At 40.4% G+C, this 57,045-nt stretch carries 56 protein-coding genes and 2 pseudogenes (2 of these 58 running past the window's edge); 28 read left to right on the plus strand and 30 right to left on the minus strand.

The features are described 5' to 3' along the window. Positions 1–1,593: the 3' portion of a hydantoinase B/oxoprolinase family protein gene (locus PL11201_RS18845; protein WP_079680433.1), read on the plus strand. Its footprint begins 2,172 nt before the window's first position; the window shows 1,593 of its 3,765 coding nt (coding positions 2,173–3,765); the start codon falls outside the window, past its left edge; it ends in the stop codon at positions 1,591–1,593. Between the two features lie 34 nt (positions 1,594–1,627). Here the strand turns inward: PL11201_RS18845 and PL11201_RS18850 are convergent, their stop codons facing one another. The 6 genes from PL11201_RS18850 to PL11201_RS18875 all read right to left on the minus strand — a co-directional run bounded on the left by PL11201_RS18850 (position 1,628) and on the right by PL11201_RS18875 (position 7,011). Further along, positions 1,628–2,062: an ATP-binding protein gene (locus tag PL11201_RS18850; RefSeq protein WP_079680434.1), complete on the minus strand. Its 435-nt coding sequence runs from the start codon at positions 2,060–2,062 to the stop codon at positions 1,628–1,630. A 7-nt stretch (positions 2,063–2,069) separates the two neighbouring features. After that, positions 2,070–3,074 carry a sugar transferase gene (locus PL11201_RS18855; RefSeq protein ID WP_079680435.1) on the minus strand — a complete coding sequence of 335 codons (1,005 nt, stop codon included), beginning with the start codon at positions 3,072–3,074 and terminating at the stop codon, positions 2,070–2,072. A gap of 159 nt (positions 3,075–3,233) precedes the next feature. After that, the gene (gene fmt / locus PL11201_RS18860; protein WP_079680436.1) at positions 3,234–4,229 is read right to left on the minus strand and encodes a methionyl-tRNA formyltransferase; all 996 of its coding nucleotides are present in this window, start codon (positions 4,227–4,229) and stop codon (positions 3,234–3,236) included. A 194-nt stretch (positions 4,230–4,423) separates the two neighbouring features. Further along, a complete protein-coding gene (locus PL11201_RS18865; protein ID WP_079680437.1) occupies positions 4,424–5,314 on the minus strand; it encodes an OmpA family protein in 891 nt (296 codons plus the stop codon). Between the two features lie 12 nt (positions 5,315–5,326). Then, entirely contained in the window at positions 5,327–6,409 is a 1,083-nt protein-coding gene (locus PL11201_RS18870) for a DUF4335 domain-containing protein (RefSeq protein WP_079680438.1), read from the minus strand. Then, positions 6,406–7,011 (minus strand): DUF3038 domain-containing protein, encoded by a 606-nt coding sequence (locus PL11201_RS18875; RefSeq protein ID WP_079680439.1) that lies wholly within the window; start codon positions 7,009–7,011, stop codon positions 6,406–6,408. Before PL11201_RS18875 ends, PL11201_RS18870 begins: the two co-directional genes overlap by 4 nt. 357 nt (positions 7,012–7,368) lie before the next feature. Between PL11201_RS18875 and PL11201_RS18880 the strand changes: the two genes are divergently transcribed. The 4 genes from PL11201_RS18880 (at position 7,369) to PL11201_RS18895 (ending at position 9,245) form a co-directional block, all read left to right on the plus strand. After that, the gene (locus PL11201_RS18880) at positions 7,369–7,890 is read left to right on the plus strand and encodes a pentapeptide repeat-containing protein (RefSeq protein ID WP_079680440.1); all 522 of its coding nucleotides are present in this window, start codon (positions 7,369–7,371) and stop codon (positions 7,888–7,890) included. An 18-nt stretch (positions 7,891–7,908) separates the two neighbouring features. Further along, entirely contained in the window at positions 7,909–8,223 is a 315-nt protein-coding gene (locus PL11201_RS18885; RefSeq protein ID WP_079680441.1) for a hypothetical protein, read from the plus strand. A 59-nt stretch (positions 8,224–8,282) separates the two neighbouring features. Then, complete coding sequence (locus PL11201_RS18890; RefSeq protein WP_079680442.1) at positions 8,283–8,630, plus strand: YtxH domain-containing protein; 348 nt, start codon at positions 8,283–8,285, stop codon at positions 8,628–8,630. A 75-nt stretch (positions 8,631–8,705) separates the two neighbouring features. After that, entirely contained in the window at positions 8,706–9,245 is a 540-nt protein-coding gene (locus PL11201_RS18895) for a DUF948 domain-containing protein (RefSeq protein WP_234996771.1), read from the plus strand. Positions 9,246–9,405: 160 nt separating this feature from the next. On the opposite strand, the gene PL11201_RS18900 is transcribed toward PL11201_RS18895, so the two are convergent. From PL11201_RS18900 to PL11201_RS18910, 3 genes are all read right to left on the minus strand, one after another. Beyond that, positions 9,406–10,152 (minus strand): 16S rRNA (uracil(1498)-N(3))-methyltransferase, encoded by a 747-nt coding sequence (locus PL11201_RS18900; protein WP_079680443.1) that lies wholly within the window; start codon positions 10,150–10,152, stop codon positions 9,406–9,408. A 63-nt stretch (positions 10,153–10,215) separates the two neighbouring features. Continuing rightward, entirely contained in the window at positions 10,216–12,216 is a 2,001-nt protein-coding gene (gene sir, locus PL11201_RS18905) for a sulfite reductase, ferredoxin dependent (protein ID WP_079680444.1), read from the minus strand. A gap of 255 nt (positions 12,217–12,471) precedes the next feature. After that, positions 12,472–14,151, minus strand: coding sequence for an NB-ARC domain-containing protein (locus PL11201_RS18910; protein WP_079680445.1), 1,680 nt, complete (start codon positions 14,149–14,151; stop codon positions 12,472–12,474). A gap of 259 nt (positions 14,152–14,410) precedes the next feature. On the opposite strand from PL11201_RS18910, the gene PL11201_RS18915 reads away from it, so the two are divergent. After that, positions 14,411–14,836, plus strand: a complete 426-nt coding sequence (locus PL11201_RS18915) for a calcium-binding protein (RefSeq protein WP_079680446.1) — start codon at positions 14,411–14,413, stop codon at positions 14,834–14,836. A gap of 169 nt (positions 14,837–15,005) precedes the next feature. Here PL11201_RS18915 and PL11201_RS18920 read toward each other — a convergent pair whose 3' ends face one another. Then, a complete protein-coding gene (locus PL11201_RS18920; RefSeq protein WP_079680447.1) occupies positions 15,006–15,203 on the minus strand; it encodes a type II toxin-antitoxin system RelE family toxin in 198 nt (65 codons plus the stop codon). 304 nt (positions 15,204–15,507) lie between these two features. Between PL11201_RS18920 and PL11201_RS18925 the strand changes: the two genes are divergently transcribed. Next, positions 15,508–15,756 carry a hypothetical protein gene (locus PL11201_RS18925; protein WP_144017825.1) on the plus strand — a complete coding sequence of 83 codons (249 nt, stop codon included), beginning with the start codon at positions 15,508–15,510 and terminating at the stop codon, positions 15,754–15,756. Beyond that, positions 15,743–16,123 carry a type II toxin-antitoxin system PemK/MazF family toxin gene (locus PL11201_RS18930; RefSeq protein ID WP_079680449.1) on the plus strand — a complete coding sequence of 127 codons (381 nt, stop codon included), beginning with the start codon at positions 15,743–15,745 and terminating at the stop codon, positions 16,121–16,123. Before PL11201_RS18925 ends, PL11201_RS18930 begins: the two co-directional genes overlap by 14 nt. Positions 16,124–16,197: 74 nt before the next feature. Here the strand turns inward: PL11201_RS18930 and PL11201_RS18935 are convergent, their stop codons facing one another. Together PL11201_RS18935 and PL11201_RS18940 are read right to left on the minus strand one after the other, a co-directional pair. Further along, positions 16,198–17,304, minus strand: a complete 1,107-nt coding sequence (locus tag PL11201_RS18935) for an IS630 family transposase (RefSeq protein WP_079678947.1) — start codon at positions 17,302–17,304, stop codon at positions 16,198–16,200. Between the two features lie 176 nt (positions 17,305–17,480). After that, a complete protein-coding gene (locus PL11201_RS18940) occupies positions 17,481–17,717 on the minus strand; it encodes a type II toxin-antitoxin system Phd/YefM family antitoxin (RefSeq protein ID WP_079680450.1) in 237 nt (78 codons plus the stop codon). An 81-nt stretch (positions 17,718–17,798) separates the two neighbouring features. Here PL11201_RS18940 and PL11201_RS18945 point away from each other — a divergent pair, with 81 nt between their 5' ends. The 5 genes and pseudogenes from PL11201_RS18945 to PL11201_RS27175 all read left to right on the plus strand — a co-directional run. Further along, positions 17,799–18,419, plus strand: coding sequence for a Uma2 family endonuclease (locus PL11201_RS18945; RefSeq protein ID WP_079680451.1), 621 nt, complete (start codon positions 17,799–17,801; stop codon positions 18,417–18,419). 44 nt (positions 18,420–18,463) lie between these two features. Then, a complete protein-coding gene (locus PL11201_RS18950) occupies positions 18,464–18,721 on the plus strand; it encodes a CRR7 family NDH-1 assembly protein (protein WP_079680452.1) in 258 nt (85 codons plus the stop codon). A 220-nt stretch (positions 18,722–18,941) separates the two neighbouring features. Further along, a complete protein-coding gene (locus tag PL11201_RS18955) occupies positions 18,942–19,244 on the plus strand; it encodes a hypothetical protein (protein WP_079680453.1) in 303 nt (100 codons plus the stop codon). A gap of 266 nt (positions 19,245–19,510) precedes the next feature. Beyond that, positions 19,511–21,295 (plus strand): annotated as a pseudogene (locus PL11201_RS18960) (leucine-rich repeat domain-containing protein); the annotation flags it as partial. 66 nt (positions 21,296–21,361) lie between these two features. Beyond that, a pseudogene (locus PL11201_RS27175) lies at positions 21,362–21,691 on the plus strand (DUF6745 domain-containing protein); the annotation flags it as partial. A 100-nt stretch (positions 21,692–21,791) separates the two neighbouring features. On the opposite strand, the gene glgA reads toward PL11201_RS27175, so the two are convergent. Further along, on the minus strand, positions 21,792–23,267 hold the full coding sequence (gene glgA / locus PL11201_RS18965) for a glycogen synthase GlgA (RefSeq protein ID WP_079680455.1): 1,476 nt from the start codon (positions 23,265–23,267) through the stop codon (positions 21,792–21,794). A 396-nt stretch (positions 23,268–23,663) separates the two neighbouring features. Between glgA and PL11201_RS18970 the strand changes: the two genes are divergently transcribed. Together PL11201_RS18970 and PL11201_RS26900 are read left to right on the plus strand one after the other, a co-directional pair. Further along, entirely contained in the window at positions 23,664–23,846 is a 183-nt protein-coding gene (locus PL11201_RS18970; protein WP_234996777.1) for a helix-turn-helix domain-containing protein, read from the plus strand. Then, positions 23,827–24,597: a hypothetical protein gene (locus PL11201_RS26900; protein ID WP_200816821.1), complete on the plus strand. Its 771-nt coding sequence runs from the start codon at positions 23,827–23,829 to the stop codon at positions 24,595–24,597. The genes PL11201_RS18970 and PL11201_RS26900 overlap by 20 nt, the downstream gene beginning before the upstream one ends. On the opposite strand, the gene PL11201_RS18980 is transcribed toward PL11201_RS26900, so the two are convergent. Beyond that, the gene (locus PL11201_RS18980; RefSeq protein WP_079680457.1) at positions 24,589–25,926 is read right to left on the minus strand and encodes a DNA cytosine methyltransferase; all 1,338 of its coding nucleotides are present in this window, start codon (positions 25,924–25,926) and stop codon (positions 24,589–24,591) included. The genes PL11201_RS26900 and PL11201_RS18980 overlap by 9 nt on opposite strands. 111 nt (positions 25,927–26,037) lie before the next feature. Beyond that, entirely contained in the window at positions 26,038–27,243 is a 1,206-nt protein-coding gene (locus PL11201_RS18985) for a hypothetical protein (RefSeq protein ID WP_079680458.1), read from the minus strand. A gap of 167 nt (positions 27,244–27,410) precedes the next feature. Here PL11201_RS18985 and pgl point away from each other — a divergent pair, with 167 nt between their 5' ends. The 3 genes from pgl (at position 27,411) to PL11201_RS19000 (ending at position 29,585) form a co-directional block, all read left to right on the plus strand. Then, a complete protein-coding gene (gene pgl, locus PL11201_RS18990) occupies positions 27,411–28,154 on the plus strand; it encodes a 6-phosphogluconolactonase (RefSeq protein WP_079680459.1) in 744 nt (247 codons plus the stop codon). A 37-nt stretch (positions 28,155–28,191) separates the two neighbouring features. Further along, positions 28,192–28,914: an FHA domain-containing protein gene (locus tag PL11201_RS18995; protein WP_079680460.1), complete on the plus strand. Its 723-nt coding sequence runs from the start codon at positions 28,192–28,194 to the stop codon at positions 28,912–28,914. A 218-nt stretch (positions 28,915–29,132) separates the two neighbouring features. Then, complete coding sequence (locus PL11201_RS19000) at positions 29,133–29,585, plus strand: FHA domain-containing protein (RefSeq protein WP_079680520.1); 453 nt, start codon at positions 29,133–29,135, stop codon at positions 29,583–29,585. Here PL11201_RS19000 and PL11201_RS19005 read toward each other — a convergent pair. Both PL11201_RS19005 and PL11201_RS19010 read right to left on the minus strand, forming a co-directional pair. Further along, complete coding sequence (locus PL11201_RS19005) at positions 29,566–30,213, minus strand: hypothetical protein (protein WP_234996773.1); 648 nt, start codon at positions 30,211–30,213, stop codon at positions 29,566–29,568. The genes PL11201_RS19000 and PL11201_RS19005 overlap by 20 nt on opposite strands. 158 nt (positions 30,214–30,371) lie before the next feature. After that, the gene (locus PL11201_RS19010; protein ID WP_079680461.1) at positions 30,372–33,833 is read right to left on the minus strand and encodes a response regulator; all 3,462 of its coding nucleotides are present in this window, start codon (positions 33,831–33,833) and stop codon (positions 30,372–30,374) included. Between the two features lie 239 nt (positions 33,834–34,072). Between PL11201_RS19010 and PL11201_RS19015 the strand changes: the two genes are divergently transcribed. Continuing rightward, complete coding sequence (locus PL11201_RS19015; RefSeq protein WP_234996774.1) at positions 34,073–34,747, plus strand: GNAT family N-acetyltransferase; 675 nt, start codon at positions 34,073–34,075, stop codon at positions 34,745–34,747. 32 nt (positions 34,748–34,779) lie between these two features. On the opposite strand, the gene larB is transcribed toward PL11201_RS19015, so the two are convergent. After that, positions 34,780–35,565, minus strand: a complete 786-nt coding sequence (gene larB / locus PL11201_RS19020) for a nickel pincer cofactor biosynthesis protein LarB (RefSeq protein WP_079680463.1) — start codon at positions 35,563–35,565, stop codon at positions 34,780–34,782. Between the two features lie 15 nt (positions 35,566–35,580). Continuing rightward, positions 35,581–37,347 (minus strand): ABC transporter substrate-binding protein, encoded by a 1,767-nt coding sequence (locus tag PL11201_RS19025; protein ID WP_079680464.1) that lies wholly within the window; start codon positions 37,345–37,347, stop codon positions 35,581–35,583. 128 nt (positions 37,348–37,475) lie between these two features. Here PL11201_RS19025 and PL11201_RS19030 point away from each other — a divergent pair, with 128 nt between their 5' ends. Continuing rightward, positions 37,476–37,721 (plus strand): hypothetical protein, encoded by a 246-nt coding sequence (locus tag PL11201_RS19030; RefSeq protein ID WP_079680465.1) that lies wholly within the window; start codon positions 37,476–37,478, stop codon positions 37,719–37,721. Continuing rightward, complete coding sequence (locus tag PL11201_RS19035; protein WP_079680466.1) at positions 37,718–38,122, plus strand: PIN domain-containing protein; 405 nt, start codon at positions 37,718–37,720, stop codon at positions 38,120–38,122. Before PL11201_RS19030 ends, PL11201_RS19035 begins: the two co-directional genes overlap by 4 nt. A gap of 102 nt (positions 38,123–38,224) precedes the next feature. Here PL11201_RS19035 and PL11201_RS19040 read toward each other — a convergent pair whose 3' ends face one another. Continuing rightward, positions 38,225–39,307, minus strand: a complete 1,083-nt coding sequence (locus PL11201_RS19040; protein WP_079680467.1) for a sulfate ABC transporter substrate-binding protein — start codon at positions 39,305–39,307, stop codon at positions 38,225–38,227. A 247-nt stretch (positions 39,308–39,554) separates the two neighbouring features. On the opposite strand from PL11201_RS19040, the gene PL11201_RS19045 reads away from it, so the two are divergent. Next, entirely contained in the window at positions 39,555–43,070 is a 3,516-nt protein-coding gene (locus tag PL11201_RS19045; RefSeq protein ID WP_159451562.1) for an ATP-binding protein, read from the plus strand. 15 nt (positions 43,071–43,085) lie between these two features. Here PL11201_RS19045 and ispF read toward each other — a convergent pair whose 3' ends face one another. The 3 genes from ispF to PL11201_RS19060 all read right to left on the minus strand — a co-directional run bounded on the left by ispF (position 43,086) and on the right by PL11201_RS19060 (position 45,621). After that, the gene (gene ispF, locus PL11201_RS19050; protein ID WP_079680469.1) at positions 43,086–43,568 is read right to left on the minus strand and encodes a 2-C-methyl-D-erythritol 2,4-cyclodiphosphate synthase; all 483 of its coding nucleotides are present in this window, start codon (positions 43,566–43,568) and stop codon (positions 43,086–43,088) included. A 287-nt stretch (positions 43,569–43,855) separates the two neighbouring features. After that, positions 43,856–44,062: a hypothetical protein gene (locus PL11201_RS19055; RefSeq protein ID WP_144017826.1), complete on the minus strand. Its 207-nt coding sequence runs from the start codon at positions 44,060–44,062 to the stop codon at positions 43,856–43,858. Positions 44,063–44,502: 440 nt separating this feature from the next. After that, positions 44,503–45,621 carry a Gfo/Idh/MocA family protein gene (locus tag PL11201_RS19060; protein ID WP_079680471.1) on the minus strand — a complete coding sequence of 373 codons (1,119 nt, stop codon included), beginning with the start codon at positions 45,619–45,621 and terminating at the stop codon, positions 44,503–44,505. 71 nt (positions 45,622–45,692) lie between these two features. On the opposite strand from PL11201_RS19060, the gene PL11201_RS19065 reads away from it, so the two are divergent. Next, complete coding sequence (locus PL11201_RS19065) at positions 45,693–46,415, plus strand: DUF433 domain-containing protein (protein ID WP_234996775.1); 723 nt, start codon at positions 45,693–45,695, stop codon at positions 46,413–46,415. After that, positions 46,412–46,834, plus strand: coding sequence for a PIN-like domain-containing protein (locus tag PL11201_RS19070; RefSeq protein WP_079680473.1), 423 nt, complete (start codon positions 46,412–46,414; stop codon positions 46,832–46,834). The genes PL11201_RS19065 and PL11201_RS19070 overlap by 4 nt, the downstream gene beginning before the upstream one ends. 11 nt (positions 46,835–46,845) lie before the next feature. Here PL11201_RS19070 and gshB read toward each other — a convergent pair whose 3' ends face one another. Together gshB and grxC are read right to left on the minus strand one after the other, a co-directional pair. Continuing rightward, positions 46,846–47,820 carry a glutathione synthase gene (gene gshB / locus PL11201_RS19075; protein ID WP_079680474.1) on the minus strand — a complete coding sequence of 325 codons (975 nt, stop codon included), beginning with the start codon at positions 47,818–47,820 and terminating at the stop codon, positions 46,846–46,848. A 118-nt stretch (positions 47,821–47,938) separates the two neighbouring features. Further along, positions 47,939–48,196, minus strand: a complete 258-nt coding sequence (gene grxC / locus PL11201_RS19080) for a glutaredoxin 3 (RefSeq protein ID WP_079680475.1) — start codon at positions 48,194–48,196, stop codon at positions 47,939–47,941. A gap of 120 nt (positions 48,197–48,316) precedes the next feature. Here grxC and PL11201_RS19085 point away from each other — a divergent pair, with 120 nt between their 5' ends. Further along, positions 48,317–49,756, plus strand: coding sequence for a trypsin-like serine protease (locus tag PL11201_RS19085; RefSeq protein ID WP_079680476.1), 1,440 nt, complete (start codon positions 48,317–48,319; stop codon positions 49,754–49,756). A gap of 463 nt (positions 49,757–50,219) precedes the next feature. Here the strand turns inward: PL11201_RS19085 and PL11201_RS19090 are convergent, their stop codons facing one another. The 3 genes from PL11201_RS19090 to PL11201_RS19100 all read right to left on the minus strand — a co-directional run bounded on the left by PL11201_RS19090 (position 50,220) and on the right by PL11201_RS19100 (position 53,269). Continuing rightward, complete coding sequence (locus tag PL11201_RS19090) at positions 50,220–51,215, minus strand: hypothetical protein (protein WP_079680477.1); 996 nt, start codon at positions 51,213–51,215, stop codon at positions 50,220–50,222. A 296-nt stretch (positions 51,216–51,511) separates the two neighbouring features. Then, complete coding sequence (locus PL11201_RS19095) at positions 51,512–52,663, minus strand: patatin-like phospholipase family protein (RefSeq protein ID WP_079680478.1); 1,152 nt, start codon at positions 52,661–52,663, stop codon at positions 51,512–51,514. A gap of 141 nt (positions 52,664–52,804) precedes the next feature. Beyond that, positions 52,805–53,269 (minus strand): hypothetical protein, encoded by a 465-nt coding sequence (locus PL11201_RS19100; protein WP_079680479.1) that lies wholly within the window; start codon positions 53,267–53,269, stop codon positions 52,805–52,807. A 202-nt stretch (positions 53,270–53,471) separates the two neighbouring features. On the opposite strand from PL11201_RS19100, the gene PL11201_RS19105 reads away from it, so the two are divergent. Together PL11201_RS19105 and PL11201_RS19110 are read left to right on the plus strand one after the other, a co-directional pair. Next, on the plus strand, positions 53,472–54,158 hold the full coding sequence (locus PL11201_RS19105) for an NB-ARC domain-containing protein (protein WP_079680480.1): 687 nt from the start codon (positions 53,472–53,474) through the stop codon (positions 54,156–54,158). Between the two features lie 88 nt (positions 54,159–54,246). Continuing rightward, complete coding sequence (locus PL11201_RS19110) at positions 54,247–55,332, plus strand: pentapeptide repeat-containing protein (RefSeq protein WP_079680481.1); 1,086 nt, start codon at positions 54,247–54,249, stop codon at positions 55,330–55,332. 1 nt (position 55,333) lies between these two features. Here the strand turns inward: PL11201_RS19110 and PL11201_RS19115 are convergent, their stop codons facing one another. Continuing rightward, a complete protein-coding gene (locus PL11201_RS19115) occupies positions 55,334–55,825 on the minus strand; it encodes a redox protein (RefSeq protein WP_079680482.1) in 492 nt (163 codons plus the stop codon). Positions 55,826–56,085: 260 nt separating this feature from the next. Between PL11201_RS19115 and recR the strand changes: the two genes are divergently transcribed. Then, on the plus strand, positions 56,086–56,697 hold the full coding sequence (gene recR / locus PL11201_RS19120; RefSeq protein WP_079680483.1) for a recombination mediator RecR: 612 nt from the start codon (positions 56,086–56,088) through the stop codon (positions 56,695–56,697). Between the two features lie 191 nt (positions 56,698–56,888). Here the strand turns inward: recR and PL11201_RS19125 are convergent, their stop codons facing one another. Next, positions 56,889–57,045 carry the end of an EF-hand domain-containing protein gene (locus PL11201_RS19125; RefSeq protein ID WP_079680522.1) on the minus strand. The gene runs 407 nt beyond the window's last position, so 157 of the gene's 564 nt are visible here — the last part of the coding sequence; its start codon lies beyond the right edge, outside the window; its stop codon occupies positions 56,889–56,891.

The following is a 57,045-nucleotide window of genomic DNA, read 5'->3' on the forward strand; positions in this document are numbered from 1 at the left end:
AAACCTCCCTTAGTCAGAGGAGATGGGGGAATAAAAGCTGACCCTGTAAAATTAGAAATCTTTAAAAATCTATTTCAATTTATCGCCGAACAAATGGGAATCACCCTGCAAAATACCGCTAGTTCTGTTAATATTAAAGAACGTCTTGATTTCTCCTGTGCAATTTTTGATCAAAACGGTCAATTAGTTGCTAATGCACCCCATATTCCCGTCCATTTGGGGTCAATGGGTGACAGTATTGAAAGTTTAATTGCTGCAAAAGGTGAAAGTCTCAAACCCGGGGATGTTTATTTATTAAATAATCCCTATAATGGGGGAACCCATTTACCGGATGTTACGGTTATAACTCCGGTTTTTACCCCCCCCTTAGTAAAGGGAGGAAATAGACAGGAACAGACTATTTTATTTTATGTCGCTTCAAGGGGACATCAAGCGGATATTGGGGGAATAACACCGGGTTCTATGCCTCCTAATAGTACAAATATTCAAGAAGAAGGAATTTTAATTGATAATGTTCAATTGGTTAAAGAAGGTAATTTTTTAGAAACAGAACTCTTAAATTTGTTAACATCTGGAAACTATCCTGCCCGAAATCTGGCTACCAATATTGCCGATTTACAAGCTCAAATTGCTGCCAATGGAAAAGGCGTTCAAGAACTTCTCAAAATGGTTGAATATTATAGTTTAAATACCGTTCAAACCTATATGCAATATGTTCAGGATAATGCAGAAGCATCGGTGCGTCGAGCAATTGATGTATTAACCGATGGTGAATTTAGTTATAAAATGGATAACGGGGGAATGATTAAAGTTAATATTAAAATCGATAAAAATAACCGCAGGGCAATTATAGATTTTACGGGAACTTCTCCCCAACTTCCAACTAATTTTAATGCCCCAAAATCCATTTGTAAAGCTGCCGTTTTATATGTATTTAGAACCTTGGTTAATGACAATATTCCCTTAAATGCCGGATGTTTGAAACCTTTAGAAATTATCATTCCTGAAGGTTGTTTTTTAAACCCCCGTTATCCAGCGGCGGTCGTGGCGGGAAATGTGGAAACCTCCCAAGCCATTGTTGATGCTCTATATGGGGCATTAAACGTGATGTCAGCCTCTCAAGGAACGATGAATAACTTCACCTTTGGAAATCAAAATTATCAATATTATGAAACCATTTGTGGCGGTTCAGGTGCCGGAATTAATTATCATGGAACCGATGCAGTTCATACCCACATGACGAACTCCCGTTTAACTGACCCGGAAGTATTAGAATGGCGTTATCCAGTATTATTAGAAGAATTTAGTATTCGAGAAAATAGTGGGGGTTTAGGAAAATTTAAAGGCGGAAATGGCATCATTAGAAAAGTTAAATTCCTAGAACCCATGACCGCCGGAATTCTATCAGAACATCGAATCATTCCTCCTTTTGGATTAAATGGCGGACAACCTGGGTTAGTGGGTAAAAATTATATTATCCGTAGTAATGGAACAATAGAACAATTAACTAGTACCGCCACCGTCGCAATGAATGTCAACGATATTTTTGTCATTGAAACCCCTGGGGGTGGAGGATATGGTCATCATAATTAACCCAAACAAATCCTATGACATTCGTAATTCGTAATTAAATCTGTTTTTTCATCACTAAACAATTGCGCTGATCGTCTAACCGTATATAATGAAGTTCATCCATTAATTTAGACATAAAAATCAATCCTCTCCCACCTTCATGTTCCAAGGGGTCGGCGTGCATTTTAATTAAAGACTCCAGGGTTTTTTCTAAGTCAAAGGGTTCCCCCCTGTCCCAAATTTTTATTTCAATCCAGGGGGAAAATATCCTAACTTCTAACTCAATGGGTGTTGTTTCGGGTAAGGCGCAATGAGCATGACGGACAGCGTTAGTAAATCCCTCCGTCAAAGCAATTTGACACTGATGAAAAATATCCGAAGGAAGAAAATCCAAGGCAATGTTTTCAAACCAAATCAACACATCCTCTAGGGAGGTTAAAGTGGTTTTGACCTGAAGATTTGATTGTGCCAGTAGTGCTGAATTAATCATCAATTCTCTACATAGCACCGCTATTTCTATTAAATACAACTATGATAGTTTTGACAATCAACTTCATGTCATACATCAGACTCCAATTTTCCTGATACTTCAAATCTAAACGAATAATATCCTCAAAATTTTTCACCTGAGAACGACCATTAACCTGCCATTCCCCGGTCATCCCGGGTTTAACATCTAAGCGTTGCCATTGAGGAACTTCATAACGTTCTACCTCATCAGGTGTCGGTGGACGAGTTCCCACCAGACTCATTTCTCCAGTTAAAACATTCCAAAATTGTGGGAGTTCATCCAAACTGGTTCGCCGCAAAAACCGACCGACTTTGGTAATTCGAGGGTCATTATCATTCTTAAAAATAGCTCCTTTTGCTTGATTCGGAATTTTATCTTTTAAGGCTTCCGCATTCGTACACATAGACCGGAACTTCCAAATCCGAAATCGTTTTCCCATCCAACCGCAACGCACCTGACCAAAAAAAATTGGCCCTGGACTATCTAAACGAATCGCAATAATAATTGGAACCGCTAATACCGATGAAATACTTAAACCAACAATAGCACCCGTTATATCAATTAATCGCTTCACCCAAGACCGCACAGAAGGATGAGTCACAGGGAGACGATTTTCCCCTCTGATTTTATCCTTGAGTTTATCGTCTTCACTCGGAGGTTCAATGGTTAATACTTGGTCAAGGGAAGTGAGGGAAAAAACCCCCATCACCTGAGAACCAACGGATTTTAAAACCAACTCAATCCCTTTGGCTTTTGTGGTTTTCAGGTTACTAATCAGCGCCCCAATGCCACTACTATCAATAAATATAGTCAGACCAAAATCAAGAATGATTTTTTTGGGCGGAGGAGTCAGGGAAATTACATCCTGACAAGTCGTTTTGAAAGAAACTGCTTCTAAAACACTCAAGCGTTCGGGTAAGCGAACAGAGACAATATCTCCTGCTAGGATAATTTGAAATTTTTCTTCTGGAATTTGACCAACCCTCTCCATAATTTGCTGGGTAGTTGTTGTTAATTTTGCTGCTCTGTTTTAATCATACTCAAAGGACAACGAGAAAAGGCGTTGATTCAGTACGAAAAGTCGGACTAATCCTTTTCTGTTATGACAATAGCACCCTAAATTCCCATTATTTTTATTTCCAAGATGATTCTAACCTAAAATTTCCCCCACCGCCAGACGGGTTCCATTCACAAAATCCCAAGCGGACTGCATCCGTTTGCCCGCCAATTGGACTTGGGTGAGTAATAATAATCCCTCACCTGTTTGTATTACTATCCCAAAACGTTTAATCAGGGCGACTACCTCTCCCGGTTGTCGGTGAAAGTTGGATAAATTCGGCCATTGTTGTGATAAATTCTGGTATTCCGGGGGAAATTGAGGGAGATATTCCGGTGCTAAAGGAACCGTAGCACAAACTTTTAAGGGTTTTTCTTGAAATGATGTTATACAGTTGGGATAAAATCCGCGAATTTGGTTATGTAAAGCGATCGCCGATCGATTCCAGTCTAAACGATAATCGTCATCTTTGATTAAGGGAGCATAGGTCGCCAGGGAATTATCTTGAGGAATGGCCCGAATTTCTCCTCGGTCTAATTTGATTAAGGTTTCTACTAATAAATCCGCCCCCAATTGGGCTAACCGTTGTCCTAAATCCGTGGCATTTTCTAATAGTCCAATGGGTGTTACCGCCTTTAATAACATCGGCCCGGTATCCATCCCCGCATCCATCAACATGGAGGTGATTCCCGTTTCGGTTTCCCCGTGATACAAACACCATTGAATCGGAGCCGCGCCGCGATATTTGGGGAGAATAGAGCCATGACCATTCACACATCCCAACCGAGGCATCTCCAGAATTTCTGGGGACAAAATTTGTCCATAGGCTACGACCACAAAAACATCCGCCTGAGCCTCTCGCAATAGTTTTAAGGTGTTTTGATCTTTTTTCACCCGTTTGGGTTGCCAAACCGATAATTCATGGGTCTGAGCCAACATTTTAACTGGAGAAGGGGTTAATTGACTGCCCCGACCTCGGCGTTTATCCGGTTGAGTCACCACCGCCAAAACTTCAAATTCAGGGTCGGCTAATAATTTTTCTAAACTCGGAACTGCAAATTCAGGCGTACCAAAAAAAACTATTTTCATTTGAGGGAAAAGGGAATGGGGAATTACGAATTACGAATGGGTAATGAATTTATGGGGGATTTATTCGTCAATTAATTAACTCTTACACTGATAACTGGTACGGGCGGGTTCTTTTATATCTGTTGTTAATCACCTCAATCTCGATGAACCCGCCCCTACAACTGATAACTGATAACTGATGACTGATAACTGATTTATGGCGTAATTGCTACTTCAATTCGACGGTTCAGTTGTCGATTATTTTCAGAATTATTATCAACCGTGGGACGATTTGCCCCGTATCCAATTGCCGCCCAGTGATAGTCTGTACCAATCGCCTCGGATAAATATTTCATCACCGCTTCTGCCCGACTAAAAGATAAATCTAAATTCTGTTGAGGACTGCCTTGATTGTCCGTATGACCCATGACCCTAACAGCAGAACCCTTATAGGTTTTAATATCGGCAAGAATCGTATCTAAAATCACGTTCGCCCCTGGACGCAAAATGGTACTACCCACATCAAACAAAACATCACTGGGAAAAGTCACCACCAGGGTATCAGAACTTTGACGACGTTCAGGCGTGGCTGAAATAGCCCCAGGAGCAGGTTTATTACTCCCTGAACCTGAAATCGGAGGTGCAGAAGCCAATTGCTGTTCCAGAATTTGTAAACGCTCCTCCAGGGGTTCCGTGGGACGACTGGCTCCCAATTGACTTTCTACCGCCGCTGTCCGTCCAATCAAGGTATTCAACTGTCCCTGTAACTGCTGTAACTGTATCCGCAGTTGTTGACGTTGGGGGTCAGTTAACCGTTGACTGGGTGCGGGAATCGGTTGAGGAGCCGGAGGACTAACCATCGGTGGAGGGACTATTCCCTGGGAACCCCAATTCTGAACCCGATTGAGCAACTGCTGCGTCAACGGCACCTCAGAACTCGAATTCGGATAGACCTGAGCCACGGCCATTCCCACCAACCAAGCGATGGAGGAACCCACCCCCAAAAGTAGGAGGTTAAACACCGTCGCCCCCAGAAATAATAGGCCTCGAAATCGGCGAGGGGAGGGCTGGGGCTTGGTGGGGCGGGGTTTTGCAGATTGGGTCATCAGTTGGTCTCCTTAATTGGAGGCGGGGGTTTTGGGGGAAGTTTGAGGACTCGCCTCGGTGTTACTCGGTAAATTACTCACCTCTAAATTCCCATCAGGATTAAACGTTACCTGAAAATTGGCCAAAGGCTCATTGATTTGACGACTTCCTACAGGTTTATACAATAAATCGGGTAGGGGTGTTTGTTTTGTTTCCGTTCCTGGTTCCGGGTTCAAAGACTTATAACCCACTATTGCCCCATCTTTAGCCACGCTCACCCGATAGATCAAGGGAGTTTTCACCGATGCTGTCGGTATCCAGGCCTTGATCAACTTTTCACTTAATTGAGCTTTTAAATCCTGAAGTTCTTGGGGATTGGTAATCGGGGGAGGACTGGAAAGATTAGGGGGTAAAGGTTGCGGTACGGTTGTTTGGGGGGAAGACCCTTGGGGGGGAGTATTGGTTGGTGTAGGAACCGTTGAGCTTTGGGTTTGCGGTTGCAGTTTCGGGTCTTCGGGTCGTTTAATATCGGGAATCGGCAACGCAAATAGAGCCAAGGCCGTTAGTGCTAGACTCGATATCCCAATTGCTGCCGGGACAGCCCTTTGAACAATAGGCTGTTCTGGTTTGAGATACCGTTTAGACAGGGGCTGTAACTGGATAGACAGTTCGGGCAAGGTCTGGCTATCGGCCAAAAATTGATCCACCGCTTCGATGAGATCAAATAATTGTACCGTGGTTAAATTGACCTGCACAGGTGGCGGAGCTAAGGGGGATTCATCCGAGGAATGTTCCTGGGGAGGTTGATGAACCGTTAACTGGTGTAGCTCTCCCGCAATGGGGTGTAATGCGACTAGCTCCGACTGCTGACGGAAGGATTCCGGGGCGCTTAGTCCACTTAGGAACCCTTGAACATAGCGACTCACCTGTCGGACTAAACTTTCAAAAAACTCCCGTCCTCCGGTGATGGGCTGGGGATGACCGACAAAATGACATTCTGCATTCATCAGAACATTTAAACTGGCCCGTCCATCGGATTTACCATCACTTCCGGTGTTGTAACCCTGCAAAATTAGTTTGCAGTTCGGTAAACTATATTGACGTTCAATCGTCATGAGACTTCTCCATCAAACAAACTGATCCAAAATCGCTGCATTCCAGCCGTCCCTGTACAAAAGAGAAGTTTCTCTAATAAACGTATCCCTAGCTCATTTAACTTTTCATCAGAACTATAAGCCATCACCAACGCCCGCCGGGAATTCATCCGACTGCGGAAATGCGCCCGAAATTGGGTTAAGTAGTTAGACAATTGTAAATGTCGTTCAATGGGAATTTGTTTTTGGGTTAGGGTCTCATAATCCATAAGTAACTGCCGAATTTTGGCCGTTAACCGTCTTCCCAGGTTAGAGATAATCACGACTAAGGCTTTGGCTTCCAACAGACTCAGCACCCGACGCTGGCTAAATCGGCGTAACGGATTGGTACTGCGGAGTCGCCACAATTCTACCCGATTGGGGATAACCGTTTGTAAATCCAGTTCTGAGATCACGACCAGCATATATTCTGCTCCCCCCAGATACAGGGCTTCAATCGCCAGTAACATTAAATCAATTTCTACTCGGGCGCGACGTGGGCATCCTTTTTCACCAAACGGTAGATCGGGTAAACTGTCCAATATAATTGGAATTGACTGACTTTGGGACTGTTCTAACTGCATTACACTCACAGCAATATTAATGTCAACACATTAACGGTTATCGGAATATTTAGGGAATATACAACGATGCCATAATAACCTTCGTTATCTCCATCGCTTGAGTACACAATTTTCTAGTGTACGATTTTTCAGACATCTGTTCCCCTGCTTCAATTTTACCCCCCTTCCCCCGAATCGCTGAATTATTGCGGCCATGACCTGCGACCTACGATAGAAACAAAAAAAATTGTTAACACAGCATGGCTATTTCTGACTAGGTTTTAAAGTAAACAGAGGTTAGGCAAAAATATTTTCCCTGTTTTTCCAACTCCCTCAATCTTAGAGGTGGTTTTGGTTTCGTTGCTTAATATATAAGAAATGCAGAAGATTAGTTCAAAGGAATTGCTCGCTTTATACAGCGAGGGTAAACGGGACTTTGGCGCCATTGATTTAAGTGAGTCCGATCTATTTGAAGCCAACTTGGAGGAGATTGGCTTGGCGGGTAGTAATTTAAACCGGATTTATATGCCCTATTCCAACCTCAGCTACGCTAATTTACAGAAAACCCAAATTCAGGAGGCTCAACTGGGGGATACGCAACTTTATCAAGTGGATTTATCCGAATCGAATTTACAAGGAAGTACCCTGTCTCGATGCAACCTTGGCTATGCTGATTTGAGGGGTGCTAATTTAAGCCATTGTAATCTCCAAGGCGCGGATTTATCGGGTGCTAATCTAAGGTCAGCTGACCTCAGACATACGGATTTGAGTAATGCGAATTTGGAAAATGCCAAGTTAACAAATGCCCAATTAGCAGGATGCAATTTATTTCGAGCTAAAATGGCAAATTTATCCGATGCAAACTGTGATCAGACCACTATCGGGCCAGATGGATATTAAACAGTTATCCCTAGAAAAATGGTGATTATCGTTATTGTCATTAATATTTTCATTTCTCTGCTGTGTTTATCTCTGGCGAGAAAAATCTGGATGTTGACATTAACCATTAATCGTTTGGAAAAAAGGTTAATCCTGATGGAACAACGCACCCGTTTTGTTCTGGAGAAAGCCCCAAATTTTATTAATTCTGGACAACGGGGCAGTTATCAACTCCGGCAAAACTATCATCAATTTCAGGTCAAACTACAACAACTTCAACAAGCTCTGGGACTCATTTCCTTAGCGGTTAAGTTCTGGCCAAAAGGAGGAAAACCCAGAAAATCAAATCTCTAGGAACAAAATTGTTTACAATGGATAGAGTCCGTGGATGGAATGGGTATTGCGGTTTTTATATGTCAAATCAACGGTTAGGACGGTTTTTAGGGGGTTTAGTCTTGGGGTCGGTGGTCGGTACGGTAGTCGGTTTACTGGTAGCCCCTCGTTCGGGAAAAGAAACTAGACAGTTACTTAAAAAATCAGCCGAGGCTTTACCTGAACTGGCGGAGGATCTATCCACGAATGTTCAGATACAGGCCAATCGACTTTCGGGGTCAGCCTTACGCAATTGGGATGAAACCCTGATTCGTCTCAAAGAGGCGGTTTCGGCTGGATTAGAAGCGAGTCAACAACAACAAACCCTTTATCATTCTGAAGCCCAAAACCCTCTCCCTGAGTCCTCAAAAACCACAGGGGAACGCTAGGGATCGGGGATTTTTCCTGAAAATCGCTATACTAATGGGGACGGACAAAAATATTTTGTTGTTAATGGAAATTAAGTGACTGAACCTTTGTTTTGGCTTGGACTGTCACTGTTTTTTGTTGCAGTCAGCCTTACTGCTGTTGTGATTGCTGCTTTACCTGCTTTGCAAGCTATTGCAAGGGCGGCTCGGAGTGTGGAAAAATTGGCGGATACTCTCTCCCGTGAATTTCCTCCAACTTTGGAATCGATTCGGCTAACCGGGTTGGAAATTACTGAATTGACGGAGGATGTTAGCGAGGGGGTACAAAGTGCGAGTCAAGTGGTTAAACAAGTCGATCAAGGGTTAGATAGTGCTAGACTGCAAGCGAGAAAATTGCAATCTACCACGGGTGGTATTTTTACCGGAATTCGAGTGGCTTGGAAAACCTTTACTCGCAAACCTTCTACTTCTGAATTGCAACGCCGATCAGCCAATCGTCTGCCAGGAAATAGCAGAAGTTCCCATCAGTTACGAGAACGAAATCTTCAGCGCTTGGAACTTTATTCGGATACTAATTTTGAGTTAGAAGATGAAGATTCAGACGAAAGTTATCATTCTTTGAATCAAAGAGATTAGGGATTTATAGCAAATTTAAATTAATTGGACTTACTATAGCAAGTCTAATTTAATTGTACAAAAGGTGTGTAGGGGCGAGGCGCGCCTCGCCCCTACGATTATTTGGATTCCCCATTCCCCATTCCCCATTCCCCATTCCCCATTCCCTATTCCCCATTCCCTATTCCCCATTCCCTTCAATGATTCCGACAACTTGGGATACGGCGACAATTGGGGCTGTAACGGCCCTTAGTATACGTTTTCCCAGGGAAATAGGTTGAAATCCGATCGCAATCGCCTGTTTAATTTCCTCCTCCGTCCACCCCCCTTCAGGCCCCGTTGCTAGGATAATTTTATTGAGTCTTTTTTCTGCTTCTAGTGGGATTAATTCCTGGATTAAAGAAGGATAATTTCCCCGACCTTCACAAATATATTGATAACAAGAATGATCGTTTTTTTCTAATCCCAATTGAAATGAAACCGGATCAAAAATATTAGGAATAATCAGACGTTCCGATTGTTCGGCGGCTTCTCTAGCAATTTTTCGCCACCGTTCTACTTTTTGGGGACTGGGTTTTAAGACCGTTCTTTTACTAATTACCGGGATAAATTGAGTCACCCCTAACTCCGTACAACAACGCAGAATTTCCTCAAATCCATCGGCTTTTGGCAGGGCAACTATTAATATAACTTCAATCGGTAATTCGGTTTGGATCGAGACCTTTTCAATTAATTTAGCCTGGGGAGAGGGTGCAGGTAAAGAGACTAATAATTCTGCCATCCACCATTGACCCTGAATAATAATAAAGCGATCGCCCTGTTTCAACCGTAACACCCGACCTAAATAATGCTGTTGTTCAGCCGTTAAAGATAGGTGTTCATTTTGAAGTTGTTCCGGGGCGATCGCAATCCTTTGAAGTTGAACCATGAATAAAACCGATTAAATTCTTGGTTAGATACTCTAACCTAAAACCCCCTCAGTTCAACCTGACTATTCTACTTTCAGTTTTTCCAAATATTCTTCAATCGCTTGGGTGGCTAACTCAACCACGGGTTTTCCCAAACGTTTAGATTCAGCTTTCAACTGATTATAAACAGAATCGCGTACACTGACCCGATGCCGAATTTTGCTCGGATCAACCGGGGCATCAGCATCAGCATCAATCATCTCTGGTAGGGTCTGGCTACCTGTAAAAACGGGTGCTTCTTGAGTTTCAATATTCATTGAGGCAGTCGTTGAGTAAGAGGTTATAAACTTGCGAAGCTCGTCAAAGCCGACACGATGGCAAAAATCGCCAAAACTCTCTCCAGCTTTCCGATCCTGTTTAAAATAAACTAAAATCGGGGTCAGAAAAGTTTCAAGATCGTGAATCGATAAGCGATCAACAAAAGCTTGAGCTAATCGTGTCTGATTCGGAGAACCCCCTAGCCAAATCTGGTAGGCATCAGGGGCACTGCCAACAAAGCCTAACTCCGCCATGTAGGGTCTGGCGCAACCATTGGGGCATCCGGTCATCCGAATGACAAAATGCTCAGGTTGCAAACCCACATTGTCCAACAATACCCGAATCCGTCCCAATACACTAGGGATGACCCGTTCTGATTCTGCGATCGCTAATCCACAGGTCGGGAACGCCGGACAAGCCATGGCATAGCGTTCTAGGGGATCAATTTCGGTTTCAGTTTTGATCCCGTGTTCTTTGAGCAGGGTTTGGATTTTGGGTTGAACTTCTGGGGAAATTTCATACAGAATCACATTTTGGTTTCCGGTGACTAAGATCGGAATTTCAAACTGTTCTACAATTTTGCGTAAAACGGTTTTGAGGCGGAAGTTTCCTTCGTCTTTAATTCGACCATTTTCAATCGAAATTCCTAGGAAAAATTGACCGTCTCCCTGTTCATGCCATCCTAAATAATCTTGATATTTCCAAGGAGGTAAAGATTTAAACGGTTTAAAGGCTTTGCCGAAATATTCTTCGGCTTTTTGGCGAAATTTATCCACGCCCCAATCATTAATTAAATATTTAAGTCGGGCGTGACGTCGGTTAGTGCGATCGCCATAATCCCGTTGAGTCGCAACAATGGCTTTCACCGCATCATAAATATCTGCTTTATCCACATAGCCAATTTCATCGGCGACCCGAGCAAAGGTTTCTTCCTTATTATGGGCGCGTCCTAAGCCTCCCCCGGCTAAAATATTAAATCCTTCTAACTCTCCCGCCGCATTTGTAATTACCACTAAACCCAAATCTTGGGTATAGATATCAATAGAATTATCCCCCGGAACTGTGACCGCACATTTGAACTTCCGGGGCAGATAATAAGTGCCATAGATCGGCTCCTCGGAGTCGGGATAATTCGTGCCATTCGTATTCCGAATGCGGGCGGCTTTGACCTCGGGATGTTCTTCGGCGGTAATTACTTTTTCCCCATCTAACCAAATTTCATAATAGGCTCCGGTTTGGGGAGTTAATAGATCGGCAATATTATTAGCATAAGTCCGGGCATATTGATAATCGTGCCGATTTTTATAAGGTGCGGTCGGTGCCATGACGTTGCGGTTAATATCTCCACAAGCTCCTAAAGTTGAGCCCATACTATTAACAATAGAAGCCAAAACCGTTTTAAGATTTTTCTTTAAAATCCCGTGTAATTGGAACCCTTGACGAGTGGTCGCCCGAATGGTATGGTTGCCATATTCATCGGATAATTGATCAATTGTTAAATACAATTGAGGCGGAATAAAACCCCCAGGACTGCGGGTTCGCAGCATCATTCCATAGTCTTTTTCCTGCCCTTTGACTCGATTATCTCGGTTATCCTGTTGGTAGGAACCATGGAACTTGAGAATTTGAATCGCATCTTCAGAGAAGTAGTTCAAATCATTTAAAAGTTCTGTGGCGAGGGGTTCTCGCAAGCTATTGCTGCGTTCTTTGAGCCCTTCTACTTTTGAGGGTTTACTGACCTTGGGAGGTGTTGTGGATAAAGTCATGTGCGTGGGATACCTATTTCAATAAAAAACTCTACGAGTTAAGGGTTTTGGTTACAGCCAACCCGCCAGTTAAACTCGCTTTTTTTCTAACCCCTGTAATTCGGTCGGAATTATCGGTATTGAATTTAATTTTAACATGGGACTAACCACAAATCATACCATTCACAAATTCGGGATGGAAGTTTGGGAGCTTGGGTGGCTTTAGCCCACCAGAGGAAAGACGACTTGGGGAATATTTAAAGCCTCTAACTCGGGTCAAATAGCACAAAAACCAAAACTTCCTAAATAACAGTTAGAAAAATTAACGTTTTGAAGATTAACCCCTTGTAGGTTAGCTTGCCCAAGGGTAAAATCAGAGAAATTATAACTTTTGAGATTAGTCGGTAAATGGCGCAACAGATTAATCAAATTTTCCCTAATATAACCGGAAGCGAGGGGATATTTTTCTTGAGTTTGTAAGAGAATAGATTTTAAATGGATTTCTAAATTTTGTTGAGTTTTAAATTGTTCTAACAAAGAGTCTATAATCGGATTAATGATTTTTATGATTTGGCTATTTCTGATATCGTCCTTAGTCGTAGCTACCATTAACCCATGGCTCTTAAAAAGATTAAATTCTCCAGTGATTAATTCTTGAGTGACGGTAATAATCAATTTTTGGGTGACATATTCCATTAACAATGGTTGCAGGGTAAAATAGTATTGATTTTCTATTCTTTTTAGCAACATTTTGAGGTATAATGATTCTAAATAATCGGATAAATGGTGTTGAGTAATCACCGAAATTAAAACCAGTTTTAATTCTAAGATAGAAACGGGTTCTTGGTGAATTGCTAACCAAAATAAAATCTGACGTTCTTCTGGACAGGAAGACTCAAAATGCCACTCTAATAATTCTCTCAGATGTTCAAAAAATAAATTTCCGGTGTTGAGAAATTCCCCAATATTCCCAGCAAAAATATTTTTAATATGACAAGCAGTTGACTTTAAGGCTAAAGGATTTCCTTGATAAAAATTAATTAAGGTTTCCCATTCAGTTTCGCTGGCTAAAAATTCACCTTTTTCTTTAAATAGTTGTTTTGCTGGGTCAATAGTTAACCCTCCCAACATGAAAAAACGCACGGGCTGATTTTGACCTACGGATTTTTCTAAATGACTAATTTTGACCCGACTTGTTAAGAGTAAACAACTTTGATGGGAAACTAATGCAATTTTTTCTAATAATTGTTGATAGTCTTCATAACCGGGTTTATATTTTCCGATGTGAGTTTCTGTGGCGATAATCGTCTCAATATTATCTAAGATTAATAAGTATCGGTGTTGTTTTAAATAAGCAATTAATAGAGCAATTTGTCTGTCTAAACTATCCGGTAAATCAGCCTTTTCTGGCTGGGATAAAAATAAAATCCAGTCTTTAATGATCTCCTGAATCGGAGGTGCATTGACAAGCGATCGCCAAATAATTCCCTGAAATTCTCCCTTAATTTCTTTTGCTAATTTCACAGAAAGGTTAGTTTTTCCTTTCCCTGGCAGTCCCACCACCGCCACCAGACGACAATGATCTTGGATCACCCATTGTTTCAGGGTGTTTAAATCAGTTTCTCGTCCTAAAAAATAAGATACATCCGGTGCATACGCCCAATCTTCACGGGTATTATATTTTGCCGGGGAAACGGAATAAAGCGATCGCATTAACACTTCTTTAACATTAAATTTCGTAACTTTTTCCCCGAAAATTTGACTCAATAATTGCCAGAGTAAAGAGGCTTCTTTTTTAATACTCTCTAGGCTTCTGTTTGTGGCCTGAGAAATTTTAATATATCCCTCTTGTTTCAATGCGCCCCGCAAAATATCCACTTGAATATCTTTCAAGTATTTTCCACTTTTGGAATCAACAATTTGCTTGATAGATTCAACAATTTGTTCAATATCCATCGCTTAACAGGGAATTAATTAATAGTATTTGAAACCGGGTCTATTTCCCTGGATGTCAAGATTTAGACCTATGTTATTCACTTTTTTCACTTTTTGTCACTTTATCCTACCTGAATCGTCACCTTTTGGCAACTTTTTTTCCCTGGGTGGTTGGTAGTCTGTTGGCATGATCAAAGTTGTTCGACAGACCGTTCGACTTTTGGACATCACACCGAGTCTTTCGCCAAAAGATACCCATGCTGTGGAGTTTTTTTGACAAATAGGTACTGAGGGTAATGATATAGTCCTCGGCACAGATTTGGGTGATACTCTCAATGGTTTAGGCGGTAACGACAGAATCGAGGGTGTAGCTGGTGATGACTACCTCAATGGCGGTAATGGGAACGATTTTCTATCAGGTGGTGCAGGTAATGATACCTTTATTTTTGAGGCAACAAGCGGTGAAGATAGCATCACTGATTTTGTCGTAGCCGATGACAAGATTCAGGTAGCTGCTGGTCTTGGTTTTGCCGATGGAGCGGCTGTTTTAGCTGCACCCGGAAACTTCTTCAATGGCAAAATAATTGATCAGAATGGCAATCCTATTCCTGGACAACTTTATTCTACAATCACCCTCAGTCCAGAAAACAAAATTACCATCACCCATGATGTCCCCTTGACGGCGCAAAACTTCACTATTATCTGATCTCATCATCAGACAGATTGATGATTTAGGCGATCGCTTCTGTATTTCCCAGAGCGCTCGCAATTTTTTAACAAAATGTAGGGGCGGGTTCTGTAATAATATTCAATTCTCACCAATAATATTCCTAAACCCGCCCTTCTTCTTCTTAAATGTGATCGCCCTTACCTTCTTATTTATAAATATCTCCACGCAGCCCAATCTTAGTAACAAAATAAACTTTATTTTCATTATCAATTATAAAAATTACCCGATAATCTCCCACTTTCAAGCGCCAGTCATTCCGACCTTTTAGGGGTTTAATATCAACCAAGGTGCGATCGGCTAATAGTAACTTTTTGTAGGGGCGGGTTCCGCAACAAGATTCAATACTAACCCATAACCTATCTAAACCCGCCCCCTCTTAAAAGCGATCGCTTTTTTGGGGAGGTGCGATCGCGTTGGTCACGAAAATATCGTGATCGTTTTTTTAGAGGGAAAGCGTGATCGCTCCGATCTCTTTCAGTTTTAGCTGATAATTGTCAAGCCAGTTTGCATCATTTGTTGGTGGGGTTGGGGCGGGTTTTTATAAGTTGTCTATGGGTGTCAAATATTTAAGCCAGAAGTTGATATTTAGTGTTATAATAATTATTAACATTAACCTTTTTGTGCAAACAATAGCCCAAATTTCTGTTATGACTCAAACAATCGTAAATGTATCAATTCCTTTGACCACAATCATAGAAGCCATCTCTCGTCTGGATTTAGAAGCTAAACATGAACTGTATAAGTTACTAGAACAACAAATTCAGGAAGCTGAAGCTAACCTCTCAGAAGTTGATATTTACGATTGGGGCATCAATGGTCAACCCCAAGGGAAACCAGTTGAATATATCCCAGGTTTAGGATTAGCAGTAATTGGAGGTAAAGATGTTCCGGCCTGATTTACTGTCAAGCAGGGATGTCATCTTAGTTGCCTTACCCGGTCACATTCCGAGAAGACATGAACAGCAAGGCAATCGACCTGTAATTGTGATTGGATTGCCTTGGGGAGAAGTACGTTATCCAATGTTAATAGTTGTACCTCTGACAACTCAAACCGGATTATGGTCACGCCAAAATCCAAGCCTTTATCCCTGTTTAGAAGCTGGAGTAGGTGGTTTACCTCAACCCTCTATAGTTCTTTTAGATCAATTGCGGAGCATTGATCCTCGTCGAGTTCTAGCTTATTTAGGAACTTTAACACCTGAACAATATATACCGATTCAGTCTGGATTAATGCAGTTGTGCTCCCAAGCAAGCATTAATTAAAACGAAATTTTTTGGTCGCGCTAAAGTCTTAAAATTTGGACTGGAACTCCTAATAAGCTGCTACGCAGCTTGATTTAATAAATAGCATTTCCTTTGTTTTTAATTTTGCGAGACCAATTAATGATTAAATCTCCTTCGTTTAACAATTTATTCAATAATTCTTCTAACTGCTCTACTGATTCAAATAGCCGATGAGCAATATATTCTTTAGCTGAGTGCCAAACCAATTCAATTAAATTAAAGTCAGGGCTGTAAGGGGGCAAAAACTCTAACCTAATATTCGGCATTTCTGCTTCTATTCTCTCTAAAATCTCTTTCTTTTTATGAAAACTAGCATTGTCTAAAATTATTACTAATTTAGGCCCAGTTTCTAAAAATTCTTCGGCTAATTTTCCCGACTCTATCCATTCTTCAACAATCCAATTATGTAAAGCTTTGATTTGTTGATAAAAGGTCTCCGATTCTCCTTTCTTAATCACAAAATTTATTCTTTTTTTATCGCTATACCTTAACCCTCCCATTAGATTTACTCTTCCTTTCCTTCTTTGTCCTGTTACTTTTTTTCGGCTTCCCTTTTTCCCCCAGGTTTTTCTTCTTATTACTCTCAAACTAAATCCTACTTCATCCCAAAACCATACTTGCAAGCGTTCAGGTGATTCTTTTTCTATTTTTAAATACTCTAACAATTTCTCTTTAAATGCTTTCCTGTGTACCGGATTTTGTTTGTCCTCTAAGCTGTACTTTGCCCAAAGGTAAACGTACTTTTTTCTTTGTAATATTCTCCTGACTTGAGAGCCACTCAACTTAATTCCTGTTGCTTGCTCTAAATATGTTGCTAATCTATTTCCTGTCCATCTCCCAAATTCATATCCGTATTCTGATGGTTCTTTTTCTACTACTTTTAGTAACATTTCTTCATATTCAGCCGTAGCTTTCCGAAAGTTTCCTTGGCTTCTTCCATCTATAAAACTCTCCATTTTATCGGGATCACCATGAACAGCCCAGTACGCTACTGTCGGATAGGAAATTTCTAAAAAATTGGCTATCTTTTGATAGGTTTTTCCCTCATTCATTAATAATAAAATTAAAATCCTTTCTCTAATTTGAGCATTTTGATTTTCTTTCATTTCTTTAAGTAATCTTTCTTTTTGCTCTTTAGACAGATGATTTTTGGCTGGCATTGGGGGTTATATCCCTAAAAATACTTAATCTTCTATTATACAATCAAGCTGCGTAGCAGCTTACCTTGGCAATTGACTCAATGCGGGTTCGGGTTCATTGTTTAATAAATCGTCTATTATTTCGCTGAGTGCTTCTGACCAGTAAAAAGCAGCTAACACGCTCGTATCTAAATAAATCAATACCGTTCTCCTTCTCTGGCTTGAATAATTGTCATCCTCAACGATTCACCTGTCAAGAGTACAGAGTCTCGAAATCTTTTTCTTTGCAATACCAATTCTTGTCTTGTTTTTGGTGGAACAAGTCTGGCAACTTCTCTACTCCCATCAACTAAGATGATTTCTTCACCTTGAGCCACTCTTTCTAAGAGGGCTTTCCAGTGATCTCCTACGTTTTCAATACTAATTCTTAACATTATGCTCTCCAAAGCGTCATAACTGGTTTAGATAATAGAACTTAGAGATATAATTTATATTATCGGTAATTCTCAAAACCTATGACTCAAGCTTTACCCAAACTCGTAAACTTCGAGGAATTTGTGGAGTGGCTGCCAGAAAATTCGGCGGTACGCTACGAACTGCATAATGGAGATATTGTTGAGATGGCACAACCAGTAGGCGAACATGAGGAAGTTATCAGTTTTCTTGGCATCAAAATCTCCGTTCAAATAGATCGTCTAGGATTACCCTATGGTATCCCCCGCCAAGTGATAGTTAGACCTCCTGAAAAAGATTGTGGTTATTTCCCTGATATCTTGGTGCTTGATCGCGCAAATCTGGCTAACGAAACATTATGGCAAAAACAATCTACCCTCAGTTTAGGTGCATCGATACCTTTATTAATTGAGGTTGTATCAACCAATTGGCGAGATGATTACTATTTGAAATACGCCGATTATGAGGAGATGGGTATACCGGAATATTGGATTATCGATTATGCTGCTTTGGGCGGACGCAATTTTATTGGAAATCCCAAACAACCGACAATTTCTATCTGTAACTTGGTTGACGGTGAATATCAAATCGTCAAGTTTCGAGAGAATGATCGGATTGTGTCGCCAACTTTTCCAGATTTGAACCTCACAGCAAACCAGATTTTTCAAGCGGGTGTAGTTTAGTTTGTTCTATTATTATTATATTAATATTTTGCGAGAAAACTACTATGCCAGATGCGCTGATGTATGATGAGGATACCTTTCTGCTGTTAGAAACCCATGAACCGGAACAGTTTATGAATGTTACGGAACTCCTGGAAAAACTCAAATCCGTTTTGTCGCAATGTCAAGACAACTTACCCAAAGATTTACAGCGCTTTGCTACCATTGAAGAACAAGCTAAGTGTCTGCTTGATACAAGCTGTGACCTAGATGTGGGTGCGGGTCAATATCTTCAATGGTATGCGGTACGGTTAGAGAAATAACCGTTACTCCCTGACCCTGACCCCGAAGTTTTTGCCGCAGAAACCTAAAACTGCTGAAACGTGCGATCGCGCAAGAGAATTAGCCCCAGGGTAATCGCCTCAGAATCCCAAATAGCCTGTACAAACCATCTGGGCTAAAGTGTAAATTGATTTTGACCCTAACTCAACTATTCACAGCGATTAGACTGGGAAATAACAACGGCTATATAGGAGAAGTGCAATGCAACCGATGCGACAAGGTGACGTTCTTTTAATTTTTTTAATTCCCGGCACAGCAGTTAAACATAATAAGCAAGACCATCTGGTGCTTGCGCTGGGTGAAGCCACCGGACACAAACACCAAATTTCAAACGGACAAGCAGAACTCTATGAACGGGATGGGACGCTGTATCTGCGTGTCTTGTCTGAGTTTGCTACCCTCAGCCACGAAGAACATCATGCGCTGCAAATTCCCAAGGGGGATTGGGTTGTGCGGATTCAACGGGAGTATGAACCCACAGGATGGCACCCTGTTGCTGATTAATCTATTGTCCTAGACTCCACAGATATCGCGCGACGGGTGGCGAGTGCTGCAACGAGTGATGCAGCCTGCGTTTTCATGTCTGGCGCGTTCCTCCTGACGTCACTTCTGCCCGTGAAGCCATTTGCTGGGCAAACTGGGATGTTGACCCGGAAGCTTTTGCAGTAAAAACCTAAAAATTGCTGATTTGGCAATCATCCCACAACTTCCTTTTGGTGGGTTTGATGGCGATCGCTCTCCTAAACAAATTTGAACAACTGGAGAATCTCATGAAACTAAATTTATCGCCAGATTTATCGAACGGAGGGCTTAAAGAACCTCTATCTGACTTTTTTCAACAGCATACATACCTGGAAGAACTTAATTTAGAGCGTAATTCTCTGACAGAACTACCACCGGAAATTGGTCAGTTGCACAGTCTACAAACACTTAATTTAGAGCATAATTCTCTGAAAGCACTACCACCGGAAATTGGTCAGTTGCACAGTCTACAAACACTTAATTTATACGGTAATTCTCTGACAGAACTACCACCGGAAATCGTTCAGTTGCACAGTCTACAAACACTTAATTTATACGGTAATTCTCTGAGAGAACTACCACCGGAAATCGTTCAGTTGCACAGTCTACAAACACTTGATTTAGAGCGTAGTTATCTGAAAGCACTACCACCGGAAATTGGTCAGTTGCACAGTCTACAAACACTTAATTTACAGCATAATTTTCTGACAGCACTACCACCGGAAATCGTTCAGTTGCACAGTCTACAAACACTTAATTTAGAGCGTAATAATCTGAAAGAACTACCACCGGAAATCGTTCAGTTGCACAGTCTACAAATACTTAATTTAGAGGGTAATTCTCTGAAAGCACTACCACCGGAAATTGGTCAGTTGCACAGTCTACAAACACTTAATTTATTCTATACTTCTCTGACAGAACTACCACCGGAAATCGGTCATTTGCACAGTCTACAAACACTTTATTTACAGTATAATTCTCTGACAGCACTACCACCGGAAATTGGTCAGTTGCACAGTCTACAAACACTTAATTTAGATCATACTTCTCTGAAAGCACTACCACCGGAAATTGGTCAGTTGCACAATCTACAAACACTTAATTTAGAGCATACTTCTCTGGAAGCACTACCACCGGAAATTGGTCAGTTGCACAGTCTACAAACACTTGATTTAGAGCGTAGTTATCTGAAAGCACTACCACCGGAAATTGGTCAGTTGCACAGTCTACAAAAACTTGATTTACAGCATAATTCTCTGACAGAACTACCACCGGAAATTGGTCAGTTGCAAAGTCTACAAACACTTGATTTACAGCATAATTCTCTGACAGAACTACCACCGGAAATTGGTCAGTTGCAAAGTCTACGAACACTTTATTTACAGGGTAATCGTCTGACAGAACTACCACCAGAAATCGTTCAGTTGCACAGTCTACAAAGACTTAATTTAGAGCGTAATAATCTGAAAGCACTACCACCGGAAATTGGTCAGTTGCACAATCTACAAACACTTAATTTAGGGGGTAATCGTGTTCTGACAGAACTACCACCGGAAATTGGTCAGTTGCACAGTCTACAAACACTTTATTTAAGCGATAAATCTCTGACAGAACTACCACCGGAAATTAGTCAGTTGCAAAGTCTACAAACACTTGATTTATCTCGTAATTCTCTGACAGAACTACCACCGGAAATCGGTCAGTTGCACAGTCTACAAACACTTGATTTACGCGATAATTCTCTGACAGAACTACCACCGGAAATTGGTCAGTTGCAAAGTCTACGAACACTTTATTTACAGGGTAATCGTCTGACAGAACTACCACCGGAAATCGGTCAGTTGCACAGTCTACAAACACTTTATTTAGAGCGTAATTATCTGAGAGAACTACCACCGGAAATCGGTCAGTTGCACAGTCTACAAACACTTGATTTACGGTATAATTCTCTGACAGAACTACCACCGGAAATTGGACAATTAAAAGACTTGAAGTATATTGATCTAAGGGACAATCCGATTCAGGATTTCTCAGCACTTGCTAATCATCCTAATCAAAACTTGGAAGTTTCTGTATTTGGGATGAAGGGATTTCCTCGGCAATATTGGGCTCACCCCAGCCAGCGAAAAGCTGAGTGGTTATTGACGGAAAAAAATTCGGAAATTCGCCGACTGTTGATCGAAAAAATGGGCTATGAGCGCATCTGTAAGGAACTCCAAGCCATTGAACTTGACTCTTGGCGCGAATATACCTTACTTAAAATTGATGCTAAGGTGGATATTGAACCAATTCATCTGTTGAAAATGACTTGTCCGAGTACAAATCATATTCACGTTTTGCGGGTTCCTCCTGACCTCACTTCTGCCCGTGCCGCCATTTCTTGGGTAAACTGGGACATTGACCCCGAAGCTTTTACCGCAGAAACCTAAAACTGCTGAAACGTGCGATCGCAAAGCGATATAAACACCAGCCAGCGAGGACGCTGGCACTGCTTTCCACAAACCCAGGTTTAAATCCGTAGCAACTCAATTACTTATGTCTAATGAATTCGTAAATGGCTAAATAATCTGTTCCGGGTTGGTTCCAAGAATAGTCATAATTCATGCCTTGAATTCTCAATTTTTCAAATTCATCGGGATAGTAATTATACAGGCCAATGGCTCGATCCATTGCGGATTCTAGGGCTTGAAAATCCGTGTAATTGAAAACATAACCATTTCGTTCTTCCGGTTCGTGATATTCGTCATAATCCCGATCAAAAACCGTATTAACTAATCCTCCCACAGCCCGAACAACTGGAACTGCCCCATATTTTAACCCGATCATTTGAGTTAATCCGCAGGGTTCATAATTACTCGGAACCACAATAATATCCGCCGCTGCATAAATTAAATGGGATAATTCCTCATTAAACCCAAGTTCTAAATGACAATCGGGGTTATTGTTTAAAAAGTTCTTTTCATGCCAAAACCAAGAATTAATACTGGGTTCGGTTGCTGAACCTAATAATACAAATTGAGCTTGTCGATGCAGGGCATAATAAATAGCATGATGCACCAGATGCACCCCTTTTTGATCATCTAAACGACCAATATAACAAATAAGAGGTTTATCATCATGACTTAACCACAATCTTTCCCGTAGAGCTTTTTTATTCTTTTCCTTTCCTGTTAAATCTTCGGGACTATAGGGGTGGGGAATAAATGAATCAATTTCAGGATTCCAAACCGCATAATCAATCCCGTTTAATATGCCACCAAATTTATGTTGATGCAGTTCTAAGGTATGTCCTAAACCATAACCAAATTCTCCATAATGGGCTTCCCAAGCATGGTTAGGAGATACGGTTGTAACAAAGTTAGAGTAGACAATTCCCCCTTTCATAGAATTTAATCCAAAGGGGTTAAAATTATCGCGTAAACGGTCATATTCAAAATAGTAGGATTCTCGGTTTAATCCCGTTGCCCAAAGGATATTTGTCCCCGCGATTCCTTGATGTTTAAAGTTATGAATGGTATAGCAAACCCGAATATTTTCCATGCCATGATATTTGTACATTTCATACAACATCACAGGAGCTAAACCCGTTTGCCAATCATGGCAATGGAGAATATCGGGACGTTTATCAGTTCTAAGTAAAAACTCTAATGCGGCCTTACTAAAAAAGGCAAATCGTAAATGGTCGTCTACGCAACCATAATAGCAACCTCGGTTGAAGAAATTATCTTCGGAGTGAGGTTCAATAAAAAAGCATAAGCTTCCATGAACCCAACCACAAAAGACAGTACAATGAATTGCGCCATCAAACCAGGGAACATAGAGGTCTTCATAGGCTTCATGAAGTCCCCAAATTTGGTCATACCTCATGCAGTCGTACTTGGGCAAAATAATTTCAATGGTATGACCCCGCAGTTCTAGCTCCCTACTGAGTCCGTACACAACATCGCCTAAGCCTCCCGCTTTGATGACTGGGGCGCATTCAGAGGCAATTTGTACGATGTACATCCTGTTTCCTCACTCCAAACCGTGATGTTTTGTCTTTCCCATAGTAATCATGTTGGTTGCAATAGTAAAGTCCTTCAGGGGTGATTTTTTTTACGGGTTGAATCAATTCTAATCAGAATTGCCGGGTTTAGTTGGGGGATTGATTCAGTTTGATTTCCTATTTTTGATAATTAAATTATAGTTTGAATCCGGTTTTATGGGTTGGCAAAGGTATTAATTTCTCCCTCGCCAATATAACGGGAAATCAAATTTGTGACTTATAGTCCATAGACTAATAGTCTTCAAAGCCAGAAAATAGTGATTATATTTCACCCAAGTTTTGTATTGATATTGATGAAGAAAAAACTTGTTCCTGCTGTGGCAATAACTATAAAGCACTTTCGGAAAGAACGAAATATGAGCCAAGAGGCATTGGCTGATAAAGCAGACTTGGACAGAACATATATATCTGGCGTCGAGCGGGGAGTCAGAAACATTACTTTGGACTCTCTGGAGCAAATTATATTGGCTCTAGGGATAGATTTTCAATCTTTTTTCAATCGTGTATTAAAAGAAATAAATGCCTTACATCATCAATAAAGAATCTGACACCAGTTTTTTATCTAGCCAAGGTGAAAAAATAGCTATCGAAAAAGAAACTTTTACTCGTGCATTGCTTGATTGCCAATCTGTGATTAAACAAATAACCAATGAAATACCAGTAGATATATTTAGAATTCTTGGCATGAGAAATCTTTCTGCATTTATTGGTGAGTTATTTGTAATAAGTATTGCCAAAGAATCTAATCATGTCTTTCTGAAGAATCCTCATCAAGACGGTTATCCAGATTTACTTCTGATGGATGACCAAGGAAAGCGTATTTTTGAAATACTAAAGAGACAAGGAAAATTGCGTGATAAATCTCCTTTTAGTCCATTTGCAAATGGTGGAGTCGAAGTTAAAGCTACTTGTGGTTCTGTTCCTTCACCAAAGAAATGTGCAAGTATGGGAATAGAAAAGCCAGATATTGGTGACACAAGAATCAATATTATGCAAAGCTATGATTGGAAAGCTCATCACAGAGAAACAAATAATCTGATTGGTATATTGTGGGATTTTCATGATCGCATACCGCAAATTGTTGCCGTTTTCTTTGGCAATAACTTGACTGAAAATGATTGGGGAAAAATTGTTCAGCCGAAAGCAGGTGGTGGACGAACTACTAGCGTGTCGATTATGCCACGAAATAGTGTTAATAAGATGTATGAAAATTGGATTGCAGTTATAGATGATCAAAGATATATTGATTTTTTTAACAAGTATAATCACGGCGATTTAATTTTAAAATAGACAGAGTTGTCGCGGATACTGAATGGATTGAGTTAGTGCAATACACTCATCATTTAAAATGGATGCTAAATAAGAAAAGATTTTTTCTAAACCAGCAGGAGGGATACTTTCCCCAATCAATTCTCTGATCAGTTTATCACTGACTTTTTTTCCATCTTCTCTTTTCCATTCAAAATGGTATTCAGAAATAGTATGAAGAATCATTGCCTCATACAGCGATAAGACTCTATTTTGGACTGGATGCAGTTTATTATCACTACAAGCATAGGAGAAGTTTCGGGTTAGTGTACTAGATGGTGAATCCCATTTCATACGCTTGTATGCACTTGTGTAGCCTTTCATCAGTCTATAGTTGCCATTTTCTTTGACCCAAGGTCGTGGCAAAAGATATCCACATTTTATGCAGTACAGCGGGGTTTCCGTACTAGCCCTATTTATTCCCTCATCATTCTTTCTTGAACTATGTGTAGGGTTATCATCAAACCTACATACAGGATTAATACATTGATTATCAAAAGCACTTTTTTCGGGCGGTGTATTGCTAACCCAAAAATACTTATCTTTGTCCAATATTGGAACATAATGATATTTAATAAACTCGTGCTTTGCGTTTTCTGCACAACTGGCATCAAGTGAAGGTAGATGAGATATGGAATCTCGAACAGTCCTCCACTTAGGTAGTTTGCATTCTTTTTTGCTGTGGGTTTCTTCGGGAAAGAGAGAACCAAAAAGTTCTAAATGATTTTTGAACTTTGCATTTTTTGTAAATATTGAAATCAGTCTTTGTCTGCTTTGAGGAACACCATAATTAGCAAAGTCGATCACACGCAACGAACTGAAGAAATCGCTGCCGAGCGACTGGTGAATAAAATTTATAATATTAACAAGATCTCTATCTTTATTTGGATTTGGTATGTATGTATTTTCCATTTCTGGAACATTTTCCATAATCAATGTATGCGCTCCACTGTGTAAGAAGACTTCTATAGTTGGGATTATTAGTAAATTTCTAATATCAATTTTATCTTTAGATCCTTTACGAATAGCATTTAATAACTTTCCCCGGCCATTTTTTGACATCCCTTGACATGGAGGAGTTGCAAAAACAATATCCAGATGTTCACCAGATAGTCGGCGATGTGTTTCTGAAATTATTTCAGCCTGTTTCTCCCATATATCACCAACTATCATTCTTGTTTTTGGATGGTTAAACTTGAAAATTTCAGCACGATCTTTAAGTAGCTCATTGGCAACTAATACATCAAATCCAGTATGGCGCAAAGCCAGATCACCAATTCCGCCACATGCAAATAGGCTGATTGCTTTCATCGTGAGTTCTCTTTGTTGTAGTGACTTATAGTCTACATTACTGATCGGAAAAATACAACGATTTCTTTAAGAAACCGGGTTTTTAATCCTAATTCCCAATTCCTCTCTAATTTATGGGTTGGCAAAAGTGTTAATTTCCCCCCCGCCAATATAACGACCTGGAACCCGGTTAGGAACGGAAAAATTAGGTTGAGTTTGACCAATTTGACCCTGTTGTATATTGGGATTCATATTACTAGGAGTCATGTAGTTATTCGGTTGAACGGGTTGAACAGTGCTGTTAATATTCGTGTTAGGCGTGACTGAATAGGAGGGAACGGTATTATTTAAAGGTAAGGAATTGAAGTTGGCATACCCAGAATTGGGGACGGTTCCAGGTGTAACTGTTGGCACGGTAGGAACCACCGGAGGTAGGGTAACGTTAGTTTGATAGGGATTCTGAATCGGGGGCAGGGGAACCGTACCAACAGCCTGATTAGGATTGTCTCTGGGAACACTCCAACTGGGTTGAGTAACCTGTCCTGTAAGGGTTGGGTTTCCAGTAAAAGGTGTGACACCAACTGCTGTTCCGAGGCTGGGATCTAAGGCTGAATTAGAATTAGTGAGACTATTCGGAGGATTACTGGCGGAATTTTTATCGTTGATTAATGAGCTTTTTGAAGCATCAGTTGTATCAGAGGGTGCAGCCGAATCCGTGTTTTCTGTTTCCTGAGTTTGCAGATAGTTCTGCATAGCTTGTTGTAGGGAGGTTTTTGCCGTTTCGGGATTTGTGGTTTCTGTTGCAGGGGAGCCCAAACCCTTTAGACCCAAGTTAGAACTGCCAGTAGTAGAGGTAGGAGAATTTTCAGAAACCGAATTGGGAAGATTGGAGGTTTTTGGGGAATTTTCCTCTACGGGGGGTTGATTTGTGGAATTGGATGGGGAAAATAAACTATCCAATAAAGGATTAGACCGAGGACTCGGCTCAGATTTTTTATCTGGGTTTTGAGTTTGTTTAAGTAAATCTTTATTGACCTCACTATTAGAATTTAAAGGCGAAATCAAGGGATTATTACTCCCTAATGCGTCTAGTAAAACTTTAGAGTTATCAATATCCGCAGCAATCGATTGTTGTTCCGGGGTGAGTTGACTCTCGGAGTTGCCAGGATTTAGGGTTGATTCTCCATCTAAACTAAACCATTCGGGGTTTTCAGAAAATTGCCAAAAGAAAACCCCCACCACTGCCAGAACGCTGACGGAGCCCCAAATACGAGGTTGCAGGAGAAACCGCAATTCCTCCCCTACGGCACGAATAGACTCAGGAATTCGGTGTGACATAACTGACAAACAGCCGATTGCTGGGTTGAAAGGAACAGGGGTAGATAGTCAAGTAATTCAGATAAGAAATGCTGGGTTTTGTACCCCAACCGCTAACGAACAAAACCCCCTATGATTATTATAGCCTGTGAATTCAATGTCGAAATCCATCTTGTGAGGCTATCCCAGTGGAAAAAAATATAGAAATTTTAGCGAATCGAGAGGAACTCATTGAGCGAGCTTTAGAAATCCTTCTGGCTAAAATCACAGAAGCAATTGAAACTCGGAATCAATTTACGATCGCTTTAGCCGGAGGGAGTACCCCCAAACCCCTATATGAAGCCCTAGCCAAACAACCTTTACCTTGGGATAAAATCCATGTATTTTGGGGAGATGAACGCTATGTGGAGCCGGATCACCCCGATAGTAACCAAAAAATGGCAGCGCAGGCCTGGCTGGATCGGGTGAATTTCCCCGCCACTAATATTCATCCGATGCCAACTTTAGCCAATAATCCCATTGCCGATGCAGAACAATACAATAGGGAGTTAGTACAATTCTTTGCGCTCAATGCCGGAGAGTTCCCCGCTTTTGATGTGGTTTTATTAGGGATGGGAGATGATGCTCACACCGCATCTTTATTTCCCCATACCGCAGCCTTAACCGTTGAGGATCGCTTAATTACCGTTGGCAATAAGGATGGTCAGCCCCGAATAACCTTTACGGTTCCTTTGATTAATCAGGCCCGTTGTGTCCTGTTTCTGGTCACCGGGTCAAATAAACAAGAACCGTTAGACCGGGTGTTCGCCACCGAGGAGGATGCCATTACCTATCCCAGCCGCCTAATTCAACCCGTGGGGGAACTTTGGTGGTTATTGGATCGGGAAGCCGGAGCCAAACTCGCTGAAAATTTGCCAAAATTAAGCATCTGAAACCCTAATTTTACTCAAGTTTGCTTATCCAAATCCTATGATTGTTTGTCCGAATTGTAGTCATCAAAACCCAGAAGGCGCGACCCAATGTGAAGCCTGTTATACGCCTTTGCCCTCCACTACCAGCTGTCCCCATTGTGGGGCAACGATACAAACGGATGCGGCTTTCTGTGGTCAGTGTGGGTCGAATTTACAGCCCGCGACGGTTAGTAATCAGGAGGAAATACAAGCGGTAATTCCGACGGTGGTTTCGCCTCCGAATCTACCCACACCGGAAGTGGCGGTGAGTTCGGGGTTAAATTTAGAGAAATCTCCCCCTCCTGTGGCAATGGAAACGACTCCTCCGGTGATTCCGGTGGTCATTCCTGAACCCCCTCCGGTTCCGATGAATTTGGGTTCCCAAAGTTCGGCGACTCAGTTACAGCAACAGACGGCTAAGTTAATTCATGTCCAAACCAGTACGGATCTGGAATTACCTCAAAATGTGTCGGTGATTCATTTGGGAAAACCGAATGATTTAGTCCCCCCCGATGTGGATGTTTCGGGATTTCCCAATTCGGAAATTGTGTCTCGTAGCCATGCGGATATTCGCCTTGAAGGAGATGCGTATTATATTGAAGATGTGGGCAGTTCTAATGGCACTTATATTAATAATACGGCTCTGCCCAAGGGGAATCGTCACCGGTTAAAACCAGGTGATCGGATTTCTTTAGGAAAAGGGGATTTGGTTTCGTTTATTTTTCAACTTTCCAAGGGTTAGGAGGGGGTGAGAAAAAACCGGGTTTCCCTGTTATTCAAATCGGTTGAACCGTGGGATTAGATCATTAACAGCTTATTTAAGGGAATTAGGAAATCTAACCCCTATTAAACCCCAAAATGAAGGAAGTTTTTGATTCTATTCCCTAAAAACCGAGAATTCCAAATTTTCGATTGAAAATAGGTTCATGGCATAGCTGTTGATTGTTAGATTCTGCCAATGTGATTAGATTAACCTTATTACATCCTCTCCAATCGATTCCTGTCCGCAGTTGGGTATTTGACAAGGACAATGTGATTCGGATTGGGCGATCGCTGAAGAATGATGTTGTTCTCTATAGTGCGGTCGTTTCTCGTTACCATGTCGAGATTTGTCATATCAATCAACGTTGGCTGGTCGTGAATCTAGGAACCAATGGAACCTATGTCAATGGACAGGCGGTTCAACAAATCCCTTTAGTGGATGGACAGGTGATTCACTTAGCAATATCTGGCCCTAAAATTCTATTAAATATTTTACCCGATCCCTCAGAATCAGTTTTAACCCCAGAAATAGACTCGCATCAAGGGGAAGTTATATCTACTTCCGAACTCTTGTTTCCTCATCAAAATGAGGAAACAACGGAGGTTGATCACCGTAAACAACTTGAACTTCCTACCAATCACCTTGTTTAACCGGATACCATAATAACCTAGTTAGTGCTGTCCCGGTCATCCCAGCAACAATTGTCCAAACCAGGAATAAACCTAAAACGTCTCCGAGAAAGAAACTTGTCCCCTGACGCATAATTCCTCCAAACATCCAACCGATGGGTAATGCGACCCCCCAAGAGATGACACTGGCTATTATCCATCGCCAGGCTTGGAAAACTTCAGTGCGTAAGACCCACCATTGTCCTAGGCTTAAACACAGTCCTAATTTTACTCCTTCTATCAACCCGTGGACAATTCTAGGGGTAAGATTTAAGGTGCGTGGAGCCACCCAACCCAAGAGTCCGACCGGAGTTAAGGCGATGATACTGAATATGAAAACATGAACAAAAATCCATCGCCAACTTTGGGAAATATACTGTTTCAAAATAAACCATTGAGCCAGACTAATAATTAATCCGCCAATAGCTCCTTCTAAGGCTCCTAAATCCGGTTTTTCTCCAATTTCTATCCAAATTAAACTAACTAAAAATCCCACCAAGGTTACAAACATCCACTGTAGAATAAATCCTATATCTGTTTGTAAATCTAAACTATCACATACCCATTTCATCATGCTTAAAAAGGGGGAAATTTGTAGAATATGGAGCATACATTTAGGGATTTCATATTAGATTTCATATAATATTAGGAAATTAGATTTTTTTCGGTTATTGTGATCACTTGTAGTGAGACGTTTACGCCTCAGAGTCCTAAAGGACTCACTACAATATCAGTTTACGCCTCAGAGTCCTAAAGGATTCACTACAATTAATTAAAGGGGAGTTCGGGGCTGACCATCAGGGTCAATACTTCGTCCCCAATGCCTTTTAATTTATGGAATTCTTGGTTTAAAATTTCCTCTGGAGGGAGATAGCTGGCTACTTCTGTAGAGACTAAAATACTATTCGGACGTCCAGCTTCTTGTAAGCGAGCCGCCATATTCACCGCCGGGCCAATAGCGGTATAATCCGATCGCTCTTGAGATCCAAACATCCCGACAACCGCCGTCCCAATATGAATTCCACATCGAAAACGCACGGGTTCAACTCCATTTTCCCCGACAATACCCTGTTCTCGCCAGTGTTGATTTAACTTATCGAGCGATCGCAACATTTGCCGCGCCGAGTTCACCGCCTGTTTCACCTGTTTTTGGGCTGATAACTCCTCCGGGGCGCCATATAAAGCCATCACCGCATCCCCGACAAACTTATCTACTGTACCCCCATTAGCAAAAATCACCCGGGTCATCTCCGCTAAATACTCATTTAACACCACCGCAATCCCCTGGGATTGTAACTGATTCGACATCTGAGTAAATCCGACAATATCACTAAATAAAATTGTGACTAACCGAGGTTCAGGACTCAGATCCAACGATAATTCACCAGTTGCGGCTTTTTTTACCATGGTTTCGGGTAAAAATCGCTTCAATACTGATTCTGTTAAATATCGATTTAATTCAGATATACGCCTTTCATTCTCTTTTAAAGACTGTAAATTTCTAACTTCTGCTAACAATTCCCGATCATTAAAGGGTTTCGATAAATAGGCATCAGCCCCCCGTTCCACCCCTTCTAAACGGGTATCTTCATCAGCTTTAGCCGTTAATAAAATCATCGGGGTTCCCTTCAATTCAGGGTTATTCCGAATTAACCGAATTAAATCTAACCCCGATACTAAAGGCATCATTAAATCCGTAATAATCACTTCCGGGTGATATTTTTGGGCAATTTCAAACCCTTCCACCCCATTACAAGCCACCACCACATTATAACCTGATTGGCGTAGAATTTTGGAGACATAACGGCGTAAATCCGGGTTATCATCTACTACTAAAACTAAATTAGTAGAGGGAATATTCTCATTTAAAATTATATTCTCTTGACCAGCTTCAACCCCATCAGAATCATCTCCCTCCGTCACATCCACATCAATATCCGCAAACTCCACCGAAGCCCGACTAGAATTTAATTCCGCCTGAATTTCTAATATTTGTTCCCCGGGTAAATGGGAGGTTCCCTGTTGTAGCCAAACCGTAAAAGTGGTGCCTCTCCCATACACAGATTCCACGGAAATTTGTCCCTTGTGCAGTTCCACTAATTCCTTGACTAAAGCTAACCCTAAACCCGACCCTTCATAGGAACGATTAGCTGACCCTTCTGCCTGCCGAAACCGTTCAAATAAATAGGGAATTTGTTCAGGTTTAATCCCAATTCCGGTATCTGTAACTTGTAAACGACAATGATTTCCGATCGGTTCAACTCTCAGGGTAATAGTTCCTCCAGCGGGGGTAAACTTCATGGCATTAGATAATAAATTATAGAGAATTTTATCAAAACGTTCTAGATCTAAATACAGCAACGGACAATGGTTTAACTCCGTTTCTAAGTAAATTTCTTTCTTCTGACAATAAAGTTGAAAAGACTCAACGGTACTATGGCAAAAAGCAATCAAATCACAGGGACGAAAACTGGGCTGCATTCGTCCGGCATCAAATCGTTGTAAATCCAATAATTGATTCACTAACCGCAATAGTCGTCGAGAATTCCTTAAAGCGATTTTCGCTTGTTCCTGGGGTAAATCCTGCTGTTGATTAATTGCCGATTCCAACGGCCCAATCATTAGGGTTAAAGGGGTGCGAAACTCATGGGAAATATTCTGGAAAAATTCCGTTTTTACCCGGTCAGCTTCTAACAAGCGTTCCGCCTGTTGTCGAGTTTTTTGATATAAACGCGCCTGTTGCACCGCCAGAGCCGCCTGTACGGCCACGACTTCCACTAAATTAATTTCCGACTCCTGCCATTTACGAGTCCGATTATTTTGCCGCAGGGAAATACTGCCAATAATCTGGCCTTCGGACTGCAAAGGCACTAACATTAGGGCTTTAGAAGCAGAACGTAGGGGTAATTCCGCAATCTTACATTCCGGTTGCAGATCTAAGTCCTCAATAATAACGGGTTGGCGGCTGCGTAAAAGTTTTTTTAAGACTGGATTTTCTCGAATCGGAACGGCCGACTGCGGTAAGGTTTCTAGGGACAGCTTAGGGGTGGGAGTAGTGGCTTCGGATGACCATTCATCACTAACCATCGAAGCCTGGCGAGTCGCATCATACAACCCCACACACTGAACATATTCATCATCCCTTGTCCAGAGGGATAAGGCACAACCATCGACTTGTAGGGCTTCTCCCAATTGTTGGGTAATGGCGGCGAAAATCGTGCGCGGATCGAGACTCGAACGAATGGCTGAGGTGATGGTATTAACTAGGGCTTCCCGTTTCGCCAGTTCCCGCACCTGGTCATAGGCCCGGGCTTGGGAGAGGGCGAGGGCCGCTTGGTCAGCCACGGTAATCACTAACTGCACTTCGTGGTCGAGCCAAATATGGGGTTCTTGGCAGTGATGCAGGGCTAAAACCGCCATTAAGTCCAATTTATAGAATAGGGGAACCACTAAACTTGACCGAATTTGAGTTTGATCATAGGCCTGTTGACGTTCGGTGACCGATAAGACCCGTTCATCGGTGGCCCCGTCCTGAATTACTTCGACGTCAGTGGTTTCCCAGACTAATAATTGCAGCAGATGCTGGGACGGTTTTTGACTATCTGGGGTTTCTGTGACTTCTCCTCGTCCAGACTGATACATAAACCATTCATCCACCATTTGTCGATCTTGAAAGGGTCGCAGCAGGCAATAGCGGGCCTCAAACATCTGGCCAACGGTTTCCACGATCCGTTGCAGCATTTCCCGGTAGTTGGGAGCCGAGCGAATGGTATTGGTAACGGCGTAGAGGAGGGATTCTTGTTGCAGGGCGCGTCGAAGTTCTTCGGTACGGGATTTGAGAACCCCATGGGTTTCTAAAGCCTGTTTAACTATGGCTTTGAGTTCCTCCGCATCCCAGGGTTTGGTGACGTATTTAAAAACTTTACCTGAGTTAATCGCTTCGACTAAATCCTCGACGTCGGTGTAGCCAGTGAGGATAATTCTAATAATATCGGGATATTGGGCCGCGGTTAAACTCAAGAATTCTGTCCCGCTCATTTGCGGCATTCTTTGGTCAGAAATAATCACCGCCACGTCGGTCTCGGACGCTAAAATATCTAGCGCCTCCGGCCCACCATCTGCTCGCAACACCCGGTATTCCCGATGAAAGGTGCGATACAGCAAATCTAGGTTATCGGGTTCGTCATCGACAACCAAGATCGTCGGCTTAGATTTTTTCTGGGAACTCATGCACCGAATCTCCTGCTGCAATGGATGTAGGGGGCTATGATCGGTAAGATCTACCAATAGGATATGAATTTGACCCCTATCTAATACGGGTTAAACCACAATCAGGGTATTGATGCACAATATTGATTGTACCTTGATACTTCTGGACGTGGAATTCCCTTATTCTCTCAGAAAGTATAGAACTGCCACGATCACCCTAAAAAGGGGGATCGTAATTAATATTGCACCATCGATATACTGTGAATCAATTGTTTTCCACTTCGAGATCTAACACATTTTTCTGGGGTTACGGAAATGGCACGGGTTCAAAAAACCTGCCTGGACAGGAAAACTCCCTACCAACGGAGAGTTCTGTGGATTTTTCTAGTTTACAGGTTCGGCCCGCAACTGCTGAGGACTTAACGGGATTAACAGATGTTTTGGCCGAGAGTTTTCATTCCCAGGAGGGACTTTTGGGCTGGATTTATCCGATTTTACGGTTAGGAATTTATGAGGATTCACGCTATCGTTTATTGGCAAATACAGACCAATATTTGTGTTTAGTGGCGGTGGTTTCAGGAGTCAGGTCTGCTAAACCCTCGGTTTTAGGAACAATAGAAATCGGTTTGCGATCGCGTTATCCTTGGCAATTATCTTTAACCTCACGCTATTTATATATTTCTAATTTAGCCGTTCATCCCCAATATCGCAAGCTGGGAATTGCCCAAAAATTACTCGCAACTTGTGAACAAACAGCCCAACGTTGGGGATTTTCTAATCTTTATCTTCATGTCTTAGAAAATAATCATCAAGCCCGAGGTCTATATTATAAAATGGGTTATCGATTAATTGAGATTGATTCGGGTTGGAATTTTGCATTATTCGGGCAACCTCGACGTTTGTTTTTACAAAAACCGATAGGGAATAGGGAATAGGGAATGGGGAATGGGGAATGGGGAACCCTTGTTTAAGGCTCAATTTTGCGTTTTAAGCGTTCTCCTAATCTTAAAATTTGGCAGGCTAAAATTGCCGCCCCAAACCCATTATCAATATTCACCACCCCTACCCCAGTAGCACAGGAATTCAGCATAGTTAATAGGGGAGCTAACCCGTTAAAACTGGCTCCATAACCAACGCTGGTGGGCACCGCAATCACCGGACAATCGGCTAATCCTCCAACTACAGTGGGTAAGGCTCCTTCCATCCCAGCCACCACAATTAATACATCCGCATCGGCAATTATCGGCCAATTACTGAGTAAACGATGAATTCCAGCTACTCCCACATCCGATAACCGTTTTACCTCAAAACCAGATAAGGTAGCGGTGACGGCAGCTTCTTCGGCGACGGGTAAATCGGCGGTTCCGGCGGTTAAAATGGTGATGATTCCTGTAGAATTAGCCAGGGGAATTTCGTCTGGGTGAAGGGCACAAATTTTGGCGATTTCGTAATACTTTAAATCCGGGATTTGGGCTTGCAATTGTTGATAAACATGGGGTTCAATTCGCGTTGCCATCACCACCGGATTTCGCTGACGCATCACCTCGATAATCTTAATCATTTGTTCCGGGGTTTTATTTAATCCCCAAATGACTTCGGGAAATCCGGTTCTTAATTTTCGATGATGGTCAATATGGGCAAAATCTCCGACGGGTTCAAAATCAAAGTATTTGATTTTATCTAAAGCATCATTCGGGGTAATTTGACCAGATGCTACTTGTTCTAGTAACTGTTGTAAGGCTTCAGGATTCATCAGGATTTAAACCGATTATTCAGCAATTTTAAGTTCATACAAATTCCAAAATCCTCCCCCTAATGGGGTGTATTCAACGCCTTCAACCCGATCTCTGATGGCTTCAAAAGCCAGGGGATTTACCATATATAATAAGGGTAGTTCTTCGGCAACAATTTTCTGCGCTTTTCCATAGAGTTCTTTGCGTTTTTTCGGATCAAATTCCTGGGAGGCTTTCACAAATAAATCATCCACTTGTTGTTCCCAATCGGCAACTTGCCAATCGGTAATCCCCGTTTCCCCTGGTTGCGGCCCCTGATTAAAGGTGTGTAACCGTCCATTCACTGACCAAATATTATAACCGCCATGGGGTTCAATTCCTCCTCCACTGAATCCCCCTAAATAGGCATCCCAATTCCGAGAACTGGAAAGACGTTCGACTAAGGTATTAAAGCTGAGAAATAATAAATCAACTTGAATCCCAATTTTACCCAGATCTTGGTTAATTTGGGTAGCCATTTGTTCCCGAATTTTTTTCCCGGCACTGGCTAAAAGGGTAAAGCGAACTGGATTACCGTCACTATCAAGTAATTGTCCTTGAGCATTATACTTAAATCCCGCATCAATTAGCATTTGTCTAGCTTTTTCAGGATCATATGTGTAGGTTTTTAATCCTTCTTCTGGGGATAAATAAAAGGGGCTTTGGACGGGAATGGGAGAATGTTGGAGTTCCCCTAATCCTAAATAGAGATTATTTTTCATCACTTCCCGATTAATCCCATAATAAACCGCCTGTCGAAAGGCTTTATTATTAAACCATTTAGACTTAATCGGATCAACAAAGGGTTTTCCTTGGGCATTTTTTCCGCGATTCATATTCAATGACATAAACACGGTTCCCATATCGGGGCCAGAATTATAAATAGTATATTTCCCTCGTTTTTCTTCGGGTTTTAATAGGGGAAATGTTTCCGTTTGTAGGGTTAAAGTATCTAAGGAACCAGAACGAAAATCTAATAATTGATTGTCGGTACTTTCAATAATTTGCCAGACAATTTCTTCAATATAGGGCTGGGGATTTCCCTGTTTGTCTTTGCGCCAATAATAGGGATTTTTTTCTAAAATTACCCTTTGATAAGGGGTATAACTTTTGATCCGATATTGACCATTTCCGACAATATCTTGGGGGTTGGTGTCGGTTCCCCAGGTGGTTAAAAATTTGGGGTTTCCCTCACTATCGGTTTCGGTAATTGAATCTTTTAAAATATGGGCGGGTAAAATACTTAATCCGGCTACATATTGTAAAAAAGGTGCAAAGGGTTCGGAAACCGCAAACTCCACCCGGCGATTATCTAATTTTTTGACCGTGGGAAAACTGCGACTTTTTCCCACTCGTAAAATATCTTTAAAACTGCTGGGAATTTTATCGTTTAAATAAATATCGTTATAGGTAAAAATAATATCATCCACGGTTAAGGGCTTGCCATCTGACCACTTCAACCCGTCTTTTAAAGTAATAATAATTTTTTGTTTATCATCAGAAATTTCCCAAGATTCAGCTAAACCGGATTTAGGCATTAATTCTCCAGTCACGGGGTCGTCTTGAATTAACGGGTCATACAAATAACCAAAGACGGTATAGGCCGATTGACTCAAGGGCGGATTAAAGGTGGCTGGGCCGCTGGGCGTGGCGACCACCAACCGAGACGGAATTTGGGATTGAGCGGTACTACAGGCACTCAGAACCAGGGCTAAGAGGATGAATAAAGTCTTTTGGAACCAATGTCTTTTGAATGGAATCATATTACAAAAACTAGCTGATTGCTATAGTTAATTATAGAAGCCATTTGAGATCCTTTAATGATCGCCCGCTAGGAGAGAACCTAAGTTACAATTAGCTAAGGTTGGTTTTAGGATTGAGGGGAGGTTTTATGACATTACAGGAAGTGCTAAAATCGGTCGATAATTTGTCCATCACGGATCAGGTTTTGTTATTGGAGCAGCTTAAGAAACGGTTTGCTCAGATTGAGGAGTCTGATTCGGAAGTGATTAATCAAGCGCAAAAAGAAAAATGGGTTAAAGGCTTAAGAGGGATGGCTGCCAATTCTAGGCTGAGTAGTGAGGATTTTGCCCAACATAAACAAGCAGAAATTGATTGGGAGGATAGAAACCGATGAAGGTTATCCTAGATGCTTGTGCTGTGATTTGTCTTGTTAAGGATGAAATAGGGGCTGATATTGTCGAGCAATATTTATTAGGAGATGATGCTCAATGTATGATTCATAGTGTTAATATTTGTGAGGTTTACTATGGCTTTTTACGAAGCGATGGGGAGTCTTTTACGCAAGAAGTTATTAACAGATTAGAAAAAGCTAATGTGATTTTTCGTTCTGATTTAACCAGAGATTTTTGGCAGCAAGTTGCTAACTATAAGGCAACTATTAAAAGGATTTCTCTGGCGGATTGTTTTGCTTTGACTTTGGCAAATCGGGAGGGGGGAATATTACTCACTTCTGATCGTAAGGAGTTTGAACCGATTATACCTTTGAATATTTGTCAGATTAATTTTATTCGTTAATCGCCCGATTTTCTATGCGCTATATATAGCGCAATTGCGTAAGTCCTGATATCTCAAATGGTTTCTATAAAACACCGATTGATTCAATGGTCGCTCCTCATATCACGGAGTCTGTGTGTTCCTAATTTCTGACTGAATTTGATCAAAAATTCCATGATCTTGAAAAAATTTATCTTGAATATTACTCCATCCCCCTAAATCTTCGGCATTAAATAATTGCTTAATGGGGGGAAATTGTTCGGAGGATATCGGATCTAAGGGTCTAAATCCCACTTTCGCAAAAGCCGTTTGTGCTTGGGGGGTAAACAGAAATTTTACAAAGGCTTCTGCGACTTCCCGTGTTCCTCGGCGATCGACATATTTATCCACAATGGCGATCGGATTGTCAATCGAAATATTAATATCGGGAATAATCATAAAGGTATTTTTAGCCAGTCCCTCTTGAGTCGCTAAAATCATTTCATTTTCATAATTAATTAAGACATCTCCTTGATTTTGCCGCAGAAATAAATCCGTCGATTCCCGGGCATCTTTGGCCAAGACTGGGACGTTTTTATAAACTTGAGTCACAAAATCGAGGGCTTGGGCTTCCGTCCCCCCAGTTTGGGTAATCGCCCCCCACAACGCCAAGAAATTCCAGCGCGCACCCCCCGAGGTTTTGGGGTCGGCCGTAATCACAGAAACCCCAGGTTTGGCCAAATCAGACCAAGTGCGGATATTTTTGGGATTGCCCGCCCGGGTGACAATCGCCCCGACGGAGTGGGCGACAATCCCGTGATTCGGACTTCGGTGTTCCCACCCGGGTTGAATTAAGCCCGCGTCCTGAATTTTTTGGGTATCGAGGGCTAAGGCTAAATGCACCACATCCGCCGGAAGTCCATTAATCACGGCTCGGGCTTGGGTACTTGATCCCGCATAACTTTGTCTGATTCTGACTTCCTGGTGATGTTCTTTTTGCCATTTTTCTTTGAACAGAGGAATAATTTCGGCGTAGGCGGCGCGGGTTACGGCGTAGGACACAAAACTGATTTCAATGGGTGGACGTCGGGGAATTCCGTCCACGACAGGAGGAGAGATGGGATTTTGACCACAGGCGGGGAGGAGCAGGGTCAAACCCAGACTGACCAGGAACAAAAACAAAAAGCTGTGATGGATAATCCGATTCTGTAACTGACGATGGAACATATATTTATTGAGATTTTGATAAAAAAATACTATAAGTTGGTAGGGTTAGTGTAGTTTATAATTAATTATCTATAATTTCACCGGAATTAGGCGATCGCAAATTACGGATCAATGTTGTTTTAAATACAAAATCATTGAGAGAAAAATTGAGCCTCTCAACCCGCGCCATAACATCAGGATGTATCGACAGTTCACCCACTTAATCCGTAGTTTTCAAACTTTAACTAGCCTCAGTAGGAAAAACAATATGGCCCGTTTTCGTAAAAAAATATTTCCCAAACAGAAAGGTTCAATTACCCGTGAAACCCTGGTTAAAATGGGGGTGAGAATTGCTTTAGTGATTTTGGGATCGACGGCTCTTAGTTATCTGCATTTAATGTCTATCTTAGAAACCCAAACTATCCAACAATTAGATAAATATATTGTGGAACGGGGACAACGGGAAAGCAATATTTTTACTTTAGCAGAAGATAATCATGCAATTTTAAAACAGGAAATTAAACGTCGTTTAGAAGAATGGGAAGATTATGATCCGCAACTAGAATTTGATCAAAAATTTGTCCCGTTTAAGGATGGAGTAATTAGAAATCAACCCGAAGGCTTTGACCGCAGCCGTCAAGCCGGAGTTTATATTGGCAAAACCGTTGAACTGACTCCAGAAATTCGTCGTCGGGTTCTCACTTTTTATGATCTCGTCACTTCCTCTGGTATGGCTTGGCAAAGTCGGTTTCAAAATACCTATATTAATACTCCTGAAAATATCGGAATTATGTATTGGCCAGAGGTTCCTTGGGCGGAAAATACCACCTCTGATTTGTATATTCCTAATGAAAACTCTTTTTGGATGACGGACTCCCAACATAACCCTACTCATCAAACCGTTTGCACAGGAGTTTATTATGATCAAATTGCTAGAAACTGGATGATTTCCTGTGGAACTCCCGTTGATATTGCAGGAAAACAGGTAGCGACCATCGGCCATGATATTGTTTTAAATGAACTCCTGGAACGAACTTTGCAAGACCGTCTCCCGGGAACTTATAATCTAATTTTTCGTTCCGATGGTCGTTTAATTGCCCATCCCGATAAAATGGATGAGATCAAAAAAAATCAGGGTAAATTAGATATTTTTCAATCTGAAGATCCCCATTTAATTAGAATTTTTCAATTAGTGAAAAACTTAAAACTGGGGAAAGTTGTTGTTGAAAATACTCAAGATAAAGAATATTTAGCTTTAGCTAAACTGGAAACGCCAGATTGGTATTTTGTGACGGTTTTTCCTAAATCAATTTTAGCAGAAGTTGCCCTGAATAATGCCCGTTTTGTTTTAATTTTAGGGGGCGTTTCTTTGCTGATTGAAATTATCATATTATTATCGGTTTTACGCCACCAAGTTTCTGAACCGTTGGGTCAACTGATGGTAGCAACGGAACAAATCTCTACGGGAGATTTTAATATTCATCTGGATACCACCCGCCCCGATGAATTAGGACAATTAGCCACCTCCTTTAATACTATGGTGGCGGAAGTTCAAGCCCGAGAAGTTAGACTCAAGCAAGCACAAATAGAATTACAAAAAACGGATAAACTCAAGGATGAATTTTTGGGAAATACCTCCCATGAACTGCGCACACCTTTAAATGGAATTATTGGTATTGCTGAATCCTTAATTGACGGTACAACTGGTCAGTTATCATCGGCAACAATGGCTAATTTAAGAATGATTGCATCCAGTGGGAGAAGGTTGGCTAATTTAGTGAATGATATTTTGGATTTCTCTAAACTCAAACATAAAACCCTAGAACTTCAGTTAAAATCCGTTGGCTTACGAGAGGTTGTTGAAGTCGTGATTAATCTAATTCAACCCTTAATTAATCAAAAAAAATTACAGATTAATAATAGAATTTTACTCACGTTACCTGCGGTAATGGCTGATGAAAACCGCCTGCAACAAATCTTTTATAATCTGATTGGAAATGCCATCAAATTTACAGATAGTGGCAAGATTGAAATTTTGGCTCAGGTTATTTCTCATGCGGGATTACAACAAATACAAATTACGGTTTCTGATACGGGAATTGGGATTCCAGAAGATAAATTAGAGAGCATTTTTGAATCTTTTGAACAAGCGGATGGGTCTACGGCTAGAATCTATGGAGGCACAGGTTTAGGCTTGGCAATTACTCAGCAATTAATCGAATTACAAGGCGGAAAAATTTGGGTAGAATCAATATTAAATGAAGGTTCTAAATTTCATTTTACTTTACCCATTAGTTGGGATTCAGAAATCAGTTATTCTAATGTTTCTGTCTTTAGTTTGAGAGATAATATTCCTGCAACTTTGGTTTTAAGTTCTGATCTTCCTGTCTATTCTGAACCCTCTTTTACTCGGGTTGAGGAGTTGGTTGTTGAGGAAATGTTATCAACAGTTAGGCCTGAAAAATCACAAAAATATAAAATTTTAGTGGTTGATGATGAACCCGTAAATCGTCAGGTTTTAGTCAATCATTTGTCTTTATATCAATATGAAATTACCGAGGCTGCGTCGGGTCAGGAAGCCTTGAATTTGCTCAATCAGGGTTGGAAACCGGATTTAATGTTATTAGATGTAATGATGCCTCGGATGACCGGTTATGAAGTTACTCGCAAAGTTCGAGAAAGATGGCAACCCAATGAGTTACCGATTGTGTTACTCACGGCTAAAAATCAAGTCTCTGATTTGGTGATTGGTTTACAAGCTGGGGCAAATGATTATGTGACTAAACCTATTACCAAAGATGAACTCATTGCTCGAATTAAAACCCATTGCACGCAAGCTGCAACGTTCTTAGAAAATACTCGTCTTTATTTGGAATTGCAGGCTTCAGAGGCTAGGGAAAGGGAAAAAGCCCTTCAGCTTGAACAATCTTTACAAGACCTGAAAACCATGCAATTACAAATGGTTCAAAGCGAAAAAATGGCAAGTATTGGTCAATTGGTTGCTGGAGTTGCCCATGAAATTAATAATCCGATTTCCTTTGTTTTGGGCAATTTAAGTTATGCGGAAACGGCGATTCATGATCTGATTCAGTTAATTATTCTTTATCAAAATAACCATCCTGAAACAGTGCCAGAAATTGTGCGGCAGATTGAAAAGATTGATCTTTCTTATTTGATTGAAGATTTACCTAAATTAATGGGTTCTCTGAAAATGGGAACCGAACGAATTAGGCAAATTAGTATCTCTTTACGGACGTTTTCTCGGGGAGATACGGATCAAAAAGTTGAATTTAATCTGCATGAAGGAATTGATAGTACCTTAATGATCTTAAAACATCGCTTGAAAGGAAATTCACAACGTCCCGAAATTACTATTATTAAAGATTATGGGGATTTGCTCCCGATTAATTGCTATCCTGGGCCATTGAATCAAGTTTTTCTTAATCTTTTAGCCAATGCTATTGATGTGTTAGATGATGTAACCGAAAAAATATCTTATCAAAACCATCAATCTCGTCCTCCCAAAATTAGTATCCGTACAGAATTATCTCAGGATGAACAGTGGGCTATTATCAGAATTAAAGATAATGGCATGGGGATGAAAGAAGATGTGAAACAAAAAATATTTGAGCATTTATTCACCACCAAACCAGTCGGAAAAGGGACAGGAATTGGTTTATCTATTAGTCGTCAAATTGTTGTGGAAAAACACGGAGGGAAACTGAGTTGCTTTTCTTCCTACGGAGAAGGTTCGGAGTTTATCATTGAAATTCCAACGATATAACTATTCCCAGGAATTTTAATTGACTTTTTCTAATAAAGCCACGGCATAGGCGGCAATTCCTTCCTCTCGACCCACGGGGCCTAATTTTTCGTTGGTGGTGGCTTTGACTCCAATTTGATCGGAATTGAGGTTTAAGGTGCTGGCAAGGCGATCGCACATGGCGCTAATATGGGGTTTTAATTTCGGACGTTCGGCAACAATTACAGAATCAATATTTCCCACTTTCCAACCTCGATCTAATATGAGTTGATTCACCTGTTTTAAGAGGACTAAACTATCCGCCCCCGCCCATTTTTCATCAGTTGGGGGGAAATAATGCCCAATATCTCCTAAACTTAAAGCCCCTAACATAGCGTCCATAATGGCATGGGTTAAAACATCGGCATCACTATGTCCTAATAGTCCCAATTCATGATCAATTTTAATCCCGCCTAAAATTAATGCCCGTCCGGGGACTAGTTTATGAATATCATAACCATTACCAATGCGAATATTCATGGATCTTTTTTCCTGTTAAAATTAATATATAGCAGTCGCGCCTGGTAATTAGGACGGATTTTTGTAGGGGCGGGTTCGCCTAAATTTAAATGCACCCAACCTAAATATCGATAAACCCGCCCTCTCTCTCTCCGTCTCGTGCGTCGCGGATTGTTATGGCTTTTGATTTTACCATTAATAGGTAATATCAAGTCCACCGTTGGGGTTTAACCCAAACTTGAGAAGAAATTTAAGAATAGTTTAAAAACAGGTTAAATTTCTTCCCCTTGATTCCAGCAGAAAACCGTTTATGACCCAGAATGATAGGGTTGAACAGACTTAACAGAAACATTAGGAGATTGAGAAGCCGCGACACAAAAAAAAGTAAATAAAATTAAAAATATACTAACTACATAACTCAAACCAATCATGGCATAGGAATTAGTCATATTGTTACGGAAACATTTTAACACCAAGACATTAGGAAGCAAGGTTTTCATGATAGTAACCTCCATGGTATTAACCTTAATAACAGTTGACACTTAAACCGCAATAGTCTCAGCACGCTATCGACCCCTGTGGGTGATTTTAGCGCTGTTCTAGTCGGTGACTCTCTGGACTGATTTTGATTTTGATGGGAGTTCGTTTAATCAAACTAAACGAAATAGAACAGAAACAGTATTGACTACTAATAGCACTTTTTGACTGTTGTTTTGTAGCTATCGTAATCCGAAAAAGGCTACAAGATTTTAGCATAAAGTTTTGGTGTTTCAAGCCTGCGTGCGCTTGGATTTAGACACCAAAACCCGGCACCTTTTTTGATTAACTCTATATAGATTGCTAGATCGACTGTGAGTGAACTGGCATGATAGAACCTACAGTGCCATCATACCACAATAATCGTCTATCCACACCATCAAATCTAACAACCTCGATACGGGTGGCTATATCTATTCTATTCACTCACTAAAAAAGAGGCAAAATCCGGTACATTCACCCAAGTTCCCGTTGCATTGGATTCATGGGTTAAATCCATTAAGAGTTGAGAATAAACTCCTTCTTTCAGCGAAGGTGTTAAACTTATTCCTTGTTCAATTCCTGTTATCCATTGGTCAACCACTCGCAGCACCGGAGCAATCCGACCATCGGGATAAATTCGGGGAAATTCTAAGGTTTGGGGGATAGAAATTTCACTTAAAGGTTGCCCCTTTTGACTCCCCCATAATCGAAATCCATGCACATAATCCTGTTGATTATCACTACCTAAAATTAATGTGCCTTCACTACCATAAATTTCTACCCAATGTCCCCGTCCTTGGTAGGTAACAGAACTTAAACAAACTTGACAGGGAGTGCCATCCTCTAATTCTAAAATGAGGGTACAAATATCATCGGCATCAACAACTTTTAATTCTTCCCCAGCTTCAGGATCTGGACGTAAGAGAATCGAAGTATTCAGTTGTCCACAGAGGCGTTTAATTGAACCCAACAACCAGGAAATATAATCAAAACTATGGGAACCAATTGCCCCTAATACCCCGCCTCCCTTGTCTTTTTGAGCATACCAATTCCAGGGACGAGTCTCATCGGCACGACTAGAAACTAACCAATCAATTTTGATTAATCTTTTTTGACCTACATAATTTTCCGCCAACAGTTGCGATAAATGTTGCCAAGCGGGAATAAACCGAAATTCAAAATCTAAGCTGGTAATACAGCCTTTAGATTGGGCGAGGTGATAGAGATATTTTGCTTCTGCAACCGTTAGGGCTGTGGGTTTTTCTAATAACAGATGTTTCCCGGCATTTAGAGCTATTTTAGCCATATCAAAATGCAGAAAAGGCGGGGTAGAAATGGCAACTCCTTGAACTTCAGATAAAGCACAAATCTCCTCAATACTGTTACAAGCATGGGGAATATTATGGCTAGAGGCGACCGCTTTTGCTTTGTCTAAATCTCGATGATAAACCGCAACTACTTGGGTTTTAGGGTGGTCTTGAAAGGCGGGAATATGAACTTTTTTACCGAATCCTGTTCCAATTATGGCAATGCCAATTTTTGTGTTTGTTGTCATGGTTTCTCCTGATTCAATAAATTAAAATATTGATCGAATTTTAACACAAATTTGATATAATATGATCAGTTATGAACAGCCGTAAAATATCTGAAGGATTAGAGATCATGTCTATGGGTTTAGATGTTCGTGATTTGCCAAATTATTCCTTAACAGAAGCCGCAAAATATTTGCAACTTCCGACTGGAACATTGAGGTCTTGGGTCTATGGTCGTTATTATCCCACTCGTCAAGGAAAAAAATATTTTGCCCCCCTAATTGAATTAGCTTCGGAAAAAAAACTATCTTTTACGAATTTAATTGAAGCTCATGTTTTAAGTGCTATCCGTCGCCTCCATCAAGTCCCTTTAGCTAAAGTTCGTGCAGCATTAGATTATCTTAATCAAGAATTTTCTGCACCCCATCCCTTAGCAAAATTAGAATTTCAAACCGATGGTGTTAATCTATTTGTTGAACAGTTTGGGGAATTATTAAATGTTTCTTTAAAAGGTCAATTAGCTTTAAAAGAAGTTTTTTATCAATTTTTAAGTAGAATTGAACGAGATCCATCAGGATTACCAATTAAACTATTTCCTTTTACTCGAAATTTTGATATAAATGCTCCCAAAATTGTTGTGATTGATCCCTATATTTCCTTTGGTCGTCCTGTCTTAATGGGAACTGGAATTCCAACTATTATTTTAGCAGAACGGTATAAAGCCGGAGAATCTATTCATGAATTGGCAATTGATTATCAATGTGAGCGTAGCTTAATTGAAGAAGGAATTCGCAGCGAATTGGACTTAGTAGCATGACCGCTCAAGTTATCTTTTTTATTGATAGATGTTTGGGTCGAGTTAAAGTTCCAGAATCTTTAAGAAATGCAGGAGCAACTGTTGAAATTCATGATGCTCATTTTCCCCAAAATATTAGAGATGAGGAATGGTTAATAGAAGTAGGAAATCGCCATTGGGTTGTTTTAACTAAAGATGAAAAAATTGGCTATCGCACCTCTCAGATTTTGAGTATTGCTCAAGCAAATGTGAGGGTATTTGTTTTAGCTTCAACAAATTTATCAGGAGATGCGATCGCTTCCACTTTTGTAAATACTTTGCCCAAAATGACAAAATTTGCTTTGAATCATCCGCCACCTTTTATTGCTAAAGTTTATCAATCGGGGCGAGTAATTTCTTGGAGAAATAATACAGAACTACTCCGAAGAATAGAGTTATAAATTAACTCAGATCAAAAGCGGTTCGTGATTTTATTTTCTACCCATTCTATCACCTGTTTTCCTAAATAAACCCCATCCAATAAATCAATTTCCCGAATCCCCGTTGGACTGGTAACATTGACTTCTGTTAAATATCCGCCAATGATATCAATTCCCACAAAATATAAGCCATCAGCAACTAATTGAGATGCTAATTTTTGACATATTTCCCGTTCTCGATCTGTAATTTCGGTTTTAGCAACCCGTCCACCAACAGCCATATTTCCTCTAAATTCTTGACCCGTAGGAATGCGATTAACCGCTCCAATGGGTTCACCATTTAACAAAATAATCCGTTTATCTCCATCTTTTGCTTCCGGTAAAAAGGTCTGAATCATCACCGGATATAAACCCTGTTGGGTGCTAATTTCAATTAAAGAATTGAGATTGCGATCGCTCCCTGACAAAAATAAAATTCCCTCTCCTGCTTTGCCACCTAAAGGTTTTAAAACCGCCGCTCCTTGACGTTCAACAAACTCCCGAATTATCTGTTTATCGCGGCTAACAATGGTTGTCGGAATGCAATCTTTAAATTGCAGTGCGTACATTTTTTCATTTGCTGTTCTTAACCCACTAGGAGAATTAACCACCAAAGTTTTTTCCGGGTTAATATAGTCTAAAAGATAGGTGGCATATAGATAGGGAATCGTGACTGGGGGGTCGGTTCGCATAAACACCGCATCCATATTTTCTAGGGGTTGGAGTATCGATTGATCCACCGAAAACCAGGGTTCCTCAACTTTCCAACGATCCTGATCTCTAATAATAGGAATCAGATTAACCTGGGTTAAAAGCGCCCAGGTTTGACCTGCAATCACATTTAATTGGTGAGCTTCTGTGACCCAAACTTCATGTCCCAAAAGTTGCGTAGCTTCCATTAAAGCAACACTGGTATCATGACTTGGATTTAATTTTTCGATGGGGTCAATAATGAAAGCAAATTTCATCTTTATTTACAATTAACAGTTAACAAATTAAACAAAGTATGATATACTCAATCCAGGCATTTAAAACCAACTCAGAATAAATCAGGAGTGTTTTATTTTGCCAGGATTGAGAATAGAATTAACCCAGTAAAGGATCAAGTTTTCCCTGACGATCTAAGGCATAAATATCATCACACCCCCCAATATATTGATTATTAATAAAAATTTGGGGAAGTGAACGGCGACCATTAGCCCGTTGTGCCATTTTATCTCGTGCTACTTCATCCCCATCAATGCTATATTCGGTGAAGTCTAAGCCTTTACTTTTCAGCAATTCCTTAGCTCGAATACAGAAGGGACAGGTTCTCCAAGTGTAAATTTCAATGTTTGCTGCCATACAGGGTTCCAGAAATTGAATCGTTTTTCTTTATGTTAATATAAAATCAAAAATTGATCCATTTTATTCTGAATACTCAGACTAAACCCACCCAGACTATCCTGATTTAAGTCAAGCAAAATGTCAAATTATTTTTCTGTAATTGCACCTCAACCTCGGATTGCTGTTCCTACTTCCGATCCTTATAATCCAGGTTATATTGTACAACCAGGGACAGGTTTAGATGGTGTTGTTAAGATTCAAGATATTTCTGGTGGAAGCTGTACAGGCTCATTATTAATTACGGGTAATCATATTTTAACCGTCGCCCATTGTGTTACCGATAAATTGGGTCAACCTGATTATTATTCACCCTCAGAATATACCGTTTATTTTAACTTACCCTCGGGTCAAATAGCAATTCCGGTTTCTCAAATTTATATTCATCCCGAATGGAGTCATGATTTTAATTTTAATAATGATATTGCTATTTTAGAACTGGCTCAACCTGCACCTCAAGAGGCAAATCGCTATCAGATTTATACCGAGTTTGACGAGGTTGGTCAGGTGATACAAAAAGTAGGTTATGGTATTCCTGCAACGGGTAATTCAGGACAGAATGGCTATTCTGATCCTGTTCCAACTAAGCGTATAGGGAAAAATCGTTATGACGCTCTCGGTGAGTTATTTAATAGTACCCCTTACCATTATAATAATCAACCTGGCAAACAATTAGTTTATGATTTTGATAATGGTTTAGCCCAAAATGATGCCTTTGGACAAGAATTTGGGATTTATGATTTAGGATTGGGAGTAGAAGAAGTCAATATTAGTCCTGGAGATTCGGGGGGCCCAGGTTTTATTAATGGCAAAATTGCTGGTCTAACCTCCACCGGTTTTACCCCAGCAATGCCGGGTATTGATGTTACTAATAAATTAGATGAGAGCTTTGGAGAATATGCTTCCGATACCCGGGTTTCGGTTTATGCAGATTGGATTAATCAAATTATTAATCCTTCTCCCTATAGTGGAAATGATAATATTATCGGCACAATTAATAACGATTTTCTCTATGGATATCAAGGAGATGATACAATTAAAGGTTTAGAGGGAGATGATAATATTTTTGGGGGAAAAGGTTCTGATGATCTCTATGGAAATAAAGGAAATGATACTCTCTATGGAAATTTAGGATTTGATATTCTTTCGGGTGGATTAGGGGATGATTTTTTAGCTGGAGGTCAGGATTATGATAATCTATATGGAGAAGCCGGAAATGATACCTTGACGGGAGATTTAGGAACCGATTATTTAACCGGAGGAATAGGATCGGATCTATTTATTCTTTCCTTGGTAACCTCTGGTTCAGATAAAATTTTAGCAGATTCTATCGTGGATTTTGAACCCGGTATTGATAAAATTGGTTTAACAGAAGGCCTGACCGAAGCAAATTTAATCTTGGAACTTTCAACCGATTTCCTTTCTGACACAGTAATTCGTGTCGCGGGATCAAATCAGGTTATCGGGACAGTTTATGGTATTTCTCCTCAACAACTTCGAGGTCATTTTATTTCAATTTAACTTTACTAATTAAGCGATCGCTGGTTCAGTTTAACACCGGAGCAATGAGCTAGATTTATATTGGATTTAACATTAATCTGGTAAATTCGTAGTAAGCCCTTCAGGGCTTTTACCCTGAGATTAGATCCCCCTAAATACCCATTAAAAAGGGGGAATTGGGAGTCCTTGAACATGGGGTTAGGGGTTATCTATAGCATTTTGCGAGTTGATGAAATACAAAAGTCAATTGAATATTAATGGTGGGGTGCGGCGGGTTTTTCCAGCTAATCTGTGAGAAACACAAATCAACACAGAACCCGCCCCTACGTTAATTAAAGGGTTTGACCCCAGGCTCAAATCTGATGATTCTGTAGGGGCGGGTTCCCCTTGGGCTTCGATATCTATAAAAAATCTGCCTAAACCCGCCCTGACTATGCCCGATTAAGTCTAAAACTGCTGTAATGCTAAAGAAAAAGTCAATAGACTAATCATCGCTAGAACAACTATCTCCAGAATCACCGGAATCTCCCCAGGAACAGCTATTATCGGAGTCAGAGTAATCATTATCACCGTAGTAACTATCGCCAGAATAGTCGCTATTAGAATACCTGCCCTTCTTAGGGTTTGGAATACATTTTTTCGTTAATTCTTTCACTATCTGATCAGCAGCTTCTTCTTGACCGAGAGGAACAAAAATAGAGCGAGTGATCTCCCCATTGGGTTCATCCGCAAATAAACGAGTTGTCAAAACAAAATCTTGATCGGGTTCTGATTTTTGTAATTGATAAAATAATTCAAATTTTAAGACTCGTTTTGATAAATTGATGCTAGATAAATGATAGGGCGTTCCTTCCCAGCACCAATATTCATCATCTGCATAAAACGCATTTTCACCAATATAAACATCATGAATATCTTTGCTGCTTTTGGCTGCTTTAAAAATCCCAGCTATAAAACATACTAATCCGATTCCGAAGCCAATACAGATCTCTACTCCCAGTAAGTTAATCAGATCTTGAAGCCAATTTCCCGTCGGATGATAATGAAATTTTCTCCCGTTTAAAATTTCAATGATTAGAATAACAATTATTATAAACGGAGACCATAATAATAATATCCCAAGTCCTTGTAAAAAAATATGAGATGCAATCCATTTTCGATCTCGTTCGGTGTATTGCCAGCGATACCAATAGTTGTCAGGGCTACTAATAAAATCTCCGGCTAGTTGACGATTAATCTGATCGGTGATCTGAGTTTTTTTGAGATTAAGAATAGCCGCCCAAGCGATATAAATAATTATCATTACAATCGAAACAACAAGAAGATCAAAAATGCCTATCACTAATAGTAAACCCGGGTCTATTAAGGGATAAATAAAACTCATTGAGATTATAAATAAAGCGGTTCCTAAGCCTAATATTACCCAAAGATTGGGGGAGCCGATTTGGGTTAATTCTTCTTTGTTAGTGTAAGCTTTCATGATTTTTTCCTTTGTTTAGTTAAGATTTACAGGTGTTTGAGAGAGTGCGATCGCATTTTTTAATCTTCAAAAGAACCTAAATTAAAAAAAGTGTAGGGGCGAGGCGCGCCTCGCCCCTACAGAAGAATTGAGAGATTTTTTAGGATTGATAATCTTAATTATTCTTTTGTACAATTCATTTAGAATTGCTATAATATTGCCATAATTGGCGAATGAATAGCCCTAAAACCGAACTTTTGCTGGCGAGATGCCCACACTAATTTTATCAGATAATATCCAGCATAACTTTATGTGTTTTATGCCGAAAGACTACTGATCAAATCAGTGGATTTTTCGGAAATCAAGCAGTTGACAACTCTTTCTAGTTTCTGTTGATATTCATCGGTATCCATATACCGTTCAGCAACATCTTCTAAGAGTGCAATATTTTTCGCATCGGCACTAAATGTAACCACATTTTCCTTAAAAATAGGCTGGAATCGCACATAGTTATTGGGGTCATCAAAAAGTTGTTCTACGATATAATCAACTGCATCACTAGAGCCATCAAAAAACACATCCATTAAAGGAATACTTCTAATTAAACTCATCCAATTTAAAGCACCCCACCCTTGAGCTTGTCGAACTGTAATTCGATGTAATCCAGCACCCGAACCAAAAGATGCAACAACATCAGGTAATTTTTTATGCTGTTTTCGACATTCAGCAATAGCACACAAAGCGGGATTACTTGCTACGATACCTCCATCAATTAAGGGAATTCCATCAGGAGAAACTTTTAAGCTTTCATCTCCATTTTTTGCTTTTTCTTTTGCTTTTGCTTCTAAATGATCAATAAATTCTTCATTTTTAATAACATGAGCCGGAAAAGCAGCAGGTACAGCTGATGAAGCTCTACACACTTCCCAAATAGGTAAGGTTTGAAATTCAGGTTTGTTGCTTTTAAAGATTACAGCTTGATGATTATATACATCATAGCTAGTAATAATGACATTACTTTTTAATTCTCCAAAACATTGACGACCAAAGATTTCTTTCAGGCTATATTCTAATCCAGTTCCATCATAAATTGGTTGACTCAAGAATTTCTTGATTTTTTCATTATCAATATCCCACATATTCAGGATATTGAACGTGCTGAAATCAACAGTTTGGTTAAGATGCCTGATAATAATGCTTTTAAGGGTTTCTAAAAACTCAGGGAAAATATCTAAAGCATGGAGTTTATACAAAGCTTTGATGTCTTTAGCTGAGATTCCACAAGCAACTCCACAAGCAATAATACTCCCTGAAGATGTGCCAGCAATAATATCAAAGTATTCTCTCAATTCTTTATCAGGATTGATTGCTTTCAGCTTGTCTTCAACTGCTTCTAACATTGCTGCGGTTAAAATTCCTCGAATACCGCCACCATCAAATGAAAGAATTCGGCGAGGTGTGTTAAACATTTTAGTTACTCCTTGATATCTATTAATTTGAGGCTATCTATGAATAATCGAAATTAGGACTGATTAAATAGCCTGGAAAAACTGGGATTAATTTTTGCTCAAACAAGACTTTGGTAAACTGGCTATTCTGCGAGTTATTCCTTATTGTGGTTTTTGAGGTTGTCGATAGTAAAGACCAGGCCAATCAGGATTAGCATCAACCCAATATCTAACACCCTCTGTCAGTTTGCCGTTCAATTTCATTAACTGGCAATTTTCAACACCAGCCCTTGTACCTCCGTAAGGACATTTATCTTGGATACCTTTATAATAAATACCAGGCCACTTAGGATTAGCATCAACCCAGTATTTCACACCAGGAAAGACGACTCCATTCCCAAAAGCCTGGAGTTGACAGTTGTCACCAGCAATAGAACCACCAAAAGGACAGGGATTTCGGATGATCGATTGTGCGACAAAGTATTCTGTTTTTGCTATATTATTGCTACTTTCTTGTTGAGTAAAACCTTGTTCAAAAGCAGCACTGCTTTGAGATAATCCTATAGATGGAAACAAAACTACAGCCGAAAAAAGAATTGTTGTAGCACTCAATAACCTCATGTTCATAGCTTTACCTCCCCAGATTGAAAACAGCTATATTAGACTTTCTAACTTGATGTTCTTAGACTAACTTGATCACTTGTTGATTGACAGTAAGAAAAGGTGATCACTTTAATGTAAAGAAACCTGAAGATAAACAAAGAACAGTAAAAAAAGTAAGAAAAGGTGATAGAATCCAAATAAAATGAGAGTGCGACGTTAATAAACCATGCCAGAGATCACACCAGATGAAATTGTAGCTCTATTAACTCCTCTGTTTCCATCAAATCGGTTGAGCGATACTCAAGAACTGGTGTTGCGGGGGTCTTGGCAGGGAGAATCTTATCAAGAAATTGCCACAGCCTTCGACTATGATACAGATTATATTAAAGGGGTCGGTTCTCAGTTGTGGCGATCGCTCTCTCAAATCCTAGGAACTCCCGTTAGCAAATCTACTTTCCATGCAGTTATTCACTCCTATGCCCATAAATCAAAACAGGTATCTAGTCAGTCTGAGATTATATCAAAACCATTAACAGCCGATGATTCTTCTTCCTATTTAAAGATCATAATAGCTAAAAAATTAGAATCACAAAAAATTATAAATCCTCTGAAATTTTATGGTTTAAACACAGCAATTGATGTTTCCTTTTTCTCTGGTAGAAACACTGAAATCTCAACGCTCAAACAATGGATTTTAGAAGAAAACTGTCGCTTGATTGCTATTTCAGGGATGGTAGGAATTGGGAAAACGGCGTTATCCGTTAAACTGACCCATGAAATTAAGCAACAGTTTGAATTTGTTTTCTATTATAACCTTAATACTGGTTTATCTTTATCTGAATTATTAACAGAAATATGTGATTATTGTTTGATTTCTCTCTCTCCCCCCCCCCCGAATTTATCAAAGAATTGAAGTCGAAATTTTACGCTTTATTGAATACTTACAAAACCATCGCTGTTTAATTATATTTGATGGGTTTGATGCCATTTTTCAAGATAGAATGTTAACAGGAAACTACCGAAATGGATATGAAGAATATGGGCAACTGCTGCGACAACTAGGAGAAATTAACCATCAAAGTTGTATTCTAATCACCAGTCGAGAAACTCCTCAAAAAATTGCTGTTTTAGCCGGAAATCTTTTACCTGTGCGAGTCTTCAATTTAAAAGGTTTAGATTCTCAAGCAGGAGAGGAAATTTTAAAACTGAAACAGGTTAAAGGAAGTTCTTTAGAGTATAAAAAACTGGTTAGGGATTATTCGGGTAATCCTCTTTTATTAAAACTGGTTGCTACATCAATTCAAGATTTATTTAACAATAGTATCGCAGAATTTATAAGCGAAAATCATCTAATTTTTAATGGAATAAAAGCAATATTGGATCAGCAATTCAACCATTTATCAGACTTAGAACAAAAGATCATGTACTGGTTGACAATTGAGGGTCAATCTGTTTCTGTTAAACAACTTATAGAAAATGTATTTCCACCTGTTTCTGAAGCCCTATTACTCGAAACTTTAGAATCTTTGCAACGGCGATCGCTAATTGAAAAAGAAAATTTAGGATTTACTCAAACTCATTTAATTAGAGCTTATATAACAGAAAAAATTATTGAAGATTTTTATCAAGATTTAACTTGGGAATATGATAAAAAAACTCCTCGTTATTGTCCATTATTTTTGATATTGCAAAATTATCCAATTTTCCAAGCAACAGCAACCGATTCTGTTCGAGAGTATCAAAATTCTAGCCTAGTTCAGCCTTTAATTCAGAAACTTGTCGCCCGATATAATAGCCCAGAAGACGTAGCCGAACAGCTTAATATCATTTTAATCAAACTCAGAGAAATACAAGGCCCCTGCGGTTATGCTTTTGGAACTTTGATTAATTTATTGTGTTTTCTCAATATAGATTTAGTCGGGGCAGATTTTTCAGAATTACCCCTCTGGGAAGCCGATCTAAGCTCCCTGAATTTAGAACAGATTAACCTAAAAAATTGTGATTTGACCAAATCGATTTTTAGAGAAAAATTAGAAACCAACAGAGAAACCCGGTTCCTTCGAGAAACCCGGTTTCTGAGGTGCTAATTTAAGCCGCTTGTCGTTCTTCCTGATCAAAACCGTGTAAAATGGGTTCCGGGCCGAATTTAGAAGTTACTCTGAGCAAACGGGGAATTTCAAAACTATTATAAACGCGAAACTCACTTTGAATAGTCGCTTCTGCGGTTCTAACGGCTTGGTTTAATACCAAAGAACCATCGGGGTCAGAAACAGAACGATGGAAGGTTCCGGGGGGAATCCTCAAAATGTGACGGTTGGCATCTAATCTAACAATATGATAGGGATCTTTCCAGGCAAAATTAACTAAATAAAAGGTACGTCCCCCACTCACCGCTAACAAATTATCTTCTTGATGAGGATGAAGATAAAATTGCCAATAGCCAGTTTCCGTATTATTCGGACTAATGGCTGGCCCCTCATGGAATACTAAATCGCGGGCGTTTGAATTGGCAATAGTAATATCAAAAAAACGGACACTGGGGGTATCACGGAATTTATGAAAGGGGATTAATTCAAACATACAGATTTTGTTTAGAGGATTCGTTTTTTTGTGGGTTATCCCTAGCTTAGTCACACTTGTTCAAACAATCAAAACCCATTGAGCATAATTTCCATGCGGAAACCGAATAGATGGGGGGAGAAGGAGAGGGGGAATTTTTAAGGTAAGATGTAGTGAGTCCTTTAGGACTCTCTCAGAAAGCCCTGAAGGGCTGACTACGGTTTGTAGTGAGTCCTTTAGGACTCTCTCAGAAAGCCCTGAAGGGCTGACTACGGTTTGGAATTGGAGGCAGTCCAACGGTTTATACTCGTCCCTTAGCTCGACTCATTGAGCAATTACAGCATTTACCCGGTGTGGGGCCAAAAACCGCCCAACGCCTAGCGCTTCATATTATTAAGCGTCCCGATGAAGACGTGCAAGCCTTAGCTCAGGCGTTATTGGATGCGAAACAGCAAGTCGGTTTTTGTCAGGTTTGTTTTCATCTTTCGGCTGAACCCGTTTGTGATATTTGTCGCAACCTCCAACGTGACCCCGATACAATTTGTGTGGTGTCCGACTCCCGGGATGTCATCGCTTTAGAAAAAACCAGGGAATATAAGGGTAAATATCATGTTTTGGGGGGGGTAATTTCTCCGATGGATGGGGTTGGCCCCGAACAATTAACCATTCAACCCCTAGTGCGGCGGGTGAGTCAACAACAGATTAAAGAAGTGATTATTGCCATTAGTCCTAGTATTGAGGGGGAAACCACGACCTTATATATCGGTCAACTGTTAAGACCTTTTACCAGAGTCACTCGAATTGCCTTTGGTTTACCGATGGGCGGCGAGTTAGAATATGCCGATGAAATTACCTTAGCCCGGGCATTGGAAGGGCGGCGAGAGTTAGATTAAAGAATACCCACCCGCCCAGAAACCGGGTTTCTGTCTTATAGCAGGGAACAGGGAACAGGGAACAGGGAACAGGGAATACCGGAGGAAAAGACTTCACCGTCTAGCTTTCAGCATCACTCTTTGTCCTAATAGGTCTGGTGACTGCTATATCTTAAAATTCTGAAGATAATCCCCCACAATCATGGCGTGCATTACTCCACAGAACCCCAAAACCAGTTGCCTACAGCACCGGGTTCCTTTTCAGTTAGAAATTCTTTCTTAGCAGAAACAAACTCTTTTTTAGAGAGAATGCCGTCCTGGTCGATATCAAGTTTTGAGAAGACAAAGGCTGATTTTTCAGCATCTAGG

The organism is Planktothrix sp. PCC 11201 (assembly GCF_900009135.1).
Classification (GTDB): domain Bacteria; phylum Cyanobacteriota; class Cyanobacteriia; order Cyanobacteriales; family Microcoleaceae; genus Planktothrix.

What these genes read in the sequence shown, in the direction of transcription:
- PL11201_RS18890 (WP_079680442.1), top strand. Translation starts at nt 8,283, where the DNA reads ATGTCAAATCAACGGTTAGGACGGTTTTTAGGGGGTTTAGTCTTGGGG.
- grxC (WP_079680475.1), bottom strand. Translation starts at nt 48,196, where the DNA reads ATGGCAGCAAACATTGAAATTTACACTTGGAGAACCTGTCCCTTCTGT.
- PL11201_RS18950 (WP_079680452.1), top strand. Translation starts at nt 18,464, where the DNA reads ATGCCAGATGCGCTGATGTATGATGAGGATACCTTTCTGCTGTTAGAA.
- PL11201_RS18940 (WP_079680450.1), bottom strand. Translation starts at nt 17,717, where the DNA reads ATGTTAAGAATTAGTATTGAAAACGTAGGAGATCACTGGAAAGCCCTC.
- PL11201_RS19065 (WP_234996775.1), top strand. Translation starts at nt 45,693, where the DNA reads ATGAACAGCCGTAAAATATCTGAAGGATTAGAGATCATGTCTATGGGT.
- PL11201_RS18865 (WP_079680437.1), bottom strand. Translation starts at nt 5,314, where the DNA reads ATGACCCAATCTGCAAAACCCCGCCCCACCAAGCCCCAGCCCTCCCCT.
- PL11201_RS19025 (WP_079680464.1), bottom strand. Translation starts at nt 37,347, where the DNA reads ATGATTCCATTCAAAAGACATTGGTTCCAAAAGACTTTATTCATCCTC.
- PL11201_RS18935 (WP_079678947.1), bottom strand. Translation starts at nt 17,304, where the DNA reads ATGCCAGCCAAAAATCATCTGTCTAAAGAGCAAAAAGAAAGATTACTT.
- PL11201_RS18985 (WP_079680458.1), bottom strand. Translation starts at nt 27,243, where the DNA reads ATGTCACACCGAATTCCTGAGTCTATTCGTGCCGTAGGGGAGGAATTG.
- PL11201_RS19060 (WP_079680471.1), bottom strand. Translation starts at nt 45,621, where the DNA reads ATGACAACAAACACAAAAATTGGCATTGCCATAATTGGAACAGGATTC.
- PL11201_RS18870 (WP_079680438.1), bottom strand. Translation starts at nt 6,409, where the DNA reads ATGACGATTGAACGTCAATATAGTTTACCGAACTGCAAACTAATTTTG.
- PL11201_RS18925 (WP_144017825.1), top strand. Translation starts at nt 15,508, where the DNA reads ATGACTCAAACAATCGTAAATGTATCAATTCCTTTGACCACAATCATA.
- PL11201_RS18850 (WP_079680434.1), bottom strand. Translation starts at nt 2,062, where the DNA reads ATGATTAATTCAGCACTACTGGCACAATCAAATCTTCAGGTCAAAACC.
- PL11201_RS18945 (WP_079680451.1), top strand. Translation starts at nt 17,799, where the DNA reads ATGACTCAAGCTTTACCCAAACTCGTAAACTTCGAGGAATTTGTGGAG.
- PL11201_RS18995 (WP_079680460.1), top strand. Translation starts at nt 28,192, where the DNA reads ATGATTGTTTGTCCGAATTGTAGTCATCAAAACCCAGAAGGCGCGACC.
- PL11201_RS19035 (WP_079680466.1), top strand. Translation starts at nt 37,718, where the DNA reads ATGAAGGTTATCCTAGATGCTTGTGCTGTGATTTGTCTTGTTAAGGAT.
- ispF (WP_079680469.1), bottom strand. Translation starts at nt 43,568, where the DNA reads ATGAATATTCGCATTGGTAATGGTTATGATATTCATAAACTAGTCCCC.
- PL11201_RS19040 (WP_079680467.1), bottom strand. Translation starts at nt 39,307, where the DNA reads ATGTTCCATCGTCAGTTACAGAATCGGATTATCCATCACAGCTTTTTG.
- PL11201_RS18880 (WP_079680440.1), top strand. Translation starts at nt 7,369, where the DNA reads ATGCAGAAGATTAGTTCAAAGGAATTGCTCGCTTTATACAGCGAGGGT.
- PL11201_RS18900 (WP_079680443.1), bottom strand. Translation starts at nt 10,152, where the DNA reads ATGGTTCAACTTCAAAGGATTGCGATCGCCCCGGAACAACTTCAAAAT.
- PL11201_RS19070 (WP_079680473.1), top strand. Translation starts at nt 46,412, where the DNA reads ATGACCGCTCAAGTTATCTTTTTTATTGATAGATGTTTGGGTCGAGTT.
- PL11201_RS19045 (WP_159451562.1), top strand. Translation starts at nt 39,555, where the DNA reads ATGGCCCGTTTTCGTAAAAAAATATTTCCCAAACAGAAAGGTTCAATT.
- PL11201_RS19005 (WP_234996773.1), bottom strand. Translation starts at nt 30,213, where the DNA reads ATGCTCCATATTCTACAAATTTCCCCCTTTTTAAGCATGATGAAATGG.
- PL11201_RS19110 (WP_079680481.1), top strand. Translation starts at nt 54,247, where the DNA reads ATGTTAACAGGAAACTACCGAAATGGATATGAAGAATATGGGCAACTG.
- PL11201_RS18980 (WP_079680457.1), bottom strand. Translation starts at nt 25,926, where the DNA reads ATGAAAGCAATCAGCCTATTTGCATGTGGCGGAATTGGTGATCTGGCT.
- PL11201_RS19010 (WP_079680461.1), bottom strand. Translation starts at nt 33,833, where the DNA reads ATGAGTTCCCAGAAAAAATCTAAGCCGACGATCTTGGTTGTCGATGAC.
- PL11201_RS18970 (WP_234996777.1), top strand. Translation starts at nt 23,664, where the DNA reads ATGAGCCAAGAGGCATTGGCTGATAAAGCAGACTTGGACAGAACATAT.
- PL11201_RS19100 (WP_079680479.1), bottom strand. Translation starts at nt 53,269, where the DNA reads ATGAACATGAGGTTATTGAGTGCTACAACAATTCTTTTTTCGGCTGTA.
- fmt (WP_079680436.1), bottom strand. Translation starts at nt 4,229, where the DNA reads ATGAAAATAGTTTTTTTTGGTACGCCTGAATTTGCAGTTCCGAGTTTA.
- larB (WP_079680463.1), bottom strand. Translation starts at nt 35,565, where the DNA reads ATGAATCCTGAAGCCTTACAACAGTTACTAGAACAAGTAGCATCTGGT.
- PL11201_RS26900 (WP_200816821.1), top strand. Translation starts at nt 23,827, where the DNA reads ATGCCTTACATCATCAATAAAGAATCTGACACCAGTTTTTTATCTAGC.
- PL11201_RS19105 (WP_079680480.1), top strand. Translation starts at nt 53,472, where the DNA reads ATGCCAGAGATCACACCAGATGAAATTGTAGCTCTATTAACTCCTCTG.
- gshB (WP_079680474.1), bottom strand. Translation starts at nt 47,820, where the DNA reads ATGAAATTTGCTTTCATTATTGACCCCATCGAAAAATTAAATCCAAGT.
- glgA (WP_079680455.1), bottom strand. Translation starts at nt 23,267, where the DNA reads ATGTACATCGTACAAATTGCCTCTGAATGCGCCCCAGTCATCAAAGCG.
- PL11201_RS19095 (WP_079680478.1), bottom strand. Translation starts at nt 52,663, where the DNA reads ATGTTTAACACACCTCGCCGAATTCTTTCATTTGATGGTGGCGGTATT.
- PL11201_RS18855 (WP_079680435.1), bottom strand. Translation starts at nt 3,074, where the DNA reads ATGGAGAGGGTTGGTCAAATTCCAGAAGAAAAATTTCAAATTATCCTA.
- PL11201_RS19085 (WP_079680476.1), top strand. Translation starts at nt 48,317, where the DNA reads ATGTCAAATTATTTTTCTGTAATTGCACCTCAACCTCGGATTGCTGTT.
- PL11201_RS18910 (WP_079680445.1), bottom strand. Translation starts at nt 14,151, where the DNA reads ATGGATATTGAACAAATTGTTGAATCTATCAAGCAAATTGTTGATTCC.
- PL11201_RS18930 (WP_079680449.1), top strand. Translation starts at nt 15,743, where the DNA reads ATGTTCCGGCCTGATTTACTGTCAAGCAGGGATGTCATCTTAGTTGCC.
- PL11201_RS19090 (WP_079680477.1), bottom strand. Translation starts at nt 51,215, where the DNA reads ATGAAAGCTTACACTAACAAAGAAGAATTAACCCAAATCGGCTCCCCC.
- PL11201_RS18885 (WP_079680441.1), top strand. Translation starts at nt 7,909, where the DNA reads ATGGTGATTATCGTTATTGTCATTAATATTTTCATTTCTCTGCTGTGT.
- PL11201_RS18955 (WP_079680453.1), top strand. Translation starts at nt 18,942, where the DNA reads ATGCAACCGATGCGACAAGGTGACGTTCTTTTAATTTTTTTAATTCCC.
- sir (WP_079680444.1), bottom strand. Translation starts at nt 12,216, where the DNA reads ATGACTTTATCCACAACACCTCCCAAGGTCAGTAAACCCTCAAAAGTA.
- PL11201_RS18875 (WP_079680439.1), bottom strand. Translation starts at nt 7,011, where the DNA reads ATGCAGTTAGAACAGTCCCAAAGTCAGTCAATTCCAATTATATTGGAC.
- PL11201_RS19115 (WP_079680482.1), bottom strand. Translation starts at nt 55,825, where the DNA reads ATGTTTGAATTAATCCCCTTTCATAAATTCCGTGATACCCCCAGTGTC.
- PL11201_RS19030 (WP_079680465.1), top strand. Translation starts at nt 37,476, where the DNA reads ATGACATTACAGGAAGTGCTAAAATCGGTCGATAATTTGTCCATCACG.
- PL11201_RS19055 (WP_144017826.1), bottom strand. Translation starts at nt 44,062, where the DNA reads ATGGAGGTTACTATCATGAAAACCTTGCTTCCTAATGTCTTGGTGTTA.